This is a genomic window from Bradyrhizobium forestalis, from assembly GCF_002795245.1.
In the GTDB taxonomy this organism is placed as follows: domain Bacteria; phylum Pseudomonadota; class Alphaproteobacteria; order Rhizobiales; family Xanthobacteraceae; genus Bradyrhizobium; species Bradyrhizobium forestalis.
The window spans coordinates 1-51909 of record NZ_PGVG01000046.1; the positions used below are offsets into that span (position 1 = coordinate 1).

37 protein-coding genes, 1 tRNA gene and 1 pseudogene are annotated in these 51909 nt (G+C 58.7%); 16 read left to right on the forward strand and 23 right to left on the reverse strand.

Going from position 1 to position 51909, the window contains the following annotated elements; genetic code table 11:
* Positions 1-157: 157 nt before the first annotated feature.
* Positions 158-1717, reverse strand: coding sequence for an amidase family protein (locus CVM73_RS33450; protein ID WP_100236033.1), 1560 nt, complete (start codon positions 1715-1717; stop codon positions 158-160).
* A gap of 117 nt (positions 1718-1834) precedes the next feature.
* Positions 1835-3016 carry an MFS transporter gene (locus CVM73_RS33455; RefSeq protein ID WP_167407209.1) on the reverse strand — a complete coding sequence of 394 codons (1182 nt, stop codon included), beginning with the start codon at positions 3014-3016 and terminating at the stop codon, positions 1835-1837.
* A 98-nt stretch (positions 3017-3114) separates the two neighbouring features.
* Here CVM73_RS33455 and CVM73_RS33460 point away from each other — a divergent pair, with 98 nt between their 5' ends.
* From CVM73_RS33460 to CVM73_RS33470, 3 genes are all read left to right on the forward strand, one after another.
* A complete protein-coding gene (locus CVM73_RS33460; RefSeq protein ID WP_100236035.1) occupies positions 3115-4056 on the forward strand; it encodes a LysR family transcriptional regulator in 942 nt (313 codons plus the stop codon).
* A gap of 284 nt (positions 4057-4340) precedes the next feature.
* Positions 4341-4610, forward strand: coding sequence for a hypothetical protein (locus tag CVM73_RS33465; protein WP_100236036.1), 270 nt, complete (start codon positions 4341-4343; stop codon positions 4608-4610).
* Between the two features lie 30 nt (positions 4611-4640).
* On the forward strand, positions 4641-5024 hold the full coding sequence (locus CVM73_RS33470) for a 2'-5' RNA ligase family protein (RefSeq protein ID WP_100236037.1): 384 nt from the start codon (positions 4641-4643) through the stop codon (positions 5022-5024).
* A 117-nt stretch (positions 5025-5141) separates the two neighbouring features.
* Here CVM73_RS33470 and CVM73_RS41270 read toward each other — a convergent pair.
* The 3 genes and pseudogenes from CVM73_RS41270 to CVM73_RS33495 form a co-directional block, all read right to left on the reverse strand.
* Positions 5142-5409 (reverse strand): annotated as a pseudogene (locus CVM73_RS41270) (hypothetical protein).
* 62 nt (positions 5410-5471) lie between these two features.
* On the reverse strand, positions 5472-6395 hold the full coding sequence (gene ku / locus CVM73_RS33480) for a non-homologous end joining protein Ku (protein ID WP_100236038.1): 924 nt from the start codon (positions 6393-6395) through the stop codon (positions 5472-5474).
* A gap of 865 nt (positions 6396-7260) precedes the next feature.
* The gene (locus CVM73_RS33495) at positions 7261-8847 is read right to left on the reverse strand and encodes a recombinase family protein (protein ID WP_100236041.1); all 1587 of its coding nucleotides are present in this window, start codon (positions 8845-8847) and stop codon (positions 7261-7263) included.
* Positions 8848-10412: 1565 nt separating this feature from the next.
* Here CVM73_RS33495 and CVM73_RS33515 point away from each other — a divergent pair.
* From CVM73_RS33515 to CVM73_RS33530, 4 genes are all read left to right on the forward strand, one after another.
* Entirely contained in the window at positions 10413-12002 is a 1590-nt protein-coding gene (locus CVM73_RS33515) for a recombinase family protein (RefSeq protein ID WP_100236045.1), read from the forward strand.
* Complete coding sequence (locus CVM73_RS33520) at positions 11980-12858, forward strand: ParB/RepB/Spo0J family partition protein (RefSeq protein WP_100236046.1); 879 nt, start codon at positions 11980-11982, stop codon at positions 12856-12858. The genes CVM73_RS33515 and CVM73_RS33520 overlap by 23 nt, the downstream gene beginning before the upstream one ends.
* Before the next feature lie 3 nt (positions 12859-12861).
* Complete coding sequence (locus CVM73_RS33525) at positions 12862-13758, forward strand: plasmid partitioning protein RepB C-terminal domain-containing protein (protein ID WP_100236047.1); 897 nt, start codon at positions 12862-12864, stop codon at positions 13756-13758.
* Between the two features lie 143 nt (positions 13759-13901).
* Positions 13902-14312 carry a DUF3085 domain-containing protein gene (locus CVM73_RS33530; RefSeq protein WP_158237638.1) on the forward strand — a complete coding sequence of 137 codons (411 nt, stop codon included), beginning with the start codon at positions 13902-13904 and terminating at the stop codon, positions 14310-14312.
* A 325-nt stretch (positions 14313-14637) separates the two neighbouring features.
* Here CVM73_RS33530 and CVM73_RS33535 read toward each other — a convergent pair whose 3' ends face one another.
* From CVM73_RS33535 to CVM73_RS33555, 5 genes are all read right to left on the reverse strand, one after another.
* A complete protein-coding gene (locus tag CVM73_RS33535; protein ID WP_100236049.1) occupies positions 14638-15957 on the reverse strand; it encodes a toll/interleukin-1 receptor domain-containing protein in 1320 nt (439 codons plus the stop codon).
* A gap of 44 nt (positions 15958-16001) precedes the next feature.
* Positions 16002-17327 carry a hypothetical protein gene (locus CVM73_RS33540; protein ID WP_100236050.1) on the reverse strand — a complete coding sequence of 442 codons (1326 nt, stop codon included), beginning with the start codon at positions 17325-17327 and terminating at the stop codon, positions 16002-16004.
* Positions 17328-17932: 605 nt separating this feature from the next.
* Positions 17933-21331: a TM0106 family RecB-like putative nuclease gene (locus CVM73_RS33545; RefSeq protein ID WP_100236051.1), complete on the reverse strand. Its 3399-nt coding sequence runs from the start codon at positions 21329-21331 to the stop codon at positions 17933-17935.
* 238 nt (positions 21332-21569) lie between these two features.
* Complete coding sequence (locus tag CVM73_RS33550) at positions 21570-22823, reverse strand: McrC family protein (RefSeq protein WP_245452502.1); 1254 nt, start codon at positions 22821-22823, stop codon at positions 21570-21572.
* A 92-nt stretch (positions 22824-22915) separates the two neighbouring features.
* Positions 22916-25081: an AAA family ATPase gene (locus tag CVM73_RS33555; protein ID WP_100236053.1), complete on the reverse strand. Its 2166-nt coding sequence runs from the start codon at positions 25079-25081 to the stop codon at positions 22916-22918.
* A 192-nt stretch (positions 25082-25273) separates the two neighbouring features.
* Here CVM73_RS33555 and CVM73_RS33560 point away from each other — a divergent pair, with 192 nt between their 5' ends.
* Positions 25274-25939, forward strand: coding sequence for a hypothetical protein (locus CVM73_RS33560; protein WP_146006698.1), 666 nt, complete (start codon positions 25274-25276; stop codon positions 25937-25939).
* A gap of 495 nt (positions 25940-26434) precedes the next feature.
* On the opposite strand, the gene CVM73_RS33565 is transcribed toward CVM73_RS33560, so the two are convergent.
* Positions 26435-28771 (reverse strand): NACHT domain-containing protein, encoded by a 2337-nt coding sequence (locus CVM73_RS33565; protein ID WP_100236055.1) that lies wholly within the window; start codon positions 28769-28771, stop codon positions 26435-26437.
* A 311-nt stretch (positions 28772-29082) separates the two neighbouring features.
* Positions 29083-30756 (reverse strand): RecQ family ATP-dependent DNA helicase, encoded by a 1674-nt coding sequence (locus CVM73_RS33570; RefSeq protein WP_245452503.1) that lies wholly within the window; start codon positions 30754-30756, stop codon positions 29083-29085.
* Between the two features lie 289 nt (positions 30757-31045).
* Here CVM73_RS33570 and CVM73_RS33575 point away from each other — a divergent pair, with 289 nt between their 5' ends.
* Positions 31046-32173, forward strand: a complete 1128-nt coding sequence (locus CVM73_RS33575; protein WP_158237639.1) for an MrcB family domain-containing protein — start codon at positions 31046-31048, stop codon at positions 32171-32173.
* A gap of 527 nt (positions 32174-32700) precedes the next feature.
* Here the strand turns inward: CVM73_RS33575 and CVM73_RS39445 are convergent.
* Together CVM73_RS39445 and CVM73_RS33585 are read right to left on the reverse strand one after the other, a co-directional pair.
* Positions 32701-33576, reverse strand: a complete 876-nt coding sequence (locus CVM73_RS39445; RefSeq protein WP_146006700.1) for a helix-turn-helix domain-containing protein — start codon at positions 33574-33576, stop codon at positions 32701-32703.
* 86 nt (positions 33577-33662) lie between these two features.
* Positions 33663-34547 (reverse strand): hypothetical protein, encoded by an 885-nt coding sequence (locus CVM73_RS33585; RefSeq protein WP_100236058.1) that lies wholly within the window; start codon positions 34545-34547, stop codon positions 33663-33665.
* A 122-nt stretch (positions 34548-34669) separates the two neighbouring features.
* Between CVM73_RS33585 and CVM73_RS39875 the strand changes: the two genes are divergently transcribed.
* Genes CVM73_RS39875 through CVM73_RS33600 form a run of 4 tightly spaced genes read left to right on the forward strand, consistent with a single transcriptional unit; the run spans position 34670 to position 37105 of the window.
* Entirely contained in the window at positions 34670-34846 is a 177-nt protein-coding gene (locus tag CVM73_RS39875; protein WP_158237640.1) for a hypothetical protein, read from the forward strand.
* A complete protein-coding gene (locus CVM73_RS33590; protein ID WP_100236059.1) occupies positions 34843-35286 on the forward strand; it encodes a DUF2924 domain-containing protein in 444 nt (147 codons plus the stop codon). Before CVM73_RS39875 ends, CVM73_RS33590 begins: the two co-directional genes overlap by 4 nt.
* Positions 35283-36662 carry a recombinase family protein gene (locus CVM73_RS33595; protein WP_208639273.1) on the forward strand — a complete coding sequence of 460 codons (1380 nt, stop codon included), beginning with the start codon at positions 35283-35285 and terminating at the stop codon, positions 36660-36662. The genes CVM73_RS33590 and CVM73_RS33595 overlap by 4 nt, the downstream gene beginning before the upstream one ends.
* On the forward strand, positions 36659-37105 hold the full coding sequence (locus tag CVM73_RS33600; protein ID WP_100236061.1) for a hypothetical protein: 447 nt from the start codon (positions 36659-36661) through the stop codon (positions 37103-37105). The genes CVM73_RS33595 and CVM73_RS33600 overlap by 4 nt, the downstream gene beginning before the upstream one ends.
* On the opposite strand, the gene CVM73_RS33605 is transcribed toward CVM73_RS33600, so the two are convergent.
* The 6 genes from CVM73_RS33605 to CVM73_RS33630 form a co-directional block, all read right to left on the reverse strand.
* On the reverse strand, positions 37102-38025 hold the full coding sequence (locus CVM73_RS33605) for a metallophosphoesterase (protein WP_100236062.1): 924 nt from the start codon (positions 38023-38025) through the stop codon (positions 37102-37104). The two genes, CVM73_RS33600 and CVM73_RS33605, sit on opposite strands and share 4 nt — an antisense overlap.
* 139 nt (positions 38026-38164) lie before the next feature.
* On the reverse strand, positions 38165-38881 hold the full coding sequence (locus CVM73_RS33610) for a M48 family metallopeptidase (RefSeq protein ID WP_100236063.1): 717 nt from the start codon (positions 38879-38881) through the stop codon (positions 38165-38167).
* A complete protein-coding gene (locus CVM73_RS33615) occupies positions 38881-41967 on the reverse strand; it encodes a type I restriction endonuclease subunit R (RefSeq protein ID WP_100236064.1) in 3087 nt (1028 codons plus the stop codon). The genes CVM73_RS33610 and CVM73_RS33615 overlap by 1 nt, the downstream gene beginning before the upstream one ends.
* Positions 41960-43231, reverse strand: a complete 1272-nt coding sequence (locus tag CVM73_RS33620; RefSeq protein WP_146006701.1) for a restriction endonuclease subunit S — start codon at positions 43229-43231, stop codon at positions 41960-41962. The genes CVM73_RS33615 and CVM73_RS33620 overlap by 8 nt, the downstream gene beginning before the upstream one ends.
* Entirely contained in the window at positions 43228-45669 is a 2442-nt protein-coding gene (locus CVM73_RS33625; RefSeq protein WP_100236065.1) for an N-6 DNA methylase, read from the reverse strand. The genes CVM73_RS33620 and CVM73_RS33625 overlap by 4 nt, the downstream gene beginning before the upstream one ends.
* A 585-nt stretch (positions 45670-46254) precedes the next feature.
* Positions 46255-46344, reverse strand: a tRNA-Ser gene (locus CVM73_RS33630).
* Between the two features lie 194 nt (positions 46345-46538).
* Between CVM73_RS33630 and CVM73_RS33635 the strand changes: the two genes are divergently transcribed.
* Complete coding sequence (locus tag CVM73_RS33635) at positions 46539-46880, forward strand: hypothetical protein (protein ID WP_100236066.1); 342 nt, start codon at positions 46539-46541, stop codon at positions 46878-46880.
* Positions 46881-47118: 238 nt separating this feature from the next.
* On the opposite strand, the gene CVM73_RS33645 is transcribed toward CVM73_RS33635, so the two are convergent.
* A complete protein-coding gene (locus CVM73_RS33645) occupies positions 47119-48582 on the reverse strand; it encodes a trehalose-6-phosphate synthase (protein ID WP_167407210.1) in 1464 nt (487 codons plus the stop codon).
* Here CVM73_RS33645 and CVM73_RS40535 point away from each other — a divergent pair.
* The gene (locus CVM73_RS40535) at positions 48527-48784 is read left to right on the forward strand and encodes a hypothetical protein (protein ID WP_167407208.1); all 258 of its coding nucleotides are present in this window, start codon (positions 48527-48529) and stop codon (positions 48782-48784) included. The genes CVM73_RS33645 and CVM73_RS40535 overlap by 56 nt on opposite strands.
* Before the next feature lie 36 nt (positions 48785-48820).
* Here CVM73_RS40535 and otsB read toward each other — a convergent pair whose 3' ends face one another.
* Both otsB and CVM73_RS33655 read right to left on the reverse strand, forming a co-directional pair.
* Positions 48821-49639: a trehalose-phosphatase gene (gene otsB / locus CVM73_RS33650; protein WP_100236068.1), complete on the reverse strand. Its 819-nt coding sequence runs from the start codon at positions 49637-49639 to the stop codon at positions 48821-48823.
* Between the two features lie 4 nt (positions 49640-49643).
* On the reverse strand, positions 49644-51131 hold the full coding sequence (locus CVM73_RS33655; protein WP_100236069.1) for an MFS transporter: 1488 nt from the start codon (positions 51129-51131) through the stop codon (positions 49644-49646).
* A gap of 183 nt (positions 51132-51314) precedes the next feature.
* Here CVM73_RS33655 and CVM73_RS33660 point away from each other — a divergent pair, with 183 nt between their 5' ends.
* Positions 51315-51704 carry a DUF3175 domain-containing protein gene (locus CVM73_RS33660; protein ID WP_100236070.1) on the forward strand — a complete coding sequence of 130 codons (390 nt, stop codon included), beginning with the start codon at positions 51315-51317 and terminating at the stop codon, positions 51702-51704.
* Positions 51705-51909 lie beyond the last annotated feature (205 nt).

The following is a 51909-nucleotide window of genomic DNA, read 5'->3' on the forward strand; positions in this document are numbered from 1 at the left end:
GCCTCGGAGGATGGACCGGCTACGCCTCGGAGCGGCCACCAGGTCCCATCACTATGCGCAGAGGGTGGCACCGCTTCAAGCAAATGTCAGCCGGTTGGAGGCTCCGAGATATGTGCACGCCTTAGCCCACAAGGGGAGAGGGTGAAAGTACCCGCCACTACCCCATTCTTTCCCACAGTCGATGAGCGAGCACGCCGGCGCGCTTCTCGATCGCGGCCGCGGCATCGAGTGCGAGATCCTCGCGATAGCGCCCGGCAATCAGCTGCACACCGATCGGCTTGCCGTCATCCAGCGCCACCGGCACCACCGCGCCGGGCAGCCCCAGCACGTTGACGGCGGAGATGAAGCGGATCTCGCCCCAGAAGATCTCGCGCACGCGCTCCGCGCTGACGGTGTCCTCGCGCGGGCCCGGCGTCGGCTTCACCGTGGTCGGCGCCAGCACCACCGGATACTCCTCGAAGAACAATTGCCAGGCGCGGATATGACCGCTACGCGCGGCGGTCGCCTGCATCCAGGCCTTGAGATCGAGCACATTGGCCTTGGCCTTCATGCCGCCCCAGGCCTTGTGAAAATCTTCGGACGTGACCTTCAGCATCGAGGCTTCCTGCATCACCACGGTCTCGTTGGTGATGATGTCGCACCAGGTCTGCCAGACGCCGTTGATGTCGGGCACGTCGACCTCGCTGACGCGATAGCCGGAACGTTCGAGATGATCGGCGGCCCGGCGCAGCGCCGCGGCGACAAACGGGTCGACGTCCATGTCCTCCGGGATCTTGGCCAGCGCGACCTTGATCGGCCCTTTCGGCTTTGGCCCAACCAGCGGCGCCGGCACCCACCAGGGATCGCGCGGATCGCGCTGGCTCATCACTTCCAGCGCGAGCCGAACGTCGCCGACGTGGCGCGCGAGCGGCCCCTGCGCCGACATCAGATGCGCCAGCATCGGCCGCTCCGCCGTTGCGCTCCCGTTAAACGCGGGGATGCGGCCCTGGGTCGGCTTGATGGTGGCGATGCCGTTGCAATGCGCCGGCCAGCGCAGCGAGCCGCCGATGTCGTTGCCGTGGGCGATGGTGCCGATGCCCGCCGCGACGGCCGAACCCGCGCCGCCCGAGGAGCCGCCGCAGGTGATATTGGGATCCCAGGGGTTGAGCGTCAGCCCGTGCAGGGGATTGTCGGTGAAGCCGCGGAAGGAGAATTCCGGCGTGTTGGTCAGCCCGATGACGATCGCGCCAGCCTTCTTCAGGTTGCGCACGACCGGCGCATCGGAGGGCGCGACCAGGTCCTTGTTGGCGGGCACGCCGTTGAAGTTCGGCCGGCCTTCGTAGTCGACATTTTCCTTGATGGTCACAGGCACGCCGTGCAGGAGGCCGAGCTCGCCGCCTTTCGCCCGCAGCTTGTCAGCGGCGTGCGCGGCAGCCAGCGCCTCTTCCGAAAGATCGACGACGACGGCGTTCAGTCGCGGATTGACGGCGCGCATCCGATCGAGATGCGCTTCAACGGTTTCGACCGCGGAGATCGCGCCGGAGCGGATCGCGGCCGCGGTGTCGGCCGCCGACCATTGCCAGGCCGGTCCTTTCGGGCGGCGCGCCGCGGCCGACTTACGCGGCGCTGCCTTCTTTGCCGTCTTCGCAACGACGCCCTTGGCACTTGCGCTTTTCTTGCTGGAGGTCTTTGCCGGTTTCTTCGAAGCAGTCTTCTTCTTGGTCGCCTTCTTCGCCACGTCGCATCTCCTGAAATTGCGGCGCGGAGGTTACGGATGGCGACAGGGCGTGTACAGGCGTTTTCTGCATGGCGCGACGGCGCGACGCGGCGAATTGTCCGCGAGCGCGCCCCTGCGCTATTCCGCGGGGCAGACCACGGCGGCTGCCTGCGCGCGGTCAAGCCGCAAGCTCCACAGCGCCAGCACAAGGCCAACTGCCGTGATGCCCGCTGCGACCAGCGGCAGCGTGGAGAGACCGAGCCCGCGGTCGATGGTAACGCCACCGGCCCAAGCGCCGAGCGCGTTGCCGAGATTGAACGCGGCGATGTTGAGGCTGGAGGCGAGCGTGCGACCGCTGGGGCCGGCGGCCTCCAGCACACGAAGCTGGAGCGGGGCGACGGTTGCGAAGGCGGCGATGCCAAGCAGCAGGATCAGCGCGATGGAAAGAATCTTGATCGACAGCACGGCGGCCAGACCAAGCAGCACGATCGCAAGCGCGGCAAGCGTGCCGGTCAGGGCCCTTGCGAGGCCGCGGTCCGCAAGCCTGCCACCGGCGACGTTGCCGATCGCGAGCCCGACGCCGAACACCAGCAGGATCGGCGACACCGCCGCCTCCGAGAAGCCGGTGAAGCGCGTCAGGACCGGCTGGATATAGGTGAATACGACGAACAGGCCGGCAAAGCCGAACACGGTCATGGCAAGGCCGAGCAGCACCTGCGGACGGCCGAGCACGGCCACTTCTTCGGCAAGCGAGATCGGCTTGTCGCCATTGCCGACATGGCCGGGCACGAGCACCGCCACGACCGCAAAGGCAACCATGCCGATGACCGTCACCGCCCAGAACGCGGCACGCCAGCCGAGCATCAGGCCGAACCAGGCGCCGAAGGGCACGCCCAGCAGCGTCGCGACCGTCAGGCCGATGAACATGGTGGCGATCGCAGACGCACGCTTGTCCTCGGCAACGAGGCTGGTGGCCACGACCGAGCCGACACCGAAGAACGTGCCGTGGGCGAGCGAAGTCAGCACGCGTGCGGCCATCAGCAATTCGTAGTTCGGCGCCAGCGCGCAAGCCGCATTGCCCAGCGTGAAGATCGCCATCAGCGCCAGCAGCACTGTTTTCCGCGGCATTTTGCGCGTCGCCAGGGTGAGGACCGGCGCCCCCACGAATACGCCGAGCGCATAGCCGGAGATGAGAAGGCCCGCGACAGGCACGGAGACATGCATGTCGGCGGCGACCTGCAGCAGCAGGCCCATGATGATGAATTCGGTGGTGCCGATGCCGAAGGCACCGGCGGTGAGCGCGAGGACGGCGGGAGGCATGCGAGGCTCCAGTGGATGAGACGAGCCACGCAGATAGCGGCACTGCAGCAAAACCATTAGAATGTCCGCAATCCAATCATTTGTGACGTGAATTCAACATGGCCCGCTTCGACACCAACCGTTCGGCCGAGATGGAGGTCTTCGTCCGCGTCGTCGATCTCGGCGGCTTCACGCAAGCCGCGCGAAAACTGCGCCTGACGCCGTCGGGCGTCAGCAAGCTGATCTCGCGGCTGGAGGCGCGCCTCGGCGCGCGGCTGGTCAATCGCACCACGCGCAAGCTGACGCTGACGGAGGAAGGCCAGGCCTTCTACGAGCGCGCCGTGCGGATCCTTGCCGAGATGGAGGAGGCCGAGCGCGAGGCGGCCTCGGGCGCCGCGCCGCGCGGCCGCCTTACGGTGAATTGCAACATTCCCTTCGGCATGCTGCATGTGATGCCGCTGATTCCGCGCTTCCTGGAGCAGCATCCCGACGTCACGCTCGACCTCGTGCTGACCGACCTGATGCAGGAGCGTGCCGACGTCGCCATTCGCGTCGGTCCGTTGCGGGCATCACGCCTGATCGCGCGAAAGCTCGGCACCAGCCGCATGGTCGTGGTCGGCGCGCCGGATTATATCGCCCGCTGCGGCACGCCGAAGACACCGGCCGATCTCGCCGATCACCGCGGCATCGGCTGGACCTTTCCCCGCAGCATTCGCGGCTGGCCGTTTAGGCGCGGCGACCGCACCGAGGAAGCCGTGCCGCCGCCCGTCGCGCGCGCCAGCGACGGCGAAGCCGCCCGCCGCCTCTGCCTCGGCGGCGTCGGTCTCGCCCGTCTCGCCCTCTTCCACATCGGCCCCGACATCGAATCCGGCCGCCTCGTCCCGGTGCTGCAGAGCTACAATCCCGGCGACCGCGAAGACATCCACGCCGTCTATGTCGGTCACACCGCCCCGCTGCCCGCGCGCGTGCGCGCCTTCATCGATTTCCTCGCCGAGCACGCGCGGGTGAGCGATCCCGCGCTGAAGCGGGCGGGAGATGGGAGGTGGAAATTGGTGGGATGATGGCGGAGGGAGGGAATCTCGAAAGAAAATTGCTCTATCGCTCCCTCTCAGGTTCTCTCCATAGGGGAGAGAGAAGCCGAGCTAACTGCTTCTCAGTTCATGAGAATTCGCTGCGGCTTTTGCTGATGTCGGAACGTGGGCGTGCGGAGCGGCAAGATATTCCGCACAGTCGCTGCGGAACACGTGGACAAACATAGCCCGGTCGATTGCGAATCCCTGCCCCGCGTTAATCGCCCGGAACGATCAACTGGGCGGAAGGATTCGTCCCGGCAGGAGCGATCTCGATGCTGATGCCTAAGGAAAGGCGGCCAGTGATCCGCACGCTGCGCGGATGGGCCGTAAGCATGCTGCAGGAGGCTGGCGCCATCCACGAATGCGAGGTTCATGGCTGGGCAAAGGATCGGGCCGACCCTCACGCCCGTGAACGCGCCCTCGATATCGCCCGTCGGCATCCGCCGGACGGCATTTCTCCCGACGAAGCAGCCGCGGAGGTTCGCGACGTCTTGGATTCGGTGGGCGACACGTGCCCGGAATATCGGGACGATGATTGCTGAGGCCGCACTGATGGCTATATCCAGGTCCGCATGGACCGGACGTTCATTCTGACAGCCGAGTTGGATCCCGCCAGTTTCGCCTGGCTGGACGGTCTCCGTCGTGAACATTTCCCACCGGAGCGCAACCTGCTGCCGGCCCACCTAACGCTTTTTCACCGCCTCTCCACGCCGCAGACGGGCTGCCTGGACGATGTAGCCGTGCCGGCCGCTCCCATACCCATTCGATACGATGACGTTCGCATCCTCGGATTCGGGGTCGCAATCGGGATACGATCCCCCGAACTCGAGCGGCTGCGAGCTGCCTTGCGCAGCGCAATCGGCGGCGAGTTTTCCCGGCAGGAGGGCCAAAGCTGGCGTCCGCACGCGACCATCCAAAACAAAGGTGACTGCTGCCGTTGCGTGGGCGCTTCATGACCAGCTTCAGCCCAAGTTCGAGCCTCGCGCCGGCGCCGTATCCGCGTTGCTCCTCTGGGAGTATCTAGGCGGGCCTTGGCGGCCAGCTGACCGCTGGCCCTTTGGCTGACCGCGGGCTTATCTGTCCGCCCGCCTGACTCCAGCGTACCATTCGGCATAGGGCGTGTTCTTCGCCATGCGCCGGTTGAGGTCGGGTGAACCATCCGTCCACCAGACCGGCCCCCGTTCGCCTAACGCCCTTTTGGCTTCGTCTACGGCGCGATGGGCGGCTGCTTCGGCCTCCTGATCTTTCGACACCTTTCGCGGCCCGTACCGCACGCCTGGCGGACATCAGCCGCTTCATCAGCGCGGAGCGCTCGTTCTCTCCGAGGTGCGGATTGGCCATGCGCCAAAGCCGTCCGCGCGCGACGAAGTAGCGGCCATCGGGCGTCGCCGGATGCTTCACGCTCAGGCCGACTTCCGCCGCGCCCCTGCTGCAGGCTTCTTCGCCGACGCCTCCTTCGCGGGCTTCTTGCCCGCGATAGACATCAGCATTTCCTTCTGTCCTGACGCGTTCTTCGGCTTCTTGGCGGGTTTTGCCTCCTTCGCCGACCCAGCTTCCCGGCCGACGCTCTGTCGCAGCGCCTCCATCAGGTCGACCACGTTCTCGCCCTTGGGCCGTTCCTTCGGCCGGATGACCTTGCCGGCGCGCTTCTGATTGATGAGATCGATCAGGGCGGTTTCGTAATGGTCCTCGAACTTCTCCGGATCGAACCGCCCTGCCTTTTGGTTCACAATGTGCTTGGCGAGATCAAGCATGTCCTTGGTGACCTTCACGTCCTGGATCTCGTCAAAGTATTCCTGCTCGCTGCGGACCTCGTAGGGGTAGCGCAGCAGCGTTCCGACTAGACCCTTGTCCATCGGCTCGAGCGCGATGATGTGCTCGCGGTTCGTCAGCACCACCCGCCCGATCGCGACCTTGTCCATCTCCCGGATGGTCTCGCGGATCACCGCGAACGCGTCGTGCCCGACCTTCCCGTCTGGCCGAATGTAGTAAGGATGGATCAGGTAACGGGGGTCGATGTCGGATCGATCGACGAACTCGTCGATCTCGATGGCGCGCGTGGACTCGAGCGCGATCTCCTCGAGCTCCTCCTTGGTGACCTCGATGAATTGGTCCTTCTCGAGCTGGTAGCCCTTGACGATGTCCTCGTTGGGCACCTCGTCGCCGGTGTCCGCGTCGACCTTCAGGTACTTGATGCGATGGCCGGTCTGCCGGTTCAGCTGGTTGAAGGAGATCTTCTCGCTCTCGGAGGTGGCCGGATAGAGCGCCACCGGGCAGGTCACCAGGGATAGTCGTAGGAAGCCTTTCCAGTTGGCGCGAGGGGCCATTTACGCGGAACTCCGTTAGGTATGTTCCGATTCAAGACGAATGGACAGACCAAGTTCCGACAGCCGGAGAATGAAAATTATTGGGTCCATGACTACCGCTCGCCTGGAGCTCCTGGTGCTCTAGCAAGCGGCCCTTTATCCGTAGAAGGCTGCGACAGTTTTTCTAGGCTAAGGCCCGCGCTTCATCCCGTTTCTGCGCTGCCGCGGAATGCCGAAACAGCCTCGCCTCTTCGAGTGGTGTGCTGGGCGGGCATTTATCGGCTTTTCGATGCTTGGCCACGGCCTATGCGAAACGCTTTGCCTGGCAGATGAATCCCGCGGCGGTGACCCGCTGCAAGAACCCATCAAGCTGAATCACCTTGAGGGTCGGGTCTTGGTTTACGAGTCCAACAACCTGCGGAGCATACCCAAGAGCGAACGCTGGAACTTGGTAGTTAGCAATCCGCCCCACTTCATCGACCAGTATGAAGGCGACATCCGCGCGCACGACCCCGATTGGGCAATCCACCGGGAGTTCTTCAACACTATACATCCCTACTTAGCAGATGATTGGCGTAATCGTTCTGCAGGAGAACAATCGCGGTTCTACAGTCGAGACCTTCCCTGAGTTGATCGATGCGGCGGGTCTTGCAGTCGTGTTCACTCACGGCGACCATAAAGAGCTTACGCACGAGAGCGTTTTCTATTTCATCGGCATCATGAAGAAGGGCGCTAACGTTCCCGCGTGGGCATATTAGCGAACCGACCAGCTTTTTCTCTCGCTCGATCGGTGCTTGCTTGGCAACGAGCTACCCGATGTTCACATCGGGATCTTCGATTCAATATTTTCGGATGATGCACGGAGAGGTCTGCGAGGTATTTGCTACTAGCGTCGCTTCTTTGGCAGGGTTAGGCTGCGCCTTGCCTTATGTGCTTTGAATTTGAGCACCGCCTCGACCGCTTCTTCCAGCGTTGCGAGCTGGTTATTGTTGATATTGCCAGGCGTGCGCTCGCCCGTGAGCAAGAACGCGCCCGTCAACCGCGCGGGTGGCAGTACGACATAGCTCATAACCTCGCGATTGTCCTCGTCCATCCGTGCGACCACGACGAGATCGGCGCGTTGGTCGATGCGACGCCGGAGGCCCCACCGCGGAAATTTCCCGCGGGCAATGCTCGCGCGCGCTACCGCGATCATGACCTTGACCGCGCGATCAATCGTGATGAGGCCAGTCTTCTGATCGAAGGCGAGCGAATGGCCGAACGCAACGAGTTCGTCGACAAACTCCTCCCGAACTTCGACCAGGGTTGCGATGACCGCGCGGCGCCCGTCTTGGTATTTCAGGCTGTCCGGATAATAGCCGATGGCGGCATACGCCTTCCTGAGGCTGCCAAACCTCTTGATATACGCGCCGTTGCCGGGAAGATCGAACGAGGCATCGATGATCGAGGCGCTCAGTTCGCCTTTTTCAACCAGCAGGGCCCTCAATCGGTCCAGCATGTCCCGATCCGACAGCCGCAGCCGCCGCCGACTGGAAATCTTCTGAGCTTTCCAGAATAGCGCCGGCTTCACGATCGGCGCAAAGGACGCTTCGGATCGGATCCAGGCGTCGGGCGAATTAGGTTTGGGTTTCTGGCCCAGCTTCCAGTTGCTGCGGTTGTAGACGTTTCTTCCGATATAATGCTCGTTCTTAAGCAGATAACGGAGCGTCCAGCTCGTCCATCGCCGCCCGAACTGGTTCAGAATGCCGTCCCCGTTCAGCTCTTTAGCGATCGCCGACGGGCACTTTCGTTCTTCGACGAAGGACCGGAAAATCCGCCGGACGACCTCCTGCTCCTCCGGCGGGCCGGGTCGCAGCAGCACCCGATCCTCCTGCAAGGCCTTGCGCTGGCCATTCGCCAAAAAGCCCTTGGATCGGCCGGCCCGGTCGACAAGCTCGCGGCGCAAGCCATAGCCGGCCGGACCTCCCTGGCGAAATCCCAGTGTGACCAGGCGACATTGCGCGGCGAACACCTTCTTCGAGAGATCGAGACTATACTGTCCCGCGCCAATGCGCTTCAGCTGCTTTGCGATGTTCGACACGAAGCTGCCGTCGTTGTCGAACTGTTCGGCACAATACTGCACCGAAACGCCAGCGCTTCTGCAGATGAACTCATAGTGAGCGCTTTCGTCGGCGTCCTGGAAACGGCCCCAACGGCTGACATCGAACACCAGGATGACACTAAAATCTGCCTGAGCAGTCTTCACGTCGTGCAGCAGCTGCTGCAGCGCGCTGCGGCCCTTGAGCGTCAATCCGCTTCTCGCTTTGTCGATGTAGCTTTGCACAATATCGAGATCGTGCTCGATTGCGTAGGACGCGATCGCAAGCGCCTGGTTCGCGGTCGAATATTTCTGCTGCTCGGTGGACATCCGAATGTACTGCGCGGCCCGCACCCGACCATCGCTTGCTTCGGCAACTCCCGGTAGCTTGGCCATGCCTACCCCCCCTTCGCCGATGCCGAGGTTAGGGCAGAGCTCGGACGGGAGTCTGGCAAAGCTCACCGATGGTTGGCGCTCTTTCAACCGATCGAGCAAGGTTCGACTATCTTTTTCGGAAATGTCTCTACGCGGCGCAACTCGGTTCTACAGCCTTCAGGATCAAGGGCGAGCCGTCGTCTGTTCCGCGCGCCGCTGCAAAGCGTTACTTTTGCATCCAGGAATCACCAGAACAATGAAGAAGCGTGCTGGCTCACCCATCCCAGGGCAGCCGAGCCGAGAAGCGAAGCCAGCCCGGCCCAGAACCAGGAACGGCCACGCGCGGCGTTGACAGACCGCAAGTATAGGAATGCACCTAGCAGCGTGCCGTAGTTCTTCCTGAAATCTCCGTTGAGCTTTGCAATCTTCGAGAGCTCGGAATACCTGTCGATTTCGTCGGCCGCTTGCGCTGATCCTCATGATTGAGCCAGCGTCCTATAAACTCCTGTTTTGCCCGACGGAGCAAGGGAAATTCGGCTAATCAAAACCCCTAGCAGAACGGCCCGCGCGACGTACAGCGCTGACCGGGGACTGTCGAGGGCATCGGTGTCGGTAGGTCAGAGGACTGAACAACTACGTTCGTTTGAGCCGGGGTCGCGCTGTTGATGGCCGTGGCCGTCGTGCGCGCACTATCCAACTGAGCGCGACAATTTACGTAAGCGTCGGTCCCCGGCCGAGCGCCATAGCTCTGGCATTTCTGATCGTCTCTGGCATTGCGTTCCGCAATTAGGTCGTCAGTGATGCATCCGCTCAAAGACAGGCCAAGCGCCAAGATCACGAGGACCCGCATTTAGTGTTCCCCCAGCACGATACTGGCTGCATCCAACCGCAACCGCAGGGCGAAATCAACAGGGCGCCTGGATCAAATATGGATAGGTCGCCAGCGTGACGCCGCGGACATCTGTTGTGAGACCATATGATTTTTTGGCGCGGATAGGCTCAGGCGCTTGACCGACTTGAGGTGTCCAGTCTGGGCGGCACCCCCAAACCTAGCGGCTTGCCTCTGGCTCCATTCGCCGGAATCTATTTGGCATGAGCAACAAGTCGCGAGAGGTCCGTCCGTCCCCCTGGTAAGCCCAGACGATTGAACCTACAAATTATCGGTCGCTGGGTTCTATGACTTCCGAGAGCAGGTCAGCCGTATTTCGCAGGCTGTTTCGTACCTCCTCAAGCCTCTGGTTCGATGGAAGGGCAGGCCGCCGCGAGAGCCTTAAGACAAACTCAAAAACCCGATCCGAGTTGCGCATGAGCTGCAACAAGTGCTCGCCGCTCGGACCGTTTGAACCGGAAAGCCAATTCTTAGCAGTTCTTTCATTCGCCCCAGTCCACCGCATCAGGGTCTTCTGGGCTTGATGGCTATTGCCAAGCTCGGATCTCAGAATATCGGCGATCAAGCTCGCGTAACTAGGCGATTGCTTTCCGCCATTTGGAAACTTCTTGCCCGTTTTCGGAAACATGTTTCCTCCCGAGCTGCGTTATGATTTTCAACTCTTCGACCATGCATTCTTGACCCTAGTAGGGCGACGATGTTGCAAGGCACCTCAAACATAGGCGCTGAACTGGAGAGCCCAACTGCCAAATCCGCTGCCGAATACGTTCGGATGTCGACCGACCATCAACAATATTCGACGGCGAACCAGTCACAAGCTATTCGCGAGTACGCTGCGCGTCACGGCTTTCGGATTGAAAAAACCTACGAGGATAGCGGCAAGAGCGGTCTCAATCTTGATGACCGGCAGGCGCTCAAGCAGCTCATCGAGGATGTCCAAAATGGCGCGGCCGAGTTCGCGACCATCCTCGTCTACGACGTCAGTCGCTGGGGGCGCTTCCAAGATGCCGATGAAAGCGCTTATTACGAGTACATTTGCAAGCGGGCGGGTATCTCGGTCCGGTACTGCGCGGAGCAGTTCGAGAATGACGGGAGCCCGGTATCGACCATCGTCAAAGGCGTTAAGCGCGCGATGGCGGGTGAGTACAGCCGAGAACTCTCAGTGAAGGTTTTTGCCGGACAGCGGCGACTGATCGAGCTCGGCTATCGTCAGGGAGGGCCGGCGGGATACGGGCTAAGGCGGCAACTGATTGATCAAAATGGCATCGCCAAAGCCGAGCTGGTTCGCGGCGAACACAAAAGCATCCAAACGGATCGGATCGTGCTCATCCCAGGTCCCGAGCAAGAGATCGAGATTATCCGCTTCATTTACGAGGCCTTTGTCACGCAAGGCAAGAGCGAGCGAGAAATCGCAGACGTTCTCAATGCCAAGGACATTACCACAGATCTCGGTCGGTCCTGGACCAGGGCTACCGTGCACCAAATCCTCATCAACGAGAAGTACATTGGCAACAATATTTGGAACAGATGCTCGTGCAAGCTCAAGGGACGTCGCATCTACAATCCCCCTGAGCGCTGGATACGTCACGATCAGGCCTTTGAGCCCATTGTGGACGAAGACACATTCAGATCAGCGCAAGTCATCATTTCCGAACGCAGCAAGCGCTATTCTGATGAAGAACTTTTGGATGTACTCCGTGGCCTCTTGGAGCAGCACGGCTATCTTTCTGGAATCATTATAGATGAGCTCGAGGTCGGGCCGTCCAGTAGCGCCTATCGTACTCGCTTCGGCAGTTTGATCCGCGCCTATGAACTCATCGGCTTCAGTCCAGACCGGGACTACCGCTACATCGAAATCAATCGCGCGCTGCGCCGGATGTATCCGGATTTTATTGCAGCAACGGTGCGCGGCATCGAAGAGATCGGTGGATCAGTGCGCCAGGACGCCGAGACCGACCTTCTCACTGTCAACGACGAATTTACCGCGTCGCTCTGTCTGGTCCGGTCGCAGGAGACCATGGCCGGCTCTTATCGCTGGAAGATCCGCTTTGATGCGGGTCTGCGGCCAGACATCACCGTGGCGATCCGGATGAACCAGATGAATAGCGCCGTGCTCGACTACTATCTCTTGCCACGCTTTGAGATGGAAGCCGATCAGCTTGCCCTCGCCGAATACAATGGCCTGGCACTCGACGCCTATCGCTTCGACGCCCTCGACATGCTGTTTGAGCTTGCCGCGCGTTCGCAACTGATGGAGGTCAGCTATGGGATCGGCCCAATCCATTGAGATCGTTCCGGTCGGGTCCATCGATGTCGTCAACCCGCGCGCACGCAACCGACGGATTTTTAAGGAGATCGTCACCAGCGTTGCCGAACTCGGGCTGAAGCGGCCGATCACGGTCAAACGGAAGCCTTGCGAAGGCGAACCACGGTACGACCTCGTGTGTGGCCAGGGCCGCCTCGAAGCCTATCAAGCGCTTGGACAGCGAGAAATTCCTGCTGTCGTGGTCGATGCCACCAATGAAGACAGCGCCATTATGAGCTTGGTCGAGAATTGCGCCCGGCGGCAGCACCGCGCCATCGACCTCTTGCATGATATCGAGGGGCTGCGCACGCGCGGCTATGAGTTCGACGACATCGCCCGCAAGACCGGCCTGAGCATCGAATATGTCAAAGGCGTGAGCAGCCTGTTGGAGGGCGGCGAGCACCGGCTGCTCCGCGCCGTTGAGGCTGGACAGATGCCGGTCAGCATCGCCGTTATGATCTCGCAGGCGCAAGACGCCGACATCCAATCCGTGCTGCAGCAGGCCTATGAAGAAAAGCTCTTGAGAGGGCAGCGGCTCCTCGCGGCCAAGAAGCTGATTGAGCAGCGACGACGTCGCGGTAAGGGTTATAAGACCGGGCCACGACGGACCGATGGTGCGCCCATGAGCTCCAATGCGCTGTTACGGGCCTACCGGCAGGATGTTGATCGCAAGCGGGTCCTGATCCGCAAATCCAACAGCACCAAGGCTCGCCTGATTTTCATTCTCGAGGCGCTGCGCAAGCTCTTGGTCGAGCCAGAGTTTCTTGCGATTCTAGAGAACGAAAAGCTCGATACTTTGCCCAAGAACTTAGCGCTACGGCTGCACGGGCAGGGCTAGGCCATGGCGCGCCGACCTCACATTTCGGTTCGGATGGGCTTTGAGGAACGGACTGCGATGGTTAGGCTTGCTGACATCCAGCCCTTAAAGCTCGTATCTGATGAGGTGAAGCGCTCGCCAAAGTATCGCCAGATTGCAGCATCGGTCGGCGAGATCGGCCTGGTTGAGCCGCCCGTCGTGGCACGAAGCCGCGAGAATCACGGTAAATTCCTCCTTCTGGACGGGCATTTGCGGCTGGAGGTGTTGCGAGACCGCGGTCTGTTGGAGGTCGAGTGCCTGGTCTCGACCGAAGATGAGGCATTCACCTACAACAAGCGGGTCAATCGTATCGCGATCATTCAAGAGCACCGCATGATCTTGAAGGCGATCGAGAACGGGGTCTCAGAAGCTAGAATTGCCAAGGCGCTCAATGTCGATGTTGCCAGTATTCGCCGGCGGCGCAAATTGCTGGACGGCATCTGCGCCGAGGCGGTTGATCTGCTCAAAGAAAAGCATCTCACTCTGAATTCGTTCTCCGAGTTGCGCAAGCTCGCGCCGATCCGTCAGATCGAGGCGGCTGAGTTGATGATCGCGATGAACAATTTTTCCAATAGCTACGTGCGCTCCCTGGTGGCGGCGACACCGCGCAATCAGCTTGCCACCGGTTACACGCCGCGCGCGCCGAAGGGGCTGTCGGATGAACAGCTGGCGCTGATGGAGCGCGAGTCGGCATCGCTTGCCCGCGAATTCAAGGTGGCCGAACAGACCTATGGCACCGACCATCTCGATCTGGTGCTGGCGGTCGGCTACCTCTCCAAGCTTTTGCGCAACGGCCGGGTGGTCGGCTATCTCGCCAAGCATTTCCAGGAGCTGCTCTTCGAATTTCAGAGGATCAGCGAGAGCGAGAATGTGGCGGCGTAACCAGGCTGAGCGGCGCCTTATCCCAAGGGACGCGTCGAATAATTCCAACTCATTGGTTCAAGGGAAACGCAGACTGGAGTACGATCTCCCGATCACGAGCTCTGATTTCGCATCTTCGATTAACCGCAATGGAGGCCACCCACATGCGAAGTCTAATCTTCGAGGCCTCGAGTGTTCGTCGCGTGGTCGATCACTCGATTGCTGCAGCAGCCCAACATTCAAGAACGGTTCGTAATCCAGAAACTGGTGAGCTCGAGACCGAGCCGATCTCGCATCCTTCGGTCATACTGGCGCGCGATCATGGCCTCTACCTGATGTCAAATGGGCTACCTCGCGATATTATTCGCGAGGAACTCTCATTCGCAGCATATGCTCGAGGCTGCGATCCATTTCAGGATAGCGACTGGCGCAACAGATCGCGTGACTTGATCGGAGATGACGATCTTAGTCTGGTTTTGCCGTGGGCCTACGATCTCAAGGCGCTGATCGATGCCGGTGCGCGGACCATCGTCTTGACCGTTAACGAAGGTGTCATCGAAATTGCAGCGGGATAGCGCGCGTGCGGGTTCGATCTAGCAGTCTTTGATCCAACTTTACGCATTCGCGTATGCGTTGTTATGGAAAAACTGCCGTTAGTTTGGCATGGATTCAAACGTCACCTCGGGCAGGCAAGCTGCGCCACGAACTTGTATTTCCCACGGGCGCAATCGGTGGACCTGCCATTGTTACCGCCAATTTAACTACCCCCGGCCCTGAGCGGCCTCTTCTAGAAACCGCAATCAGCTTCAGAGTAACGCGTTTCGCCGGCGCGCTTGCCTCAAACTTCCTGGCCCGAACTATCTTGGCTTTGTTCACGATATGCTTGGCAAACTCGATGTCCTAGGTGGCTTTGACGTCTTGGATCACGGATGCGGGCTTTGCCCCAGAACGAAATACATTGACCGCCATATTAGCAAGACTGTCGCGAAGCCTGGCCCAGCTCTGATCGGAGTTGAGCGCCGTGACCTGAAGGTCTTGAAACATGAGTCGAAGACCGTCGCTCCAGATCACCTGATCGCGGGCGACCGGAAGGATTTGCTTACCCAGAAGGTCCGCAAACTTGAGCTCGCGGCGACAATATTTGCTACTCTGGTAGTCCGTGGAGAGGCAGGCGATCAGAAGGGAGCAATTGCTGATTCTCTCTTCGAGCGCTTCGTCCCAGACCGAGCCCGGCTGGATGCCATCATCCCACCAGAAGCTCACGCCGGCTGATGTGAGGAATTGCATGACGACTGTTGCGAAATCCAAGTTCTTATGGGCGTAGCTGACGAAGACATAAGGCTGAGCCAGGGCGGGGGCTGGCGTCCGCACGACGGGAAACGCCGGTGGCCGACGAACAGCCTGAGACTGACCCGACGAGCTTTCGATTGCTGTCTGTGCATAGTCGCGCGGCCGCAAGCCTAGAGCGAAGCTATCGAGATCGTCGGCATCGATCGAAAGGCCGTTGCGAGGGAGCCAGCGCATCGAGATGATGTCGCGGCGAAGGAGGGGGATCGCGTCGGTCACATTTTGGAGGATCGCTTCATCGAGCCATGCTCTGATGACTCCGTTTGTTTGCGGCGTCCCGAATGATTCAGTGGCATGCCATCCTTCCCTGCGCGCGAGCTCCAGGACGTCCCGAAGGCCGGCAGCGAGGCCACGCATGCTGGTACCGCCCTGTAGCACCTCGGCGAGGGCCGGGATTAGAGGGCGAACCCGGTCCGGGTGCGGAGCCGTATGGACGAGCTCGACACGATAACTGAAGGTCGCATCGCGGACACGTGCTTGATCGAACAACCGACGCGCGAACGATGCCATGGGCAAATTGAACGCCAGCGGTTTGCCTGATGGTAGCCGGACATCATGAATCCGTGCTGTCACGTAGAACCACGAGGATCGGTCCTCCCGGGTAGCCGTACCCCACAGCGCTTGGAAGCCGGTCTCGCCCTCAAGGCGAATGATGGCTTTCCGAAAGGCGCCTGCCCCAGGTACTGCATCTGGTGCGAAAGTCACATCTAGATCGCAGGCCATGCCAGCGTCGGGGCTTGTGCACGCCTCAAAAATAACCTTCGATGGATAAGCCTGGCTGACGAGCTCACCGACCCCGGTCAAATTCGGTTGACTTCCGGCGATACGACCTTCGTTCGGCCAAAACGAAATCTCGACTGTCTGTGGCGTCATCTTCTCCCCTAGTGCCAGTGACGGTCAAATAGCCAGAGAAGGATTCAAATGGCCGCGGACGTCGCCGGCTTCTGTTTTTTGGCCTCTTCGTTCCCTTCGGTCAGTGCCCTGTTGCGATCGCCACGGATGATCTGGAAGTCAAGATCGGCTTCGATTTCCTTCTCCTTGAGGAAGGCCTTGATCTCACGCACAATGTTGCGATGGGCGGTCTCCGCAAGTGCATTGAGCTCCATCAGATCGAACTTAGTTGGGATATGGTCTCCCACCGCAAGTGATTTGTACTCGATCCTATTGCCCTCCCTGATCACGGTTGATGCTGGGCTAGTCTCGCTCCAACGGGCCCAATTGAGGTAACTGTCCCAGCCGACAAAGGCGTCGCGCCCGAACGGCTGGACATGGACGTGAACATTACCCTGCCCTTTGGTGATAACAAGCCGCTCGCGCTCTTCGAAACCTCTTGGCGTGAGAGACTGATATGTCTCGGTATTGAACTCTAGCCCAGGGTCCATTCGCTCCAGGGCGCCAGCGATCCGCCGCTTGAACGAATCGAACTCGTTCCCAGCCTCCGGGACACTTACCTGCCAGCTATCGACCCTGAACTCGCGGCGCGGGGTCCGTAGCGGCTGCTTGGCCACTGCCTGGTAAACGGGTCGGCGCCGAGACAGCCACATTGCGATTCCAACGATTGCAAGACCGGTGAGGCCAATGCTGATCATTTGTGCGCGTCCGGCATCGTCGTAGTATGAGTATGCGTCGGCGTTGGCGAACGCCTGGCCGAAACCGGCAAGAGCGGCCAGTGCGCCGATCCAGCCAAGCACAGTCAGGCCAGTGAGGTACTTCGGTTTCGCCTCCTCAATCAGCTCGTTCTCGTACTCCTTCATCATCGGCAGCGGCACAAACGAGCCAATGATACGGAGGATGAGGGGAATCCTCGATTTGAAAAAAGCAGGTTTTTGCCCACCCTGGACCAGATAGGCCACCATCTCGTCCAGCTCCTCGTACGGCATCTCCCAGTACGTTGCCTCATACTCCTTTTGATGTCGGGAAAGCTCGGCAGTGAATATGATCGGATGCACCCGATAAGGCTCGACCTGGATCGTAATCTTCAGGTGCGAGCGGTCAAATGTACCGGTGAGCCCCGTCTCCGCCAAGCAGCGCCAGACATCGACGGCAACGTAAAGCGGATATTCCCCAGGCTGGGATTTTCGCACCCAACCCTGCAGGCCGAGACCTGCCAGGCTCCGCTCGATCCGGGCTGCGACCTCATCGCGCCTCTCGGCCGCCCAACTCCAGCGGGATTGACTGGACACCGGTAGGATCGGCCGGGCGTCCTCAAGTTGAGCTGATTGTTCCGCGTTGATCGCTTGCATGAACGCCTCCCCCGATCGGCTCCTCGCCTGTCCGTAGAAACGTCAACCAATTCTCAATGAGCCAGACGTTTGACACCCGGCATTGTTGCCGCCAACAGGGAGCACTGGCACCAAACCAAAGTAGCGCTTCCTGCCCATGTTCCATGACCGGATGCGAACCGGTCGACACTCTCGGAAGCTATTTGATCGTTAGAAACATCAATCTGACACTTCAAAATATCAACAAGTGGGCGCACCAGAGTGTAAGGCAGATCACATTAATCAGCGAAATCGCGCCTGATTTTCCGATCTAAGTCCGCCACCCCGTGCCTTTAGACCCATAGGCGACGCGGTCCACAAGGAGGCGACCAAAAAGGCGACTGGAAAATTCACGCGCAGGAGATCCGCCGGGCTTTGCGGCAGGCGGTAACTTATGGGAGTCCCACGCCAACCTGCACTGAAGCAGCGGTATTCTCAAACATTCGCTGCCCTCGCGTCCGCTACGCTTAGCGGTGGCCTGCAGCTGCGGCGGCTGCGCCTATTCGCAAAACCATTGTTATGGAAGAAGTCGGCCTTTGGCCGATCCGTCCCGCTGACTTAAACCTCTCCCAGGGGGAACCTCGCAACTAAAGCGGGCGAGCCAATTCGAGATACCGGCAGAACGCGTTTGCCAGTTGCATCTGGCGAGGCGTTCGGCACTCGACCTCGAACAGCCGCGGACAGGCAACCAAAATACAGATGCACTTCGCACGCGAAGTGGCCACGTTTAGCCGATTTGCGCTGTAGAGAAACTCCATTCCCCGTGGCGCGTCGGCATGAGACGAGGTGGTCATCGAATAAATCACGATCGGCGCTTCCTGTCCTTGAAACTTGTCGACGGTACCGATGCGCGCACCCGGCAATCGTTCCTGAAGTTCGAAGACCTGGGCATTATAGGGAGCGATGATCAGTATGTCCTCCAGCCGGATTGTCGCTTCCTTGCCTGAACCGTCGACCCAGCTTGTGTTGCCGGCGAGAATTTCATCGACGAGAGTTTTGATCTCGTCTGCCTCTTCGGGACACGAATTCTGGTTGCCGACATGCTGAACAGCCAGATTGCGCAGGCCCGCCCCGTTCACACGGCTCGATGACCTAATCTCCTGCTGCTCTAGTCCCGCGCGCGAGCGAAGTCGGCCTTCATAGAAGAGCTCCGACGTGAAGGCGCAGATATCGGGGTGTAAGCGCCATGTCTCACCAAGAAAAAGTCCGTGGCCTGCCCCGATCGTTGCATGTTCGCCCAACACGTGGTCAAGCGCTGACGTTGCAACACCATCCGGATGGCTTCCCTGTATCGGCTGCTCAAGCTGCCTTGGGTCGCCCAAAAGCACGATACTCTCAGCGGCCTGCGACACGGCCAATACGCTTGCCAATGACATCTGCGCCGCCTCGTCGACGAACAGAACATCTACACTGCCTGCCGCATCCGGCCGTGCCCAAAACCAGCTGGTGGCACCTCCAACCTGGCAACCATTACCAAGCCCGTCGATGAAGTCCGGGTTCTTCGTCGTTTGCCGCAGTCCCGGAAGAGATGTCGGCTCATCCTTGACCTTTTGGATGCATTGAATGGGCAGACCTTGCTCGGCCGCCGCTTCCAGGGATTTATCAAGTAAGTGACGAATGACCTTATGGCTATTGGCCGTCACACCAACCGTCCGCTGATCATGCGTGAGCGCGCAGATCATATGCGCACCGGCATGAGTTTTGCCGGCCCCCGGCGGCCCTTGGACTGGCAAAACGCTTTGATCAAGAGTGAGCGCAGCACGTATTGCGGTCGTTAGCGGCGGCTCGCCGGCTTGCTCGAACACCTGTCCGGAAAGGCGCGGAGCGACTTTGAGCAGCAAGTCGCGAGCGGCACGATAGGCACCCTCCCCAATCATCCCGTGGTCCGCGACATACTCACCAATCCGGAACATCGATTCCGCGAGAACCTGATTGTCGATGAACTTATGCGCGAACACGGCCTCGGGATGAATACTAGCCGTGTCCTGGCGCTTCTTGATATCGATCGTTCTGGCATCATCAGAGATCGCTACGACGCTACCAAGTTTGTCGCCGCCTACGCTTCTTAGATCATCATCAGCGCGAACATCCGTCTCCTGAACCGCGAAGCTATAGCGGTGAATCGGCGCCTTCGCTGTTCCACCAACGTGACTGAGAAAGGTTAGCCCCGCCAATCCTGCGCGCTCATACAAGAGATCCTCGACCGACAGATCGCTGAGACGAAAATACTCCCACCAGACCGCTTTGTTCTCGCGGCCGAAGAAGTCGATCAGGTGAGCCAGCAGCCAGCGCGCCTGCTGCTCTGGGCTTCGTTCGGCGACGTCGTCCGGAACGTCGCCGGTCAGCCGCGCGACAAGCCCGGCGACCCGGCGCTTCCAGTCGCTGAGATCCTGGCCAATTTCGGCAGGCTTGGGCTGCGGGCGATCGATCGTCTTCCCCTGAGCGATTAGCCCGCTCCGTACCCCCTCAAGCCAGTCCCTCAAAGCGCGGGTGGAGGCGCAGTCATCCCGGTTGTATCCGACGATGGCTGCCTGATCGCCGTCATCAATCGCATCAACATCGACCAATTCGAGGCTGGCCTGCACGCGCGCCATAGCGCCGCCCACATCGATCAGCGGAACGACGCGGTCAAACCGGTACAGCGGCTCGAGCTTTTTGATCGAGTAGCTTTCGACGCTCGCACGAATGCTCTGCCGGACAATGGCGTAAAGGTCCACGAATACGCCGGCCCGAAGCAGGTTGTCGACTTCGTCCTCTCGCGTGGCGTATCGCCCCATCAATCGCTTCAGCGCGGCCGGCTCATAGGGAGCGAAGTGATAGATGTGCAAGCCAGGATGCTTGGTCAGCCTCTCCGTAACGAAGTCTATGAATCGCTCGAACGCCGCCCGTTCGTGCTGCCGTGTGGTCACCCAGTCGCCGACATAGGCGTCTGTGCCGTCGTCATTGGCATAGAGGTAGCCAAACAAGAACTCGAGCCCGCCGCCGTCCACGAATGGGTCGCCCTCGAAATCGAAAAAGATGTCGCCGGCCGAAGGCTCAGGCAGCCGGAATAGGCCGAATTCCGGTACCAGCGGCAGCGGCTCGTAAAGCACCTCGCCCGCACTACGTCCCTCCACCTGGAGCCTCGCCTGCTCGCGAACCTTCTCGTAGCTTGACGAAGTGCCCCGATCGGGCCGCCATTGCAGCGGGATGGGCAGGGTCGCAAGTGCGGCCATTGTACCCGTACCTCGCCTCACCAGCTCGTCAATCTGAGTTTTGGCTATCCCCGCGACGAGCGACAGGTGATCGTCGGCCCGCCGCTTAGAAGCACAGGGCCCGCGCCATCGGCAGACCTCGCAGTGCTCGATCGGGTCGGGATAGAGTCCATCATGTGGGGGCGACGCCGCAAAGGTCTCCAGGCTTTGCTTGATCCGGCGGTAGAACGCCGCAAAATCGGCCACGCGATAGGCCTCAGGCAGGTACTCCGTGCCGGGTGTCACAACATGCGCCGCCTCCGGGACCTTATGCTGTGTGATCGCCAATAGATCCGAGTAGAGGCTCAGCTGCAGAACGGTGTTGCCCTTGGTCTCGCGGGCCAACTTGGTGTCGGTGACCTCGTACGACCAGGCGCCCAAACCGCTTGGTGCCTCGACGCGCCGCAGCACGTCGGCGCGACCGCTCCAATGCCCATTCCGTAACGCCGCCTGAACGATTACCGCATCGCCCCGCACCATCGCTTGCCGCGTTTGGTCAACCGAGACGTCATCGACACCGACGCCGGCGATAACTGTGACGGTCCCACCCTCCTTGGCCAGGTAATCGACGAAACCCTGCTCGTGAGCCTTGCCGCGCTGCACCAGGGCATCGAGGGTCGGGTCATCGCGGAGTTTTGGCTTGGCCAGCTCGCCCTGGGCGACCTTGAGGTCGAGGTGTGTGAGGTAACGACAATTCAGGTGTCCCACCAAGTCGCTGGCGCTAAAGACGATCGCCTCACCACTTTTTTGCATCTACGTCCCCCGCGAGTGCGGCTTGCCAAGGCCCTTGGGGCACCGCTTCCGCAACAACGATATCGGCGTTCCAATGGGCGCGAAAGGTCATGTGGAGAAACGGTGTAAAGTCGAATTTGCCCGCCCGAGTCTTTCCTGTCATTGACAGCGACCGAGTCGTGCAGAGCATGAGCAGCGGCTGCCTTTTCGTATCAGATGTGCCGACGCAAGCCGGCTAACAGCCAATCCCCCCCGCTCCTCATCCCGGAACGGGAGTAATCTGTTGCTCGACTCGAGAGCGGGCCACTTTTAGATCAAACGGACTCCCTTCATTGAAAAGCAATCGTCTCAAGACTATACCAATGTGCTCGGGACGGGCCAGGTCCACTGTCGCTATTCCAATGAGACTATCCAACTTCCTTGCAATCTGATGAACCGCGACTAGCCCATCCCGTTCAGCAAGCTCTTGATGATGAGGATATAGCAGCATCAAACGATTGCACTCATAGACGTGAGCATAGGCCATCATCTGATAGACGTCAGCCTGACCAACTCCCCGCTTTGGATCGTCAGTCGCCTCCTTAAGTCGCTTCCACTTGGTATCGATAACGAGCAGCGGCTTTCCGTTCCGACTAACGACAACGTCCGGCCGAGTCGCAAAGCGCAACGCTCCGCTTTGTCGATCTATCAAAGCATATTCCCTGGGGCCTTGGAGCCGTACAGCGAGGTCTGTCCCCTGCAGCGCACGTTTGAGGCTGCGCCCGACGAACTCCTCAAAAAGCTTGTTCATCTCAAAGAGCAGAGAGAACCCTTCAGATGTCCCCGAAGTTGTGGACTGATATCGGCCCTGGAGTAACAGCCTTGCAAACCTAAGAAGCTCCGTCCAACCGACGTTTGTTCGATCGAGCACGACTTGGTCCCAACGTAGAGACCGGACCGGAATGGGCGCTACTTCTTCATAAACAAAAGCCAGCTCCGCTAATCGCCGCAAATTTTCCCGATTTCCTGAGATTGTTAGAAGCCGAGCCACCGTCGCTTTCATGATTTGATTTAGGACGATGTTCGGACTCAACTCGTCAAAGCGGCACGCCAGTCTTTGCGGCGTTGCTGCCAATATTGTAAACTGGCGCACGACATTTAGGCTCCCACGCAGAGCCGACACGTCATCCTCGCGAACAGTATACGCCCTCGGCATCCCCTGACGGAGCGTCGCGAATAGCTTTTCGCTGAACACGCGGATGAGGATCTCCAGCAAGTTCTCCTCCTGCCAAGCAAAGGTCGCTGCTGCCCCGACCGCGATATCTAGATCGAAAACTAGAGCCAACATATGCACGAGGCTGCGCCGGATCGCTTGATCTTCATTCAACCCCTCGATTTTGGGCAGAATTTCTACGGTCACACCTTTAGCAACCAACACACCAACAACCTGCTGTGCGCGGAGCTTCGACGACCCCTCCAGCAATACTCGTTCCCCGCCATCACCTCCCAAGTTCACGTTACGAGCAACGCTCATGACGCGATCGGCGAGGGTCCGGGTGAACGCCCTGGGCCCGTCCGACGCGGGCTCAATCTGCAGATAGTCCCACTCCTTAACCGTTCGATGAATCACACCGTTAAACCTTCATAGGCCCCTTCTGGAAAGCTCGAACGGACCGCATACCGAAACCTCTCTGGCGCACTCTCTTCGGAAAGAGTCGGCGGCGGCGGCAGCTTTGTTCGAACAACGAATCTCCCTTCGTCGCTTGTCTCTCCGAGGACCAGCCTGACCTTCTCCCAATCGTCATAGAAATACTCAGAGAGCAAGGGTATGACCTTGTTACGCATGACATCGTCCAACTGGTGGCGCGTGTCACAGCCCATGAAATATGCGTGACCAATCTGGTGCTCCCGATCGAAGAGATATTCTACTCTCTCGTTTATTCGCCGCAGCACCGATGAAACGTCAATCGAACCAACTCGACCTAAGACGGAAGGGTCTGGCATTAGCTCTTTGAACTGAAACCGCCGTCGCAGGGCGGTATCGAGCAATGCGATCGATCGATCGGCTGTATTCATTGTCCCGATTATGTGCAAATTGGCCGGCACACCGAAATCCTCTCCCGAATATGGCAGAGTTACAGTCAGCGCGTTCTCGTTTCCGAGGCGCTTGTCGGGCTCGATCAGCGTGATAAGTTCGCCGAATACCTTTGAAATGTTAGCTCTATTGATCTCATCAATGATCAAAACGTAGGGAAGCGGCGGCCCCTCATCCGAAGCGCTTGGCTTGCTTTCACCAAGGAGGGTGTTCAGCGCCGAAATATTGAGCCGATCTCGATCGAGCTTGTAAAGGGCCGGCTGCGTAAACTTTCCTCCTAGGATTGTCTCCACTGGCAGAGGGCGATCAAATACCCGAAGCCACTTAACTTTTCGTCTATGACGAAATTGACTTGCATTTGCAACGTACTCATAGGGGCCAATTACTTCACCGATCGCTCTAAACTGGCTATTCCCATATGAGACGACGATTATATCCCCTTCCTTCACCACCGCTCTCATGTAGTGGCTCTGGCGCACGCGAGAACTCTGGCTAGTTACATTCGGGTCCTTAGTGCGCCACCTTTCCAGAATCGCATCAAATTCCCGGTAGATGGGATCGCTCCAATCAAATTCCGTTCCCCATCCGAGCGCTATGTAGTTTCCATCGATCGAGGATCGATAAATATCATCGTCCTCGTCAACCGAGCCAAGTGACATCTTAAAGAAGTCTCGAGTGCTCAGGTCTATGCCGATAGACGTAGCATGACCGGCCTGCTGAGCAACCGCAGCCACGCGTTTGAACACTCCATCCGTTGGCTTCAACCTAAAGCCTCCGGAGCTTTGACCCTCACCCTCTTGACCGGCAGTTTCGGGCCTTAGACCCTCCACAAACTCTTCATAGCTGTAGCTTTGATGAAAGGTTACGAAAGCAATGCGACCCGCCTTTTTGAGTACGTTGAAGCGCTCCATGAGCGCCTCTCGACGAGAGTCTACGGGCGGCTTTCCATCACACAGCACTACGGCTTCTCGCGCACTGGAGTATGTCTTGCCCGTTCCGGGCGGGCCAAAGAGAATTAGATTTGTTGCCATTTGCCTTGCCACCTGGATTTCCCGGTCGCGCACTGACTCTCGACTAGTTGCCCCGGACTTTCGTTGCTCGTACCAGTCCAAGACGGACCTTAGCTGCGAACTGCTTATCACGCGCACGCTTCTTACAGATCGAGGGAAACCTTCCGCCCTCACGGAGGCCGTCGGCTGATGGGTTAGACGGTTGGGCAAGTTTGAATGACGGCCCTCGTCCGGCCCGTATAGCCTTTGTTCAGCGTCAGGAACCGACGATCCATCGTCCTCGAACCATAATTGGACTATCGCGTTGCCGCGCTGGAGAGCGACTGATCGTGCATCTGGCAGATCAAACGATACCAAATACTTGGTGTCGACATCCGGTGCGCCATAGCGGCGGCGCAGCTCTGCTTCAGCTGCAGGAACGTTTATCGCTGGATCATTGTCTATGCCGAATGTGAACACCGTCGTGGTGCTGTTCTGAGGACCTTCCCTTGCGATGAGTGAAACAGCGGCCTCTGAAAGAAATTTGTCGCTGCCAATCGCGCTACAAACGGCCGGTAGAGCGTTGCTAAGTCCCATTTCTCGGTGCACATCGCCCGCTCTGATTGAAACGGACGTGTCGCCGCGCGCTCTAGCCGGTTCAGTAATGTTTATACGCACGAAACGACGAATGTCGTCAGCTTGACTCATGAGCAATTTTCCAGAGAATCATTCAGATGACGGTACAATTCTAAAGCTACAAACGAATTCGGTATACTCATTCCCTAGGCAACGCTGGATTTTGCAATGCCCGACTGGACGCCGGTACCATTGGTCTACGAGAGTTATGGAGTTGGAGCAGAGACGTTCGTTGCGTCCGCGTCCGTGTTTGATGCGAGATCCTTGGGCAAGACGACGGCGATGGCAGAGGGGCCGCGCCAAGAACACTTCCTAAGGCAATTGGAAAACATCGCATGGCACCTCGGGACTTGGGAGGTCCCGGTCTTCCTGGACTTCAACGGCGATAGACGTCGTATGGACAAGGGCTGCATCGGGCATGCTGTCGCGGCTGGAGCCATCGAGGCTCCCATAAATGGACCCGATGGATACGTCGTCAGCGTTACTCTATTGAAGGAACAAATTGCCCCGCGAACGGAGGAAGGCAACACGCTTACCAAGTTCAAGCAGGACTACCGGGCATACATCTTGAGCAGATACGAGCAATTTGACCTCACCTTCCAGCCCGGCGGGGATAGAGCGTACTATTTCAAAGCGGTCGATTTCCCCACCTACATGAGACTAGTGCATCGTTTCACGAACTCTACCGTCTCTCTGGTGTACGAAGGCCGTTGGAAGGAAATTGCATCGGCGGCACTGGCAGATATTCCCAGTTCGATGTGGCTTGAGCATCATGATAGGACGGTAGCCTTGGTGACAAAGACGGACGCTATCGATATTACTGCACCGGTTGAAAAGCAAAAAAGGTCGATCGACGCAGCGATGGAAGCCGCACAACGACTTCTGCCGTTTGCCAAGCTGGTTCAGCGGGCCCAGTCCAACCTTGAATAAGGGCTAAGCTCGCCGATTCTGCCGGGACTTACCTGTCATATCGACGGGCAGAGGACCCGCTAGGCGAAGAGCGGGCATTTCCAGCGACGTCGAGAGTTGGTGAACGGTCCGCCCCTACTGCGATTCGCACATATCAGTTGTTATGGAAGAAGTTGTCCATTGGCCGAATCTCGCTCAAAGTCGCGCTCTCCGATATGCGGCTTGGTTCGCTCTCCTCGAAGCCAGAACGAATGTACTCCGCATCTCGGTCAAACTTGCACCTTCAAGCAATGCAAAGAAGGTCGCTAAGTCGAGGTAAGCACCTCGCGGCGTTCCAGCAGCGGATTCTTGGCGCGCCTTACCACACGTTGGTCCTTGAAAGGTCCGCTGATTGGCGGATCTGCCAATGTCGCCACGCAGCCTACGAAGGTCATCAAGACTACACCAATCGGAGATGGGAGTTATGGAAAAACTCGATCAATGGCATTCAGACGGCACGTCCTATGACTACTGAATCTAGAAGTCCAACAGCACGTCGTCGGGGGCTGCAAGAGTATCAATCAAGAAATTGGCCCGCTTAGTGTGAGCTCTGTTAGGATGGACGATAGAACCATCAGATTTTTCTCGCCCACTGGTATAAGTGACTTTATGCTTTGCTAAATTTATGAGGCACTTCTCCACGAGGCTGGGGTCAAGCTTGCCAATCCCACGAAAGAATGCGGCGCGCTTTCTTCCGGATCCCGGCTGACGAAACAGCTTTCGAAGACAGATCTTGAGCACTTTGAAATGGTCGGGAATTGCCATTCCCAACACATCGGCGTTCGTGCCATCGGCGATTTCTAGCGTCGCGATCTTATCGCTTCGAATTCCTAGCCCCTCCAGGTGCTCGGCTATAGCTGAGGAACAATATAGAAGTCCGATTCGGCTATTGCCGAACTGCACGGTCTTGAGCGCAGAAAAATCTGCAGAGAGATCTAGCTGCTCAATCACACAATCCTCAAAGTGGAGGCGCAGGCGGCTTGCCGTAGCCGCTTCAATCTCTATTGCCGGCAGCAGTGCGCTTCGAACATGCACCGAGCGAAGGTCACTCCTTAGGCAGACATCCGGCTCTCTCATCGCGCACAACAGCAGATCCGCAAGCAAATTCCCTCTACTCAGAGTATGATCCGTCGAGGCCTCCAGCAAAGCGATACCTAGAGCGCCTAACTGATTGGTCGCCTTGAGGGCTGAGATAACGACATCTACGGTCAGATCGGAGATTGCTGACCGTGTGTTCAAAAGAGATTCCAAAAGAGGGCGAACCGGTTCAGACCTTATGTATTGCTTATCCCGGCTCGAGAGGATCGCCACGGCTTCTACGATCGAACCACCCTGGGCTGCCTCGAAGAACGCTTGGTCGATAAAGCTTCGCTCTTCGTTGGACCTTCCCGCTGTTAGACCCGGCAATCGCATCAACACCTGCTGAACAGACAGATCAGGCTCCATCTGAAACACTTCCCTGAAAGCCTGCGCGACGTGGAGACTAGTCACCCGCCCAACATCGGCGATGTTAGTCCGAGCATGCAATGCCACGCGTTCTACGAGACGCCGGATCTGTGCTGGCTCCGCACCGCGCGCCACCTTTGTCTCTCGCTTCGAAAGCTTATCGAGCAAGCTGTTCCATCCTTCCCCAGGGGAGGGAGGGGACAGAATGCCATCCAAATCACTCTCATGATCCCGCAGTTGAAAATAGATATACGACAGCAACAACGGACGCTGTGGTAGCCACTCTAGTATGATCGGGTCTCTCGCTTTCGGAAGGATCTTGCGAAATAGTGCCTTAACTTCATTTTCGTTTAGATCGTGCAGTGATACGTGCGAGAACAGTGAAGCACCGAGACTGTCCTTCATCTCATCGAAGGTTGCAAAATAGCTTTCTCGGCCCGAAATGAAAATCGGTGTCTGAGGGGGTGAGTCTTGAATGAATGCGCGTATTATGTGTGACGACGCAAACCGAATGTCCTTGGAAGATGTCGTCAGTCGCGTGAACCCTGTCCGAATAAGCTCGTCGAAACCATCCAAAATCACAACGCAGCCGTCCGACGCCCACGCGTGAACGAGCTTATCGCGCTCCCCCCTAAGACCAACCCATTTGGCGTGACGCTCGATCAAATCCACTGCATCGTCGTGATCATCAAGCGCGGAATCGGCCAAGTTGATATAGAGAGGGAATCGTGTGATTTCGCCATTGTTGAATTTTTCTTGTAAGCGGAAGAAGAGTTCTCGAAACGTCATGCTTTTCCCGACGCCGAAATCGCCGGTGACTACGATCCTAGAGCGCTTCTTCTGGACGAGATCCTCGATGAGGCGGTCGAGCGACAGCTCTTGCTCCGTTCCTGCAACGCGCAGGGGCACGCTCACGAATTGATTGCGAGAGACCTCGAGACTGTCATCTGTTGGATTGCGAACGCTTCCGAATGGGCGTTTCGAACGTTCGATAAGATATGTCGAGCTGCAGTTGTATTGATTGATGAACGCGGGCAGAGAGCATGCCGTGATCCACGATCCATTTTGCTCAGCTACGCGGTGAACTTCCGGTGAGGGATCCGTAGGCGTTATAAAGAAGCCCTTGATCGGTTTGGTGGGCGCATCCCCAAATATTGGACGCCGCAGATCACGAATTTTGCCGATGTCGTTTTCCGCCTTCTTCTTCGACCGGTCGATCGTGCATTCAATCACAAGATGCTCAGAACCGGAGTCAACCATGATGTCCACTTCACGGCCATCAAAGCTTCGGTTCTCCTGGACGTTTTGCCAATTCTTTTTGCAAAATTCGAGTACGAGATGTTCGAAGCCACGGCCCGCATCAACCATCACGCTAACCTCCTCCGGACGATTGATTCTACTATTAGCTGAACGCTAGCACCTCGCAACCATCTCTGTCATACTAAAGGGGCCCGACGTTAGTCGAAGGCTCCGGGCGAAGATGGGAGCCTGCGTTTGCTTCGAGGAGAATGGGCTGTCTAGCACCCGACGCGACATGCTGCCGCGCGGGTCCTCTTTCGACCGGAGTCACTTTTGCGAAGCCGGGCGTTTTTCACGACGCAGGTGAAGCCATGCATTCTTCCGCGCGATCTTCGGATATGAGATGTTATGGAAGAAGTCTGCCTAGGGCCGACCGGCAATTAGTCGCAGAGCACTTTGCGGACGAAGGCAAGCGGCCCCTGGCGGCTGATGAAGCGCTGCTGGCACGAATCGCAACAATCTGCCCTCTGCTGCTGCACTCCGCGATCCGCAAACACGAGTTCTAGCAGCCAAGTTGAAAAGCTCCTGCGTTCAGCTCGCCTGGGTCCCATGAAATATCCAACAAGAGCCTCCCGGAAGCATCCCTGGCACGTCGTTAGGCGTGCCATTCGATCGATTTGAGTGGCCTTGTGGTTTGACGCGGCTAAGGCCTCGGCAGGCGACAATTGGGCGTTCCCCACCGCCCGATCAGCCATAAACTGCAAAAGACCGATGTCGCGCCGCGTATTGCTCCGATCGTGCAGCAGCACTGCAACAGAGGCTTTGCCGTCTCGGCCGGCGCGTCCGAATTCTTGAAGATAGTCCTCAATGGAAGATGGATGCTGCCAATGGATGACCAAGCGAACGTTTTTGATGTCGAGGCCCATACCGAACGCGCTCGTACAGATGATTCGATCGACCTCCGGCCGACTTTCCCCGGAGAATCTCTTCAAGAGCTGCTCCCGCTTCCAGGCGTCACCGAGCTGCGAATGATAGAACGGCGTTCTTAAACCCTGTTCGCTAAGATGCTTTTGTAGCGCCTCCCCAATCTTCCGGGTTGGTACGAAAATCATCACCTTACCGCGACTTGGCATACGAACGCGACAAAGCTGCGCGATAACTCCAGGACGTTCGTCGACTGCCACGCTCCATCGACAAAGCGCAATGTTGGGTCGGTCAACTCCGCGCACGAATACTTGCGCGTCCGGGATACCGAGCGACTTCAGGATGCGTTCTTGCATGTCCTGTCCAGCCGTCGCCGTGAACGCCAAAACCGGCGGCGACCCCAGCGCTTCGCGAACCTCCTTGAGACGGCCATACTCCGGCCGAAAATCCACGCCCCACTGGTCAACGCAGTGAGCTTCGTCGATCACCAAAAACGCGGGCCGAAGTGACCGCAGCAGCTGTTGCTCATTGAGATTTCGAACAAAGAACCGTTCCGGCGCCGCATACAGCAACTTAATATGGTTGCTCGCCAACAGCCGGTAGCGAAGGCGCTTCTCATCCACGTCAATGTCACTGTTGATAAAGCTGGATGGAATCTTGCGCCTCAGCAACGCGGAGACCTGCTCGCCCATGAGCGCTTTCAAGGGAGACACGACCACGCTGACCTGCCGTCGCAAAACTGCCGGCAATTGAAAGCACAGCGTCTTGCCAAAACCCGTCGGGCTGACAACCAGAATCGATCGACCCGCAAGGGCTGCTTGGACGACCGCCAGCTGACCGTCCCGAAAGCGATCTAAGCCGAATAACCGGAGCGCCGGCCCGAAGTTCTGGCCCTCCTCGGGGACCTCACCCCGGCGATCGAGCCATCGGGCCAGTCTCACGGCCCACCGTTCGATGGCGCGGCGACCTAGTCCGGCAGCAAGTTTGGGATGATGTGCCGCATGACAGCCGTCGCACAGAGTCACCAAGTTTGAAGGTTCATCGGTACCACCGGCCGATCGTGGAAGGAGATGATGAATGTCAGCGTCACCGCGGCTGCATGGCGTCTCGCATTCGACGCATTTAAATTTGTCGCGCCGAAGGATGCCCTCTCTAACCTTGCGCCAATCTCCCTCGACTGCTCCCGTCAAAGCCCCTCTCGCTTCTCGATATCAGGATGTCGAGCCCTGCCACGATGGCGTCGAGTGCTCCCGACGGACGCCTCCAAACATCAAGGCTGGATTACCGAACCGGCCCGAAAAAGGGAAGCGCTTGGCGAGGTACAGGCTTGCGGCGGCCTGGCGCACGGGTCGCGCGGCTTGGCCGGATTCGGAAAATTAGTTGTTATGGAAGAAGTCGGCCAGTGACCTAGCCGTCCGCTACTTTCGTCGCGTTCAATAGCGCACATCCCATGGTAGCATCGCTCCGATGGGGGAAACAATGCTTGAGCTCGACAAGGTCTTTGAGGACTATCTTTTGAACTCCGAAGAAGAAATCGGAGGAGTTAAGGCCAGGCGTCGCTTAAGGCCTGGGGAGGCCCTCGCCGTTGACAACATCATCACCAAGGACCTGCCTCAGCTAATTAGGCAATTGGTTTCCGGCTCGGGAAGAGATGTCACGAAGTATCGGGTTTATGGATCGGTGGGCCAGTTGAACCGGACCCTGTCCTATATCCCATGGGTTGCCGTTCTACGGAGAGATATCACCAAATCAACTGAGCGCGGCTACTATGTTGTCCTGCTCTTCAGTCAGGATATGCAGAATTGCTTCCTCTCACTGAACCAGGGCTTCACCCAATTCCGCGAGGCCTTCGGAGACAAAGTAGGGAATAGGAAGGTTTCGCAAGTTGCCGGCTTAGCAATCCAAAACCTATCCATTGCTCCGGATCTTATTGCAGGCCCCCTCGATCTATCCGCTACCAGGGAATTGGGAAAGGGCTATGAAAGCGGTGCTATCGTTAGTCGCCGCTATGGCGTCGGCGATGTAATTTCTGAAGCCCAATTTCGAGACGACCTCATTCAGCTGTTAGACTTGTACGACGAGCTGGTCGTGAAGCTGGGCCCTAACTTACTTGATCATCTCGAATCGATGTCCTCGGACGACTATCAGGAGGCAGCTAACGAAATCGCTACAGTCCTACCCAGCAAGTCGTTACCGACAGGGAGCCTACCCCCTCCTCCGAAGGTCGCCGGTAGGGAAACCGGGAAGTACAAACGCGATCCTGAAATGGCTGCGATCGCAATTCAGGCAGCGGGCCATCAATGCGAAGTTGAGCCGATTCATGCAACCTTTACTTCACGAAAAACCAAAAAGCCATTCGTTGAAGCTCACCACTTGATCCCGATGCAGTGCCAGAATGATTTTAAGGTCAGCTTAGACGTTCCGGAGAACATTGTGGCGCTGTGCCCCGGTTGCCATCGAAAGTTTCACCATGCGCGATTCGGTGAGCTAAAGCCCTCGCTAGGAAAATTATTTTCTACAAGGAGCGCGGCCCTCAAATCTAGAAGCATCAATATCGAACTCGAGAAGCTGCATAAGGTCTACAAGAGCGATGTCGAAGAGGACTAAGTTCTCGGGGTGCTCGTACGAAAGCACGGATTTGATGGCGGGGCCAAATCCCGTTTGAGCACTTGAGTCATGAATGCCGCACCGGCTATTCGGTAAGCGCGGCCTACGGTCAGAAAACAATTCCGCTCTCAACCCACTCCTTGGTTCTCGTATCCCGCAAACGATTGATAATTCGAACATACTTTTCTCAAACCGGGCTCGCTACGTGCTCCATGCGCTGAATTTCTTGCTCGACGGGAAAAAAACTGCGGGTGTGAGTGGGGCCGGTCTTTGCGCTGCTTCCGGCTGAGGATCTCACCACTCCCATCCCTCTCAAGCCAAGTGAGCTTCTTGTATTTGTTTCTGAACTTTTTGCGTGTGAACTAGGGCGGTCCCGAAGCCCCTCACCTAAACTTTCGAGCAGTCCTGTCAACCTGACTGTCAACCGCGTCAACCTTGTCAACCTAACTTTTCGGTGCCTTCAGCTACCGCAGTGGCGGGGTGCGAATTACCCGCGAGCGATCTGAAAGCCGGAAGGACCCGTGGCCCTAGACACGTCGCAACACTCCACGAGCCAACAGTTCTTCAACAATGTAATCGCGGCCCCCTCCCCTCTGTCTCAGTTCGGCAGCCGTAGCCGCTTCTTGCATGGGAAGGTCCATCGCATCCACGATCACGGCCAACGTTGGCGTCGAGCGGAATTCATTCAGTAGATCGTTATTCCACCTACGAGTGGCTGACACCTCCGCCGCCGCTGCTGCAGAATTTGTACGCTGCCCGCTATAGCGAAGGGAGGCATCAGAAGCGCTTCCTTCATCGCCAAGCCTGCTTCTATTCCAGCGCGGGAGATGCTCATTGCGAGCGTCGTTCCTCAAGGTTGATGAGATATGATTAGTGGGATCCATTCCTTCAATAGAGTTGATGGAAGAGGTTTGTATGACACCGTTGTCGGGCTGACTGTGACGCGATTGGCAGGTTGAGGAGCCGAGACTGTCAGCCTGAGAGTGACAAGGTTGGCATTGTGAAGGTGACAAGCTTGGACGCTCAAAACGAGCAGCCCACTCTTTCCGTCGGAGCTTGTAGCGCCGTTCGAACTCGCGGAAGGCTTCCCAGTTCGGCTCGTAGCTGTTGCAATGCCGGTTGCCGGCATGCTTGCGCTTACGGAACAACTGGGCTTCCACGAGGCGATTGCCAGCCCTGATGATTGTCCGCGTGCTGCATTTCAGTATGTGAGCGGCCGTTTCTTCCGAAGGATCACACCGGCCGGTCTTCCGATTGAAACTATCGATGAGAAAAACCGCGAACTGCTTCTCGGTACCATTGAGCAGTTCCGACATCGCAATGTGCTTGAAGGCAAGCAAAATATCGTTGGGTTGAAAAGGCATCGGCCAGCACTGTTCGGCGCCGGCTTGCAGGCGGACCATTCCGCGATCCAGCGCGTCGACAGCTAGCCAAGATAGGATCGCCCAGTCTCGGAAGTTAAATGGAGGAGAAAAGCAGATAAACGGGGTCAGGCGGGATAACGCTCGGAATATCTCGTCGTAAGACGCTTTTCCTTCGAGGCCTCGCTGCCAAACCCGGCCGCTCGCGATACTCGAGCCCGCGCCGCGGCTGCGATCGATGTATGTTTGCCTGCAAGGATATCAGCACGCATCTCCTCGACCAGCTCTAGATCTCCTGCTTGATAGGAGCCGGAACCGGGTGGACGGCCGGCGCTCCGCCTGGTCTGGGAGTCAAACACTTGAGTTGGTTCTGAAATTACCTCGCACGCAGGCCGTGCCGCGGTATCGACGCCCTTCCATTCGCTCCCGAGTTCGCCAGGCTTTGCGGGTAGGTCCGGTTCGTCACGTGCTTCGAACTTTGGGCCATCATCGCACCAAGGATCGAGTTCGCGTTCGGGCGCCCCTTGGATGGAATGCTGTGTAGCTGCAATGAGATCTTCCGAAGCGTCTAAGCCGGCCGTCGCCAAGTCGATGGCTTCTCGACGGACCGCAGCGGCAGGCCCACCGGGACAATCGGGGGGGCCGAGGTGTCGCGGCTTTGCGACCAGACGACGTAGACTCGAGGTTAATGACCCGACGCCCGGAGGTAGCTCTATCCCGTGGTGCTCACAAAACTTGCGTATCCCAGACTTGCTGACGATGATCCGATTGAGGAGCTTAGCTGCGTAGTCCCGGTCAATCGGGGCGTGCGCTCCGATCTCTCTTTTCATCGCCCAATACAGCTCAAGAAGGTCGATCGGCTCGCCGTTCGGCAGCAGAAATGTTCCTTCTGGAAAATGGCCGGAGATCGCCCAGTCGCAGATGCGGCGCAGGGTGAGCAATGGCAGCTCACCGCTTTGCTCCGACCACCCATCAACGAGGTCCACGAAGTCGATGTATTTTGAGACCGCCATGACTCGGGAGAGAATCTCCAAATCAACAGGCAGGGATTCTTCTTCCTTTCACTGCCATTTTTCAACCGAGACGCCCTAAAAAGCTGTCGAGTACACGGTATGAGCCCCTTGGGACTCAGTCCATGACCGATTCGGACAACGACCTCCGCGAAATCGCGGCCATTCTTGCGGCCGCCCACCAGCGTCTTTCCGAGCGAAAGTCCAGTCAAAAAAGCCGTTGTGGGACAAAAACTCTGCTCGACTGTGACGAACAGTCTGAGGGTGATGTGGCCCGAAAAGCCCAGGAAGTTAGCCCGTGAAAGAGACCATTTTGTCGCAGTTGGCAGCCCTGAAAGGCGCCTCCGCCCCCGTTCTAAAGGCCCGCTGGCGCGAGCTCTTCGATTCGGAGCCCCCTGCCTATAACCGCCGCTTCCTGGAGAGCCGGCTGGCCTACCGAATTCAGGAATTGGCCTATGGCGGCCTGAGCCGGGAAACCACCGAGCGGCTCAAAGCCATGGCCAAGCAATATGCCGACCAAAAACCGGCGGAGCGCAAAGCGCGGCCGCTGCTGCGGCCAGTCGCCGGGACCAAGCTGATCCGCGAATGGGAGGGCGTGGAGCACTGCGTCACCGTCCGCCATGACGATTTCGAATATCTCGGCCGCCCCTACAAGTCTCTGTCCTCAGTTGCCCGCCAGATCACCGGCACCCAGTGGAATGGCTGGGTGTTCTTCGGCCTCAAGAATTCGGTTGGCAAATGACCGCCCGCCGACTGCAAAGGCGCCCAGCCAACCCGTTCGCCAGCGCCTTTGAACAACCCGACTCGACCCGGTCTGCAACTCGCAAGGTTCGCTGCGCAGTGTATACCCGGAAGTCGAGCGAGGAAGGCCTGGACATGGATTTCAACTCACTCGATGCGCAGCGCGAATCGTGTGAGGCTTACATTGTTAGCCAGCGAGCAGAAGGCTGGACGGCGGTTTCCGATCGCTACGATGATGGCGGCTTCTCGGGTGGCACCCTTGAACGACCAGCCCTCAAACGGCTTCTAGCTGGCGTCCAAGCCGGCAAGATAGACGTCATTGTCGTCTACAAGATCGATCGGCTTTCGCGGTCGATGCTCGATTTCCTCAACCTAGTCGAACTGTTCGAACGCCATGGCGTGACGTTCGTATCCGTTACCCAATCCTTCAACACCAAAGATGCCATGGGCCGCATGGCGCTGAACATCCTGGTGACGTTCGCCCAGTTCGAACGCGAGCTGATCGGCGAACGGATCCGCGACAAAGTGGCGGCCTCTCGCAAGCGTGGCAAATGGATGGGCGGCTGGACGCCGCTCGGCTACGAAGTCCGCGATCGCAAATTGCTGATTCACGAGGTCGATGCCGAGCGGGTTAGGGCCATTTTTCGGCGCTTCGTGCAGCTCAAGTCCGCGACCCTGCTGGCTCGTGAGCTCGTCGTCGCCAACGAACGAACCCGATATGGGCACCTCCTGGATAAGGGGGTGCTGTATAAAATCCTCCACAACCGGGTGTATCTTGGCGAGGCTGTTCACAAGGGTACCTCGTATCCAGGCGAGCACAAAGCGATCATCGATCGGAAGCTCTGGGATCAGGTCCACGACATCCTCAAGGAGAGCCCGCGCAAGCGCGCGAACAACAGCCGGGCACAAACCCCCGCCCTGCTGAAGGGGCTGTTGTTTGGGCCGGATGGCGCGGCGATGTCGCCGACACACACCCGAAAGTCTGGCCGGCTCTATCGCTACTACATCAGCCAGACCGCAATGAAGCAGGGCAGATCAGACTGTCCCGTCAAGCTGGTGCCTGCGGCCGAGTTAGAGCGGATCATCATTGATCAGGTTCGTCTGCTGCTGCAAACCCCTGAAGTTATCGTTCAGACTTGGCGCGCTCTGCGCAAGCAGGCCGCCGACGTTAGCGAGGCGGAAGTGCGGAGCACTCTGCTTGGCTTTGACGAACTCTGGGACGAGCTGTTTCCAGCCGAACAGGCGCGCATTGTCCAGCTGCTCGTCGAGCGCATCGACATGCATGCCGGGCGGATGGACATTACCTTGAAGATCCAAGGGCTAACTTCGCTCTCCTCGGAATTGCAGCCGCAGCCCTTCCAGCAGGCAGCCGAATGAACCGACCGACGACCATCACCCTCGGCCCTATCGGTCGAGCGAAGCTCGGCCGCGATGGCCGGACAATGACCGTGAGCATCCCGATTTCATTCCGTCGCCAGGGCGGCCGTAAGCGCATGGTGACGCCGGCAAACACACCGCCCTGGGCGCCTCCTCCGCCCAGGGTCGACAATACGCTTGTCAAAGCGCTGGTCCGGGCTCATCGCTGGCGCAACATGCTCGAAGCAAATCTGTTTGCCTCGGTGCGCGAACTGGCGAAGGCAGAGAAAATCAATGAGTCCTATCTCTGCCGGGTGCTTCGATTGACGTTGCTGTCGCCGGCGCTCACGGAGGCGATCCTAAACGGCCTACAGCCGGAGAAGCTCGAGCTCGCCCAACTCTTGAAGTCCATTCCGATCGACTGGCAAGAGCAAGGTCAGGTCTTCGGCATCGATCTAGATTAGCTGCCATTTACCCAGACAAGATTGCCAGGCGAAAGCTTCTCCTCACCTGACCAGCGGTAAGCGGTCAAGAAGCCGCCTTTTGCGACGCTGAAATCTAAACAGGCAGCATAGTCACTAGCGAGAGCTGGCGTGCCTTGCAGCCAATAGTGACCGAAGAAGACGGGCTTGTTTTTCCGGTAGTGATACTCGGTCGGTATCGGCAGTTCAGGCAAACTCGCCTCTTCACCCTCCATCCCAAGTGCCGCGTCCCGAAACGTTAAAGCCTTACGATCCCACCAGCGAATACGAACTTCACGGCGCTCATGGCCATCCTTGTCGAGGAACGAACGTCCGTCTGGAAGAGGCAATTCTGGCCCCTTCAATAGGACCTCCGCCGCGCTGTAGGCTATCGAGCCGCGTCGGCTAGCTTCGTGGAGACCTTCCGGAGTAAACCGATTGGTGGCGTCCAGATGGCTAGACAGCTTTGCTTGGGCGGTTTCGCTCCAACAGGCATGGACGACTCGCAATCCCGGAAGATCGATCCATACTGGCAGGGTTCTGAACCACTCGAGTGCTTGCTCGTACGCTGTCGAGCCCTCTTCGATCTGTCTCAGGAATTCCTTGTGCTGGCGAGCGTTCTTTTCCGTGTGAGGCCGGAGAAAGCTTCCGTTTCCATCAGGCTCGGCCCATCCTAGTGCGTTGAATTCGTGGTTACCCATGACCGCAAGTGCCAAGCCAGCGTCGCACATGCTTTTTGCGATTTGGAGAGCCGCAATTTGGTTTGGCCCACGGTCGACAAAATCGCCGACGAAGATGATCCGACGCTCAGGATGGCGAAACAGGCCGTCCCTCTCATCATAGCCCATAACACGCAAAAGGCGCTGTAGAGCGTCCGCATGACCGTGAATATCGCCGATGATGTCGTACCCGTCAGTCGCCAAAGCCCTCCTCCCATGCGCCCGCCTACCTGAGAGCGCGCGAGCTAGCCTCCTACATGCTGGGCAGATTCGCAAATCGAATGTTATGGAATTTGCGCGCCTGCTAAGCTCGTCATCTGGCTATTACCCAACGCAGAAAGCCTCATTCATTCCAGGCCTCTGCCGTTAGCGGCAACTCGTTGAGTTCCGCCCTGGCTTCGCGCCAGGTAGGATAGTGTTCCTCAAGGATCGAGATGAAACGATCACTGTGAGTGGGTTCGATAAGGTGAACCATCTCGTGGACGATCACATATTCCAGAAGATCTTTTGGCTTCTTCACCAACTCGGTGTTTAGACGAATGTGACCAGCTCGGTGATTACAGCTACCCCACTTGGTCTTCATCCGCTGCAGGAAGTAGCCTCGAACATCCACCTTGAGCCTTTGCTCCCATCTCTCAATAACGGGCGGCACTTGCTTATGGAGCAAGGTCTTATGCCACTCATGCATAACGTCAGCCCGCTTGGCGGCGTTACTTCCGGGGCGCACGGTCAGAATCATTCGCCTATGGTCAAGGGAGACATACGGTTTGCAGTCGGCGTGCACAACCGTGAGAAGGTGGCGCCGTCCCCACAGAAAGTGGCTCTCCCGATTGACAAATTTCCGCGGCGTCTCCCGAGCCTGAGCCGCCAATTTCTGTCGTTGCTCACGAATCCAGCCGAGCTTAGAGATCGCGTAAGCCCGCGCCACTTCCAGCCGCGTGGCAGTCGGGGCTACCAGGGTCACACGGCCATGCGGCGGATGTACAGAAAGGTGGACGTTCTTGATCCCTTTCCGCGTCACCGCGATAGAGATTTCTCCGAGTTCGATTTTTTCTGTCATCAGTAGCCGGGCTGGTTCTTGATGATCTCGAAAATGCTCTGCGTCGCCAAGCGATCCCGCCCCATGATCGGAAAAAGCGCGTTCAATACCTGCTTCTCCCTGATCTCGTCGCCCTTCCAAGCTGCCGGTGCACGCTCACGCATGGCCTGATCAACGTCTAGCGCGAGTTTCGCCTTGCCGTTCTCGTCAGGCGGACACTGGAAGGTCATCGCTGGCAGACTGGCCAGATTGTTGAAGAGCACGGTGGCCTCAGGCTTACCATGAAGAACGGCCGGGATGCTGCCAGCCGAACCTTTCTTCCCCAATTGGACCACCAACTGCTCGGCTTTTCTTAGGAACTCCTCGTACGCTGCTGCGTCTGTCCGGCTCTGCCTGATCAGATCGTCGAGCAGTTTCGACATTTCCTCGTAGAAGCGCGGGTCCGTGAGCTGATCGCGGATGATTGTCTTGCGGACGTTGTTGATAATGCCCTCAGCAATGGCATTTTTGGACAATTTCCCCTTCTCGTTCAACTTGCGCGCGATGGCATCGTGAATGCCCGTCTCAATGATCAATTCGGTCAGCGACAGCGAGTTAAGATTTCCAAGATCGTCCGCCGGATCCGCCTGAATGTAGGTATTGATGAGGTGGCGCATATCGGATTCAAAAGGCTTGATATCCAATTCCTCGCCTGAGTGCCGTTTGATGGCGGCGCGTGTATCGCTGTAAACTTGAGTTTCTTGCACCAGAGCGGTGATCTCAGCGGCTGAATATCCCGCTTCTCCAAGATTCTGGGCGATGTCTGCATAAGTACGCAGAAAGGTCGCGACGGCCTTATAGAAAGCGACCCGTAACGGCTCGGTCTCGACGAGAGCATTCGCACTGCTGGCATCACCGCAGAAATATTGAAGGTACTGCTCCATCTCGCGCGGCTGCGCCACGGGCTCGCACAAATAGCGAAGCGCCTCGCGAGCGGCATCGAGCTGCGCCTTGCCCTCGACAAGCCAATCCTTGACGATTACGTTGCCATCTTTGCCGTCAACATCGATGTCGAGTTCATCGGAGCTATAGACGGCGATGGAGTTCTGCACGTCCTGGAACAGCTCCTTAAAATCCACGATGTAGCCGAAATCCTTGTCGTCGCCGTCAAGCCGGTTAGTTCGGCAGATCGCCTGGAACAGGTTGTGGTCGTGCAGCTCGTTGTCGAGATAAATGTAAGTGCAGCTCGGGGCGTCAAATCCGGTCAACAGCTTACTGACGACGATCAACAGCTTGCAATTGGCGGGCTCCTCGATGAAGCGCCGCTTGGTCTCATCCTCATAAGCTTTGGTCGTCTGGCCGTTCTTGAGGACATGCTTGGTGTAGGTGTCGAACTTGTAACGCTCATCGCTATTCGCAGGCTCGCGTGAGATCGCGTTGTGGTTTGGCTCAAACGACGTGATGATGCCGCAATATTGGCCGAACGATGTATTCTGGAAAAGACGGTAGTAATGGCATGCGTCGTAGATCGACGCCGCCACCAGGATGGCGGTGCCGCGGTCATTGTCGAGCCGCGGCTTCACGCCGAAATCATGGATGATGCTCGCGATGATGCGTTGCTTGCGCTCGCCCGAACTCATCAGCTCTTCCATTGTCGCCCATCGCTTTCGCAGGACAGCACGTTGAAAGTTGTTTAGCGCCTTTGTTTTTTGCTCGAACCAAGCATCGATGGCCTTCCGTGACGTGAGCCGCTGCGGCACATCTCGGGCTTCATATTTGAGATCGAGCACCACCTTGTCTGCAACCGCATCCTGAAATTTGTAAGTGTGGATGTAGGTGCCGAAGACTTCGCTGGTCGTCTGCTTGTCCTTGCGCAGGAGCGGCGTACCGGTAAATCCGATGAAGATCGCATTTTCCAGCCAGCGCTTCATTTGCTTGTTCATGTCGCCGCCCTGGGTGCGGTGGCATTCATCGACAAAGACGTAAAAGCGTCCGTGCGTCGGCGGCGGCGGTATCGAGAGGTCCGGTTGGAATTTATGCAGCAGCGCGCAAAGCAGCCGAGGGATCGGCGCACCTAGTTTCTCGACAAATTCGCGCCGTGACGTGATCCGAGGCGACGGTGCGTTTGCGCCAATTACGTTGGCGTTGCGCATCACGCCTTCGATCTGTTTATCTAATTCGTCGCGATCAGTGACGATGAGGATGCGGGCCTCAGGGTCGTGCTCCAGCAGCCACTTGGCGATAAGCACCATCAGGATGCTCTTGCCACTCCCCTGGGTGTGCCAAATGACGCCCCCTTCTTTCTTTTCGATGCGCGCCTGCGCCGCCTTGACGCCATGGAATTGATGCACGCGGGGCACTTTCTTTCTGCCCCCGTCGAAAATGACGAAATTACGGATCAGGTCGAGCAGCCGGCTCTTTTCGCACATCTCCGCGAGCGGCCTATCGAGCAGCGAGCCTGCCGCCAGCGGCATCTTGTCGGCAGCGGCCTTCCATTCCACGAAGAACTTCGCCTCGGTAGTGACGGTGCCGTAACGCAGCCCCTGCGAGTCGTTGCCGGCGAAGACCAACTGGACGGTGCTGAAGAACCCTTTGTTGAAAATCTCTTCCTGATTGGTTTCGAGTTGCCGGATGCCATCGGCCAGCTCCACTGAACCACGCTTCAGTTCGATCATCCCGATGGCGATGCCGTTCAAGTAAAGTACGATATCGGGCCGCCGCTGATAGCCGCCGCGCAGGGTCACCTCTTCAGCCAAGGCGAAGTCGTTCGCCCCCGGACACTCCCAATCCACCAGATGGACCGTCTCGTGGGGCTGCCCGACGGCGGTTTGCACCGGCACGCCATAGCGCAGTAACTGATATGTTCGCAGGTTGGCCTGATAGAGGGTGATACCGGTGGCGTCGGCGGCCGCCTCCAGCTTTTGTAGGGCGGCAGCAATATGTACGTCGGTATAGCCTCGTGCCTTCAAATTCTCGCGCAGCAGTGCGGTCTCGATAGGGCGATTGTTCTCTCGTTTATGCCACTCCCCGAGATAGCGGTAACCGAGGCAATCAGGCCGCGCCGTGTCGGTGAACAGACTGATGACGCGGTTCTGGGTGTGGCGTTCGGAGCGAGGTTGATCAGACATGAACTTCTCTTGGTGAAACGAGTCGTGTCCTTCCAGTAAGGAGTTCCTGCATCATGCCTTGCTTGAGAGCCAGCGTCTTGTCCCGGCGACGCTCTAATCCGACTAGCTCGGCGTCCATTTCGCTCAGCACTTCGGCGATGGCGGCTTGCTCAGCGAGTGTAGGCGGCATCGCGATCTCAAAATTCTGAATATCAGCAGAACTGATATGAGGGATAGCGGTTACGGTCTTCACAGAGTCACAATAGTCGACGAAGCGTCTGCTTCCGACGATCTGAGTCAGGTAGCTGACATCGATCGTCTTGGACCTAATGCGAGCTACTCGCTGTAGAAGCATTGCGGGTAGATCGCTTTCCCTGAGTCTCGCGTAACTTCTGCCAACGAGCGAGCCATCCATTGCGATGACCAAATCACCCGCTCGCAGCTGGTAACGCTGAAGTTCAGGCGTTATCGCCGGCCAATGCTGCACCAGCTCCTCAGTCCAGTCCGTTTTGCCTCGTTTGACATTTGATCCGCGAAGAAGCCGGATACCGGAGTCCGAATATTTGCCACTCGGAAAAGGAAACCCGGTAAGTAGGTCGATATGATTGGCCAGACGTTTCATTTCCCAATCGCCCTGAAAACCAGGAAGGCGGCTTTCGCCAGTAAGGAGCTGCTGCATCGCCGCCTGTTTGAGGTCGCGCTTCTTAGCGATGAGCCGATCAAGCGCTCGCAGCAAATTGTCTATGTCGTTCAACGCCTCTGCGATAGCACGTTGTTCCGTGAGGGATGGAAGAGGGGCGAGAACGCGCCCGAGATTTTGCTGGCCGACATTGGCGCGAACGGCGCCCTGCCCCATTGGGATGATCTGAGCGCGGATAAAGGGAGCGCGAAGAGCATAGCCGGAGTAAACAGGGTCCAGCCGCTGATCGAGCGGTCGCCCGCGAATAACGAATCCTCCAAACACAACACGTTCGGTCCCTAGGTAGGTTGCTGCTAATGCCACCTCTTCTTGCGTTTCTGACGTACGGTTAAACAGGACATCTCCCCGGCGTACCGCATAGGAGGCAACAACCGACTCCGGCAACCTAACCTGCCCTGTGATTTCTGGGCCATATATATGTGAATACGTTATCGGCTCGAGGACATTGATGAAATAAACGCCTTGTCCATACGATGCTCTGTCGGCGTTGACCCCATTTCTGAACGCAAAGAGTTCGGCAAATGGCCGAACTTCCCAATCTTCAGGGATCACGCCTACCTCGGTCTGCTTATAACCGGGCTTCATCGGATTGCGACCTTACGGTGGGACGAAGCCAATAGCTTGGGCTCCATCTTGTGGATGTGTCCATCCACGCGGGCGGACAGGACCGCAACTTCATCGATGATCTGCGGCAATGGAGCGGCGTAGCGATCGGCAAGAAGTCGGATGCGACCTGTCAGTGTTTGCGAAACGCGATCCAGCTCGCCCTGTATGGCGGCAGCAAGCTTGGCTAGCCATTTGTCATCTATGACGAGCGCCTGAATTTCGGCCTCCGTCAGTTTTGGATATTTGTCATAAGCTAAACGATCGAGTGCAGCCTCGCTTTCGCGAATATTGCGCTTCAGGTCAGCTTCCTCGGTGCTGAGCTTTAGCCATTGCCAGAGAGCGGCAATTTCGTCCTTGGCGTCGCTATCGCCTCTGATTTCCCTGAGCCGTGCGGTGACTTCGGCCTTGGCGATCTTGTCCAGGGCACCAAAGAAACCCTCTTCGCCACCGTGTTCCTCCTCTAGCTCGGCCAAGCTGGCAGTGACAACGTCCAGCGCAGCCTGTTGTGCGTCGATGGCCGACTGCTCTTTGGGAAAATAGCGGGCAACGATGAGCGGCTTGGGGACGAGGTCACAGGTCCAACCTTTGTCCCTAGTCTTGCCCTTCTTGTCCGTTTCCACGTTGCGCGTGGGTTTCGCCACCCAGCCATCCGCGGCAATGATGTAGCAGTCGTCCTGCATGATCTCTGCCCAGTAGTCCATCAAGTGCTGATAGATCGTGTAAGCGTCGATCAGCGGCCGGCCTTCGGCGTGAGCAAGAAGGTTTTCGGCATGCTCACGGATGATTTCCTTCGGCAGGGAGTCGCGCTTGAGCTGGCGCAGGCTAACGGCTGCGGCAGCGTACCATTTCTTGAAATGAGCCTCCAACCCGGTGATGAAGGCAGCGAACTGTGGATGCTCGTGGATGGTCGCCTTGATCTGAGCGGCTTCGATGAGGAGGTCGTGATAGCCGGGGCGATTCACCTTGAACAACGCATCACGCAGCTCTGGGCAAATTGTCCAGTAGTCGCCGAGGGCATCGATGTCCCGCGTGGGGATGCCACCGTGCAGGTGGCCGCCGATATCCTGAATGTCTTCCGCTTCCAGGGTATCGATATATCGCGGCAGATTGAGATTGAAGTCGTTCTTCGCGATCTCGTCATGCGGCACAAGCCTGGAGTAGCTTGTATGTGTTTCCGCATTGGTAAAAACATCAACGATCTGATGGAGGTCGCGCTCACGCAGGCGGTTCTTGTTGCCGTCCTTGATGAAGTCCTTGCTGGCGTCAATCATGAAGACGCCCCTGCGGGCTGTGGCGTTTTCCTTGTCAATGACTAGGATGCAGGCGGGGATACCGGTGCCATAGAAGAGGTTGGCCGGCAGGCCGATGATTCCCTTGAGGTAACCCGAGCGCACGAGCTGGGTACGGATCACGGCTTCGGCGCCACCTCGAAACAGAACACCGTGTGGAAGAATGCAGGCGCCTTTGCCCGTGCTCTTGAGCGAACGGATGATGTGGAGCAGGTAGGCGTAGTCGCCCTGCTTGGCCGGCGGCTCGCCCCACTGGAAGCGCGCGAATGGGTCTGCAGACGGTGTCAGGCCTGTGCTCCAAGTCTTGTCGGAGAACGGCGGATTGGCCACCACATAATCATAGGTGCGGAGTTGCTGGCCGTCCTTAAACTTGGGTGCTGCGAGTGTGTTGCCAGACAGGATGTTAGCCGTCGGAAAGTCATGCAGGATCATGTTCATGCGGGCGAGACCAGCCGTGGTCACGTCCTTCTCCTGCCCCTCCAGCGTGATGTGCTTCCCTGCCTCGGCAGCGACCTTCAACAGAAGCGAGCCGGAGCCACAGGTGGGGTCATAGGCGGTGGTCGAAGCCACAGCATTTTGCGGCGAAATGCCGATAACTTTGGCGATGACCCGGCTGACTTCGGATGGGGTATAAAATTGCCCTTTGCTCTTGCCGCTCTCGGTGGCGAAGTGCCGCATCAAGTATTCGTAGGCATCACCGAGAATGTCGTCGTTATCCGCGCGGTTCTTCGAGAAATCGAGCTCCGGCTTCTGGAAGATGCCGATGAGATTGGTGAGGCGGTCCACCATCGCCTGCCCTTCGCCGAGCTTGTTCGGATCACTGAAATCCGGAAAGTCGGTGCGGGCGAGGCGCGAATTGGCGTCGATGAGCGGCTGGATAACCTGGGTGTTGATCTTGTCGCCGATGTCGCTCTTGCCCTTGAGAGCGATCATGTCCTTGAAGCTGGCGCCCTTCGGGATCGTGACAGGCGGAGCGAAGTCATCAGAGTCGCCGTATTTGTCGGAGACATACTTGATGAACAGCATGAACAGGACGTAGTCCTTGTACTGGCTGGCATCCATGCCTCCGCGCAGCTCATCACATGAAGCCCAAAGAGAGGAGTAGAGATCAGATTTTTTGATTGCCATGAGTGACGTTCGCCCCGCCTAGAATCGCAACGCTCAGCGATAGCACTGACGGAACTGCGTGCCCACGGCTTCCCTGGCCGGCCCCTCCGCTGAGTCGACTTTGAACGATAACTGAGAATGTCCGTAGAAGGAACGAATGAGACCTCAGAATTCTTGCCGCTGGCGCCATGGGATCGACTCTGAGGTCAGTCAAAGCCGCCGGTGAGTGCATTGTCGTCCCCTCGCCCGCACTGGCCGATCAAAGGCAACCTCGTCGTTCGTTGCCCCGAACAGAAATTTCGCCGAAGTCGCGGAATCTCATACCGCCGGCGTTAAGGGAAAGGGCCATACCGCACCAAGCCGAAAGGTCCTCATCGCTTGAGCGAGAGGGATCCAAACCGCCGCGCAGTCGAGCCATTGATTTTCTGAGAAATGCCGTACTAGACCGGTTTTGCGGGTTCAAAGATTCGGAGAAAATTCGGTTCTCCGGATTCATTCAGGCCCTTATTGGATGACCGCTGGGGGTTCTCCGCCCCCGGAAATGCAGGAAAACGGCCTAGTTTCTGGCCTGACTGCACCTCCAGGTACGAGATGATTTTGATGGGGTGGCGGAGAGAGTGGGATTCGAACCCACGGTACGGTTTCCCGCACACACGCTTTCCAAGCGTGCGCCTTAAGCCACTCGGCCATCTCTCCGGAGCGCCCTCTCTTGAAGGGGCGCCGATGATTTTGCAAGGGATCGCGGGGAAATCGGGTGAATTTTCCGCAACTTGTTGTATTTACGAGGGAATATCCGGCGCCGATCGACGCCTGCTGCACTGGACGGCTGAACCGCAGGCGGGTTTGGCGCGACGATTCACGTGAGAGCGCCAAACACGACCGGGGACGCCATGACCATCTGCAAGACCATCACCGCCTTAAGACTGATTTCGGCCCTTGGCTCCGCCCTTGCCGCCCCGGCCCTGGCCCAGGTCTGCACCCGCCAAGGCGTCGACGTCAGTTGCGACAACGGCCGGCGCGGGGTGCTTTCCGGCAACGCCATCATCTGGCCGGACGGCACGCGCTCGAGCTCGACGCCGCATCAGAGCGTCATCATCGGCAACAAGAGCTCGGTGCATGTCGGGCCCGGCGTGTTCGTCGGCCAGGGCAAGGGCGTGGTGCCCCTGGACGATCCCAACGCGCCGAACAAGCGGCAGTGCGCGATCCTGGATGGCGTGTCGTATTGCTATTGAGATCGACCTTCCTTCTCCCCTTGTCGTGAGAAGGTGGCGCGCGCCAGATGAGGGGTACCTCTTCACGCATTCGGTATCGTAGGGTGGGCAAAGCGAAGCGTGCCCACCATTTCTGTCGCGTGTTGGATCGATGGTGGGCACGGCGCAAGTGCGCCTTTGCCCACCCTACGATTCCGGATTCGCGGAGACATACCCCTCATCGTCTGCCGCAAGGGGAGAGGAGATAGCGCAAGCTTCCCTAGATCAACCGCACGCCCGAGATCGCCGATTTCAGCCAGCGCAGCGCCTGCGGCGGCTGGGCTGCGAGCGGGGCGACGGCGGCCTTCTCGGTGCGGCACTTCTCGAGCCCGGCGACGAAGTCGGCGGACCATTGCTGGATGGTGTGGCCGCGCAGCTTCTTCATCATCGCGTCCCAGCGCATCTTGCGCTCGGTGAGCTGCATCGCCGCGGCGACAGCGATCGCGCGGGCCATGCCGTCGATGTCGTGCGGATTGACCAGTAGTGCGGCGTCGAGCTCGTTGGCCGCGCCCGCGAACTTCGACAGCACCAGCACGCCGGGATCGGCCGGGTTTTGCGCGGCGACATATTCCTTGGCGACGAGGTTCATGCCGTCGTGCAGCGGCGTCACCACGCCGATCTGCGCGGTGCGATAGAGACCCGCGAGCACGGCCTGGCTGAAGCCTTTGTTCAAATAGCGGATCGGGGTCCAATCGACCTCGCCGTGGCGGCCGTTGACGTCGGTGACGAGGCGCGCGACCTCGTTCTGGAGATTGCCATAGGCCTCGATGCCGCCGCGCGAGGGGTTCGCGATCTGGAGCAGCGAGATGCCGCGCGCAAACTGCGGCTGTTCGGTCCAGAGCCGGTCGAATGCGCTGATGCGGTTGACGAGGCCCTTGGAATAGTCGAGCCGGTCGACGCCGATCGCAAGGCGCTCGCCGTTGAGGCTGCGGCGCAGGCGCGATACGTCAGGATGCGAGGCCGACTTCGCGGCATAGGCAGCGAACTTCCCCGCATCGATGCCGATCGGAAACACCTCACAGCGCGTGCGCCCATGCTGCGAGATCGCAACGCCGTCCTCGATGGCGAGGCCGAGCTCGCCGCCGACATAGCCAAGAAAATTCTGGCGATCTTCCTCGGTCTGGAAGCCGAGCAGATCGTAAGCCAGCATCGCCGTGATCAACTCGCGATGGTTGGGCACGCCCTGCATCACCGCGGCGACGGGCCACGGCGTATGCAGGAAGAAGCCAATGGGATCATCGACGCCGAGGTCGCGCAGCTCGGCGCCCAGCGCGAGGAAATGATAGTCCTGCACCCAGAACGCTGTCTTCGCTTTTCGAAAGCGCAGCAGGGCCCGCGCCATGAACGCGTTGACCTCGCGATAGCTGACATAATCCTCGCGCGAAACGCGGATCAAGTCGCTGCGCGAATGCAGCGCCGGCCACAGTGCCGAATTGGCGAAACCTTCGTAATAACCGCCGTAATGCGCCGCCGGCAAATCCAGCGTCGCAATCGCGCCTGTCCCGAGCGCCTCGATCTCGGCAAAGGGTTCCTTCTGATGGCCGTCACGCACCCGGCCGGAGGAACCGACCCAGATCGCACCAGAATGTTCCACAACAGGGAGCAATGCCGCCGCAAGGCCACCCGTCATGGGCTCGTTCGGTTTGCCGCGGGCGACGCGATTTGAAACGACGATCAAGTTCACAGGTCGTCCCCTCCTGTTCATTCCACCCCGTTTAACTGCCGTTCATCAATATGGTTCCGGATCATCGTTTCAACCAATTGAAACCAAAATCGGGCGTGCGCGCTGGAACTGGTTTCGCTTGCGGAACCCGGGAATTCCGCTGCAACGACAGCTTTTCCCGTTTCTGTTCCGCAGCATGCATTGCGGCGCGCAATGGCGCTGAGGGTATTTATGTCTGCGAGGTGGCGCTGCCTTTGTTTCACCTCGGATCGAGCAGGCGCGCCAGGAAGGCTCGCACATCGCTCGGCGCATCGAAGTGGCCATTCACGCCCATGGCGCGGCGGCCGACCGAGAAGGCCAGCCCGTCCATGTCGGGCATGATCGCGAACACCGTCTCATCGGTGACGTCGTCGCCGATGAATAATGGGCGTCGTCCGCTGAATGGCTCGTGCTTCATCAATTCGCGCACGCCGCTCGCCTTGGTGAAGCCGGAATGCTTGATCTCGCAGACGAACTTGCCCGGCAGCACCTCGATCGGCGCATTGGGCAGATCGGCGCGGATCAGCGAAACGGATTCGTAGATTGCCTTCTCCGCATGCGGCGCAAGGCGATAGTGCAGCGCGAGCGAATAGCCCTTGTCCTCGAGCAGGATGCCGGGGCTGAGCTTGGCGATGGCGGCAAGGCGCCGCTTCAACTCCTTGTCGAGCGGCGGCGCGTGCACATCATCCGCTTCACTGTCCACCGACAGCCGCATCTCCGCGCCGTGGCCGGCGACGGCGCGGAACACATCGGGCGCGAAGATCAGGTCGATGTCGTTGAGCGAGCGGCCGCTGACCAGCGCCAGCGCCCCGGAGGTGCGCTCGGTCAGATGCTTGAGCGTTTCCGACAGGCCCGGCGGCACCCACACCTCGCGCGGCGTCGGCATCAGGTCGAGCAGCGTGCCGTCGATGTCGAGCAGAATGGCGATTTCATCGAGATGCGGCACCAGCGCATGCGGCACCGGCACCGTTTCCGGCGTCTCGTCGTCCAGGATGGTGGGCTTCTGGTCCAACGCCATTTCCGCAAGTTCCGATTTCATCAGTCTACTCCATAAAGGCGAGCGGGCGCGCGACGTGTTCGAGCGATTTGCGCTCCGCGGAGACGGCATAGCGCCACGCCACGATCGCAGCCACGATCATCAGGACTGCCCCCAGCAAATAGCCGGCGAACACGCTGGTGCGTGATCCCGTATCGATCAGCGCGCCGAACAGCGCCGGCCCGATCACGCCGCCGATGCCGGTGCCGACGGCGTAGAACACAGCGATCGCCAGCGCGCGAACCTCCAAGGGAAAATTCTCGCTGACGGTGAGATAGGCCGCGCTCGCGGCGGGCGAAGCGAAGAAGAAGATCACCATCCAGGCGATGGTCTGCCCCTGCGCGCTCAGCACGCCGATCGAGAACAGATAGCCTGACAGCGCCAGCAATAGGCCCGATGCGCCATAGGTGAACACAATCATGGTGCGGCGGCCGAGCGTATCGAACAGGCGGCCGAGCAGCAGGGGCCCGAGGAAATTACCGGCAGCGAAGGGCAGCAGGTACCAGCCGACGTGATCGGCGCTGATGCCATAGAAATCGGTTAGCACCAGCGCGAAGGTGAAGAAGATGGCGTTGTAGAAGAACGCCTGCGCGCTCATCAGAACGAGGCCGACCAGCGCGCGCTGGCGATAGGCCGAGAACAGCGTGTGGACGACCTCGGCGATCGGCGTGTGATCGCGCATCTTCAAGCGGATCTTGGTGAAGCGCCCGTCGCTCGTATCCTGGTCATGCCCGATCACCGAGCGCTCGATCCCGTCGACGATGGCATGGGCCTCGTCGGGACGGCCATGGATCATCAGCCAGCGCGGACTTTCCGGGATCCACATTCGCATCAACAGCACGACGAGGCCGATGGCCGCGCCGATGAGATAGGCCAGGCGCCAGCCGAGATCGGGTCCGATCGTTGCGGGATCGAGCAGTACGATGGCTGCCACCGCGCCCATCGCAGCACCGATCCAGAAGCTGCCGTTGATGACGAGATCGGTCCAGCCGCGATAGCGAGCCGGCACCAGTTCCTGGATGGTCGAGTTGATCGCAGTGTATTCGCCGCCGATGCCGGCGCCGGTGAGGAAGCGAAACAGTGCGTAGCTCGCGACATCCCATGACAGCGCGGTCGCGGCCGTTGCCGAGAGATAAAGCGCAAGCGTGATGAAGAACAGCTTCTTGCGGCCGATGCGGTCGGTCAGCCAGCCGAAACCAAGCGCACCGAGCACGGCGCCCGCGAGATAGGCGGAGTTGGCGATGCCGAGATCGAGATTGGAGAAATGCAGCGACGGACTCTGCTTCAGCGCACCGGAGAGCGCGCCGGCCAGAGTCACCTCGAGCCCGTCGAGAATCCAGGTGATGCCCAGCGCGAGCACGACGCGGGTGTGAAAGCCGCTCCACGGCAGGGCGTCGAGCCGCGAGGGAATGCTGGTCTCGACGATACGGTCGGTCGCGGTCACCGCCGGGGCTACGGGTGCATAGTTCAGCGCTGGGTTTTGCTGCAATTCCATCGGGGTTGTTGCGTCTGATCAATGGAGGCGGCCCCGGTTCACAGGACGTGGACGGGGTCGGTCCGATCATGGGGGTGCGGCATACTGCCTGCCACTTGCGACAACGTTTGCGATGAGGCCCGGTTCCCACGGGAACAGGCTCCAAGGACACCCGTTTCCGATTGAGCTCCAAGGAGTTGACGCATGGCTCAGGTCAGAAAGACGACACATTCACGGAAGACAGGCGCGCGGAAGACAGGCGCGCGCAGCACCGCGCGTCGCAAGGCGAGCACGACGCGCAAGAGGTCAAGTCGCCGTGCAGCACCGAAGCGCTGGTCGCAGCGGGTGACGCAGGAGAGCGACGCGCTCGATCTCACGCGCGGCGTGTTCAAGCTCAGGGATCCCCGGAAGATCGCGGCCTCCCTGAAGCGCTCGGCCGAGCACAGCGCCCGCCGCAAGACCGGCGCCTACCGCTCCGCGCTGTCGATGCTGACGTTCTACATCAACCGCGCCGGCAAGACGCTGCCGAAGACGCAGCGCACACGGCTGGAGCGCGCGAAGGTCGAGCTGAAGCGGGCATTCGGAAGGGAGTGAGCCTCGCGCGCTTTTTTACTCCGCTGTCGTCCCGGACAAGCGGAGCCGCCGGCAACGCGCAGCGTTGTCGGGAGCGGAGCGCAGATCTACCGTCTTGCGTGTCAAGGGATCGATCGAACGCAGAGGATGCGGCATCGTGCTCGGTAGTCAAGGCGGCTGCGCCCCGCCTTTCGGCGGTGGCCTTCGGCCAGCCTTGACTATCTAC

Bases quoted from the DNA above. Each gene is read 5' to 3' on its own strand.
- CVM73_RS33455 (WP_167407209.1), bottom strand. From the start codon at position 3,016: ATGCCTCCCGCCGTCCTCGCGCTCACCGCCGGTGCCTTCGGCATCGGC.
- CVM73_RS33460 (WP_100236035.1), top strand. From the start codon at position 3,115: ATGGCCCGCTTCGACACCAACCGTTCGGCCGAGATGGAGGTCTTCGTC.
- CVM73_RS33465 (WP_100236036.1), top strand. From the start codon at position 4,341: ATGCTGATGCCTAAGGAAAGGCGGCCAGTGATCCGCACGCTGCGCGGA.
- CVM73_RS33470 (WP_100236037.1), top strand. From the start codon at position 4,641: ATGGACCGGACGTTCATTCTGACAGCCGAGTTGGATCCCGCCAGTTTC.
- ku (WP_100236038.1), bottom strand. From the start codon at position 6,395: ATGGCCCCTCGCGCCAACTGGAAAGGCTTCCTACGACTATCCCTGGTG.
- CVM73_RS33495 (WP_100236041.1), bottom strand. From the start codon at position 8,847: ATGGCCAAGCTACCGGGAGTTGCCGAAGCAAGCGATGGTCGGGTGCGG.
- CVM73_RS33515 (WP_100236045.1), top strand. From the start codon at position 10,413: ATGTTGCAAGGCACCTCAAACATAGGCGCTGAACTGGAGAGCCCAACT.
- CVM73_RS33520 (WP_100236046.1), top strand. From the start codon at position 11,980: ATGGGATCGGCCCAATCCATTGAGATCGTTCCGGTCGGGTCCATCGAT.
- CVM73_RS33525 (WP_100236047.1), top strand. From the start codon at position 12,862: ATGGCGCGCCGACCTCACATTTCGGTTCGGATGGGCTTTGAGGAACGG.
- CVM73_RS33530 (WP_158237638.1), top strand. From the start codon at position 13,902: ATGCGAAGTCTAATCTTCGAGGCCTCGAGTGTTCGTCGCGTGGTCGAT.
- CVM73_RS33535 (WP_100236049.1), bottom strand. From the start codon at position 15,957: ATGACGCCACAGACAGTCGAGATTTCGTTTTGGCCGAACGAAGGTCGT.
- CVM73_RS33540 (WP_100236050.1), bottom strand. From the start codon at position 17,327: ATGCAAGCGATCAACGCGGAACAATCAGCTCAACTTGAGGACGCCCGG.
- CVM73_RS33545 (WP_100236051.1), bottom strand. From the start codon at position 21,331: ATGCAAAAAAGTGGTGAGGCGATCGTCTTTAGCGCCAGCGACTTGGTG.
- CVM73_RS33550 (WP_245452502.1), bottom strand. From the start codon at position 22,823: ATGAGCGTTGCTCGTAACGTGAACTTGGGAGGTGATGGCGGGGAACGA.
- CVM73_RS33555 (WP_100236053.1), bottom strand. From the start codon at position 25,081: ATGAGTCAAGCTGACGACATTCGTCGTTTCGTGCGTATAAACATTACT.
- CVM73_RS33565 (WP_100236055.1), bottom strand. From the start codon at position 28,771: ATGGTTGATGCGGGCCGTGGCTTCGAACATCTCGTACTCGAATTTTGC.
- CVM73_RS33575 (WP_158237639.1), top strand. From the start codon at position 31,046: ATGCTTGAGCTCGACAAGGTCTTTGAGGACTATCTTTTGAACTCCGAA.
- CVM73_RS39445 (WP_146006700.1), bottom strand. From the start codon at position 33,576: ATGGTCCGCCTGCAAGCCGGCGCCGAACAGTGCTGGCCGATGCCTTTT.
- CVM73_RS33585 (WP_100236058.1), bottom strand. From the start codon at position 34,547: ATGGCGGTCTCAAAATACATCGACTTCGTGGACCTCGTTGATGGGTGG.
- CVM73_RS39875 (WP_158237640.1), top strand. From the start codon at position 34,670: ATGACCGATTCGGACAACGACCTCCGCGAAATCGCGGCCATTCTTGCG.
- CVM73_RS33595 (WP_208639273.1), top strand. From the start codon at position 35,283: ATGACCGCCCGCCGACTGCAAAGGCGCCCAGCCAACCCGTTCGCCAGC.
- CVM73_RS33600 (WP_100236061.1), top strand. From the start codon at position 36,659: ATGAACCGACCGACGACCATCACCCTCGGCCCTATCGGTCGAGCGAAG.
- CVM73_RS33610 (WP_100236063.1), bottom strand. From the start codon at position 38,881: ATGACAGAAAAAATCGAACTCGGAGAAATCTCTATCGCGGTGACGCGG.
- CVM73_RS33615 (WP_100236064.1), bottom strand. From the start codon at position 41,967: ATGTCTGATCAACCTCGCTCCGAACGCCACACCCAGAACCGCGTCATC.
- CVM73_RS33620 (WP_146006701.1), bottom strand. From the start codon at position 43,231: ATGAAGCCCGGTTATAAGCAGACCGAGGTAGGCGTGATCCCTGAAGAT.
- CVM73_RS33625 (WP_100236065.1), bottom strand. From the start codon at position 45,669: ATGGCAATCAAAAAATCTGATCTCTACTCCTCTCTTTGGGCTTCATGT.
- CVM73_RS33635 (WP_100236066.1), top strand. From the start codon at position 46,539: ATGACCATCTGCAAGACCATCACCGCCTTAAGACTGATTTCGGCCCTT.
- CVM73_RS40535 (WP_167407208.1), top strand. From the start codon at position 48,527: ATGGGCTCGTTCGGTTTGCCGCGGGCGACGCGATTTGAAACGACGATC.
- otsB (WP_100236068.1), bottom strand. From the start codon at position 49,639: ATGAAATCGGAACTTGCGGAAATGGCGTTGGACCAGAAGCCCACCATC.
- CVM73_RS33655 (WP_100236069.1), bottom strand. From the start codon at position 51,131: ATGGAATTGCAGCAAAACCCAGCGCTGAACTATGCACCCGTAGCCCCG.
- CVM73_RS33660 (WP_100236070.1), top strand. From the start codon at position 51,315: ATGGCTCAGGTCAGAAAGACGACACATTCACGGAAGACAGGCGCGCGG.